The sequence below is a fragment of the Halobellus captivus genome (genome assembly GCF_007655485.1).
GTDB classification, from domain to species: domain Archaea; phylum Halobacteriota; class Halobacteria; order Halobacteriales; family Haloferacaceae; genus Haloquadratum; species Haloquadratum captivum.
The window spans coordinates 450,641-505,441 of record NZ_VJXQ01000001.1 but is presented as its reverse complement, the minus strand read 5'-3'; the positions used below and the strand labels follow the sequence as shown (position 1 = coordinate 505,441).

General features: G+C 65.4%; 49 protein-coding genes (1 of these 49 running past the window's edge). 27 read left to right on the top strand and 22 right to left on the bottom strand.

Annotation, left to right across the window (positions count from 1 at the left end; genetic code table 11):
• Positions 1-662: cbb3-type cytochrome c oxidase subunit I (locus FJT57_RS16840; RefSeq protein WP_238993882.1), on the top strand; the 662-nt coding region annotated here is incomplete at its 5' end.
• A gap of 199 nt (positions 663-861) precedes the next feature.
• Here FJT57_RS16840 and FJT57_RS16365 read toward each other — a convergent pair.
• Positions 862-1,008, bottom strand: coding sequence for a hypothetical protein (locus FJT57_RS16365; RefSeq protein ID WP_162524300.1), 147 nt, complete (start codon positions 1,006-1,008; stop codon positions 862-864).
• Positions 1,009-1,125: 117 nt separating this feature from the next.
• On the opposite strand from FJT57_RS16365, the gene FJT57_RS17415 reads away from it, so the two are divergent.
• From FJT57_RS17415 to FJT57_RS02335, 6 genes are all read left to right on the top strand, one after another.
• A complete protein-coding gene (locus FJT57_RS17415) occupies positions 1,126-1,443 on the top strand; it encodes a DUF7520 family protein (RefSeq protein ID WP_238993881.1) in 318 nt (105 codons plus the stop codon).
• 51 nt (positions 1,444-1,494) lie between these two features.
• Positions 1,495-2,769, top strand: coding sequence for a Single-stranded DNA binding protein (locus tag FJT57_RS02350; protein ID WP_144901303.1), 1,275 nt, complete (start codon positions 1,495-1,497; stop codon positions 2,767-2,769).
• Positions 2,766-4,457: a hypothetical protein gene (locus FJT57_RS02345; RefSeq protein ID WP_394348797.1), complete on the top strand. Its 1,692-nt coding sequence runs from the start codon at positions 2,766-2,768 to the stop codon at positions 4,455-4,457. The genes FJT57_RS02350 and FJT57_RS02345 overlap by 4 nt, the downstream gene beginning before the upstream one ends.
• Before the next feature lie 131 nt (positions 4,458-4,588).
• On the top strand, positions 4,589-5,332 hold the full coding sequence (locus FJT57_RS02340) for a metallophosphoesterase (RefSeq protein WP_238993911.1): 744 nt from the start codon (positions 4,589-4,591) through the stop codon (positions 5,330-5,332).
• Positions 5,333-5,470: 138 nt separating this feature from the next.
• Positions 5,471-5,596 (top strand): hypothetical protein, encoded by a 126-nt coding sequence (locus FJT57_RS17170; RefSeq protein ID WP_275264623.1) that lies wholly within the window; start codon positions 5,471-5,473, stop codon positions 5,594-5,596.
• Positions 5,597-5,671: 75 nt separating this feature from the next.
• Positions 5,672-8,527, top strand: a complete 2,856-nt coding sequence (locus FJT57_RS02335) for a DEAD/DEAH box helicase (protein WP_144901299.1) — start codon at positions 5,672-5,674, stop codon at positions 8,525-8,527.
• Positions 8,528-8,558: 31 nt separating this feature from the next.
• Here FJT57_RS02335 and FJT57_RS02330 read toward each other — a convergent pair whose 3' ends face one another.
• A complete protein-coding gene (locus FJT57_RS02330; protein WP_144901297.1) occupies positions 8,559-10,763 on the bottom strand; it encodes an AAA family ATPase in 2,205 nt (734 codons plus the stop codon).
• A 127-nt stretch (positions 10,764-10,890) separates the two neighbouring features.
• Here FJT57_RS02330 and FJT57_RS17165 point away from each other — a divergent pair, with 127 nt between their 5' ends.
• Entirely contained in the window at positions 10,891-11,025 is a 135-nt protein-coding gene (locus FJT57_RS17165) for a DUF7128 family protein (protein ID WP_275264622.1), read from the top strand.
• A gap of 87 nt (positions 11,026-11,112) precedes the next feature.
• Here FJT57_RS17165 and FJT57_RS02325 read toward each other — a convergent pair whose 3' ends face one another.
• From FJT57_RS02325 to FJT57_RS02315, 3 genes are read right to left on the bottom strand one after another with little or no spacing between them, the layout of a single operon-like run.
• Positions 11,113-11,910 (bottom strand): DUF7524 family protein, encoded by a 798-nt coding sequence (locus tag FJT57_RS02325; protein WP_144901295.1) that lies wholly within the window; start codon positions 11,908-11,910, stop codon positions 11,113-11,115.
• A 43-nt stretch (positions 11,911-11,953) separates the two neighbouring features.
• Positions 11,954-12,532, bottom strand: coding sequence for a hypothetical protein (locus FJT57_RS16560; RefSeq protein ID WP_203229074.1), 579 nt, complete (start codon positions 12,530-12,532; stop codon positions 11,954-11,956).
• Between the two features lie 52 nt (positions 12,533-12,584).
• On the bottom strand, positions 12,585-13,970 hold the full coding sequence (locus FJT57_RS02315) for a translocation/assembly module TamB domain-containing protein (RefSeq protein ID WP_144901293.1): 1,386 nt from the start codon (positions 13,968-13,970) through the stop codon (positions 12,585-12,587).
• 345 nt (positions 13,971-14,315) lie between these two features.
• On the opposite strand from FJT57_RS02315, the gene FJT57_RS02310 reads away from it, so the two are divergent.
• From FJT57_RS02310 to FJT57_RS02300, 3 genes are all read left to right on the top strand, one after another.
• A complete protein-coding gene (locus tag FJT57_RS02310; protein ID WP_144901291.1) occupies positions 14,316-14,873 on the top strand; it encodes a hypothetical protein in 558 nt (185 codons plus the stop codon).
• A gap of 325 nt (positions 14,874-15,198) precedes the next feature.
• Positions 15,199-19,161 carry a choice-of-anchor D domain-containing protein gene (locus FJT57_RS02305; RefSeq protein WP_144901289.1) on the top strand — a complete coding sequence of 1,321 codons (3,963 nt, stop codon included), beginning with the start codon at positions 15,199-15,201 and terminating at the stop codon, positions 19,159-19,161.
• Between the two features lie 140 nt (positions 19,162-19,301).
• Positions 19,302-20,327, top strand: coding sequence for a DUF5305 domain-containing protein (locus FJT57_RS02300; protein ID WP_144901286.1), 1,026 nt, complete (start codon positions 19,302-19,304; stop codon positions 20,325-20,327).
• Positions 20,328-20,353: 26 nt separating this feature from the next.
• Here the strand turns inward: FJT57_RS02300 and FJT57_RS02295 are convergent, their stop codons facing one another.
• Positions 20,354-21,511 (bottom strand): signal peptidase I, encoded by a 1,158-nt coding sequence (locus tag FJT57_RS02295; RefSeq protein ID WP_144901284.1) that lies wholly within the window; start codon positions 21,509-21,511, stop codon positions 20,354-20,356.
• A gap of 437 nt (positions 21,512-21,948) precedes the next feature.
• On the opposite strand from FJT57_RS02295, the gene FJT57_RS02290 reads away from it, so the two are divergent.
• The gene (locus FJT57_RS02290; protein ID WP_144901283.1) at positions 21,949-22,866 is read left to right on the top strand and encodes a hypothetical protein; all 918 of its coding nucleotides are present in this window, start codon (positions 21,949-21,951) and stop codon (positions 22,864-22,866) included.
• 51 nt (positions 22,867-22,917) lie between these two features.
• On the opposite strand, the gene FJT57_RS02285 is transcribed toward FJT57_RS02290, so the two are convergent.
• From FJT57_RS02285 to FJT57_RS02270, 4 genes are all read right to left on the bottom strand, one after another.
• Positions 22,918-24,015, bottom strand: coding sequence for a DUF7504 family protein (locus tag FJT57_RS02285; RefSeq protein WP_144901281.1), 1,098 nt, complete (start codon positions 24,013-24,015; stop codon positions 22,918-22,920).
• 7 nt (positions 24,016-24,022) lie between these two features.
• Complete coding sequence (locus FJT57_RS02280; RefSeq protein WP_144901279.1) at positions 24,023-24,583, bottom strand: DUF7344 domain-containing protein; 561 nt, start codon at positions 24,581-24,583, stop codon at positions 24,023-24,025.
• A 282-nt stretch (positions 24,584-24,865) separates the two neighbouring features.
• Entirely contained in the window at positions 24,866-25,054 is a 189-nt protein-coding gene (locus FJT57_RS02275; protein WP_203229073.1) for a methytransferase partner Trm112, read from the bottom strand.
• Between the two features lie 119 nt (positions 25,055-25,173).
• Positions 25,174-26,499 carry an adenylosuccinate synthase gene (locus tag FJT57_RS02270; RefSeq protein ID WP_144901277.1) on the bottom strand — a complete coding sequence of 442 codons (1,326 nt, stop codon included), beginning with the start codon at positions 26,497-26,499 and terminating at the stop codon, positions 25,174-25,176.
• A gap of 252 nt (positions 26,500-26,751) precedes the next feature.
• Here FJT57_RS02270 and FJT57_RS02265 point away from each other — a divergent pair, with 252 nt between their 5' ends.
• The gene (locus FJT57_RS02265; protein ID WP_144901275.1) at positions 26,752-27,057 is read left to right on the top strand and encodes a hypothetical protein; all 306 of its coding nucleotides are present in this window, start codon (positions 26,752-26,754) and stop codon (positions 27,055-27,057) included.
• Between the two features lie 232 nt (positions 27,058-27,289).
• Here FJT57_RS02265 and FJT57_RS02260 read toward each other — a convergent pair whose 3' ends face one another.
• Both FJT57_RS02260 and FJT57_RS02255 read right to left on the bottom strand, forming a co-directional pair.
• Entirely contained in the window at positions 27,290-29,608 is a 2,319-nt protein-coding gene (locus FJT57_RS02260; RefSeq protein WP_144901273.1) for a DUF7527 domain-containing protein, read from the bottom strand.
• A gap of 180 nt (positions 29,609-29,788) precedes the next feature.
• Positions 29,789-31,060, bottom strand: coding sequence for an amidohydrolase (locus FJT57_RS02255; RefSeq protein ID WP_144901271.1), 1,272 nt, complete (start codon positions 31,058-31,060; stop codon positions 29,789-29,791).
• Positions 31,061-31,178: 118 nt separating this feature from the next.
• Between FJT57_RS02255 and FJT57_RS02250 the strand changes: the two genes are divergently transcribed.
• Both FJT57_RS02250 and FJT57_RS02245 read left to right on the top strand, forming a co-directional pair.
• Positions 31,179-32,699: a Na+/H+ antiporter NhaC family protein gene (locus tag FJT57_RS02250; RefSeq protein WP_144901268.1), complete on the top strand. Its 1,521-nt coding sequence runs from the start codon at positions 31,179-31,181 to the stop codon at positions 32,697-32,699.
• Positions 32,696-32,959: a DUF7513 family protein gene (locus tag FJT57_RS02245; protein ID WP_144901266.1), complete on the top strand. Its 264-nt coding sequence runs from the start codon at positions 32,696-32,698 to the stop codon at positions 32,957-32,959. Before FJT57_RS02250 ends, FJT57_RS02245 begins: the two co-directional genes overlap by 4 nt.
• A gap of 58 nt (positions 32,960-33,017) precedes the next feature.
• On the opposite strand, the gene FJT57_RS02240 is transcribed toward FJT57_RS02245, so the two are convergent.
• On the bottom strand, positions 33,018-33,350 hold the full coding sequence (locus FJT57_RS02240; RefSeq protein ID WP_144901264.1) for an uS10/mL48 family ribosomal protein: 333 nt from the start codon (positions 33,348-33,350) through the stop codon (positions 33,018-33,020).
• Between the two features lie 170 nt (positions 33,351-33,520).
• Between FJT57_RS02240 and FJT57_RS02235 the strand changes: the two genes are divergently transcribed.
• Positions 33,521-33,982: a bis(5'-nucleosyl)-tetraphosphatase gene (locus tag FJT57_RS02235; protein WP_144901262.1), complete on the top strand. Its 462-nt coding sequence runs from the start codon at positions 33,521-33,523 to the stop codon at positions 33,980-33,982.
• 18 nt (positions 33,983-34,000) lie between these two features.
• The gene (locus FJT57_RS02230; protein WP_144901260.1) at positions 34,001-35,014 is read left to right on the top strand and encodes a DUF5787 family protein; all 1,014 of its coding nucleotides are present in this window, start codon (positions 34,001-34,003) and stop codon (positions 35,012-35,014) included.
• A 153-nt stretch (positions 35,015-35,167) separates the two neighbouring features.
• Here FJT57_RS02230 and FJT57_RS02225 read toward each other — a convergent pair whose 3' ends face one another.
• Positions 35,168-35,686, bottom strand: a complete 519-nt coding sequence (locus tag FJT57_RS02225) for a DUF5797 family protein (protein ID WP_144901257.1) — start codon at positions 35,684-35,686, stop codon at positions 35,168-35,170.
• A 121-nt stretch (positions 35,687-35,807) separates the two neighbouring features.
• Here FJT57_RS02225 and FJT57_RS02220 point away from each other — a divergent pair, with 121 nt between their 5' ends.
• Both FJT57_RS02220 and FJT57_RS02215 read left to right on the top strand, forming a co-directional pair.
• Entirely contained in the window at positions 35,808-36,131 is a 324-nt protein-coding gene (locus FJT57_RS02220; protein ID WP_144901255.1) for a transcription factor S, read from the top strand.
• Positions 36,132-36,217: 86 nt separating this feature from the next.
• Complete coding sequence (locus tag FJT57_RS02215) at positions 36,218-36,877, top strand: hypothetical protein (RefSeq protein WP_144901253.1); 660 nt, start codon at positions 36,218-36,220, stop codon at positions 36,875-36,877.
• A 32-nt stretch (positions 36,878-36,909) separates the two neighbouring features.
• Here FJT57_RS02215 and FJT57_RS02210 read toward each other — a convergent pair whose 3' ends face one another.
• The 3 genes from FJT57_RS02210 to FJT57_RS02200 form a co-directional block, all read right to left on the bottom strand.
• Complete coding sequence (locus tag FJT57_RS02210) at positions 36,910-37,644, bottom strand: tRNA (adenine-N1)-methyltransferase (protein ID WP_144901251.1); 735 nt, start codon at positions 37,642-37,644, stop codon at positions 36,910-36,912.
• Positions 37,641-38,045 (bottom strand): nascent polypeptide-associated complex protein, encoded by a 405-nt coding sequence (locus FJT57_RS02205; protein ID WP_144901249.1) that lies wholly within the window; start codon positions 38,043-38,045, stop codon positions 37,641-37,643. Before FJT57_RS02205 ends, FJT57_RS02210 begins: the two co-directional genes overlap by 4 nt.
• A gap of 205 nt (positions 38,046-38,250) precedes the next feature.
• Positions 38,251-38,718 (bottom strand): pyridoxamine 5'-phosphate oxidase family protein, encoded by a 468-nt coding sequence (locus FJT57_RS02200; RefSeq protein ID WP_144901247.1) that lies wholly within the window; start codon positions 38,716-38,718, stop codon positions 38,251-38,253.
• A gap of 119 nt (positions 38,719-38,837) precedes the next feature.
• Between FJT57_RS02200 and FJT57_RS02195 the strand changes: the two genes are divergently transcribed.
• The 5 genes from FJT57_RS02195 (at position 38,838) to FJT57_RS02175 (ending at position 44,287) form a co-directional block, all read left to right on the top strand.
• Positions 38,838-40,514: an acyl-CoA mutase large subunit family protein gene (locus FJT57_RS02195; protein WP_144901245.1), complete on the top strand. Its 1,677-nt coding sequence runs from the start codon at positions 38,838-38,840 to the stop codon at positions 40,512-40,514.
• 102 nt (positions 40,515-40,616) lie between these two features.
• Positions 40,617-41,012: a methylmalonyl-CoA epimerase gene (gene mce / locus FJT57_RS02190; protein WP_144901243.1), complete on the top strand. Its 396-nt coding sequence runs from the start codon at positions 40,617-40,619 to the stop codon at positions 41,010-41,012.
• Positions 41,013-41,161: 149 nt separating this feature from the next.
• Positions 41,162-42,703 carry an o-succinylbenzoate--CoA ligase gene (gene menE / locus FJT57_RS02185; protein WP_144901241.1) on the top strand — a complete coding sequence of 514 codons (1,542 nt, stop codon included), beginning with the start codon at positions 41,162-41,164 and terminating at the stop codon, positions 42,701-42,703.
• A 69-nt stretch (positions 42,704-42,772) separates the two neighbouring features.
• Positions 42,773-43,924, top strand: a complete 1,152-nt coding sequence (locus tag FJT57_RS02180) for an acyl-CoA dehydrogenase family protein (protein WP_144901239.1) — start codon at positions 42,773-42,775, stop codon at positions 43,922-43,924.
• A 162-nt stretch (positions 43,925-44,086) separates the two neighbouring features.
• The gene (locus tag FJT57_RS02175) at positions 44,087-44,287 is read left to right on the top strand and encodes a DUF7835 family putative zinc beta-ribbon protein (protein ID WP_144901237.1); all 201 of its coding nucleotides are present in this window, start codon (positions 44,087-44,089) and stop codon (positions 44,285-44,287) included.
• 157 nt (positions 44,288-44,444) lie between these two features.
• Here the strand turns inward: FJT57_RS02175 and FJT57_RS02170 are convergent, their stop codons facing one another.
• Complete coding sequence (locus tag FJT57_RS02170) at positions 44,445-46,262, bottom strand: bacterio-opsin activator domain-containing protein (protein ID WP_144901235.1); 1,818 nt, start codon at positions 46,260-46,262, stop codon at positions 44,445-44,447.
• Positions 46,263-46,428: 166 nt separating this feature from the next.
• Here FJT57_RS02170 and FJT57_RS16555 point away from each other — a divergent pair, with 166 nt between their 5' ends.
• From FJT57_RS16555 to FJT57_RS02160, 3 genes are all read left to right on the top strand, one after another.
• On the top strand, positions 46,429-46,593 hold the full coding sequence (locus FJT57_RS16555; RefSeq protein ID WP_203229072.1) for a DUF7563 family protein: 165 nt from the start codon (positions 46,429-46,431) through the stop codon (positions 46,591-46,593).
• Positions 46,594-46,862: 269 nt separating this feature from the next.
• A complete protein-coding gene (locus tag FJT57_RS02165; RefSeq protein ID WP_144901233.1) occupies positions 46,863-48,605 on the top strand; it encodes a MutS-related protein in 1,743 nt (580 codons plus the stop codon).
• A 270-nt stretch (positions 48,606-48,875) separates the two neighbouring features.
• Positions 48,876-49,289: a hypothetical protein gene (locus FJT57_RS02160; protein WP_144901231.1), complete on the top strand. Its 414-nt coding sequence runs from the start codon at positions 48,876-48,878 to the stop codon at positions 49,287-49,289.
• Between the two features lie 8 nt (positions 49,290-49,297).
• Here the strand turns inward: FJT57_RS02160 and FJT57_RS02155 are convergent, their stop codons facing one another.
• The 4 genes in view from FJT57_RS02155 to cheB are tightly spaced (at most 6 nt apart) and all read right to left on the bottom strand, a layout consistent with a single transcriptional unit that may run on beyond the window.
• Positions 49,298-50,185 carry a CheF family chemotaxis protein gene (locus FJT57_RS02155; protein ID WP_144901229.1) on the bottom strand — a complete coding sequence of 296 codons (888 nt, stop codon included), beginning with the start codon at positions 50,183-50,185 and terminating at the stop codon, positions 49,298-49,300.
• A gap of 6 nt (positions 50,186-50,191) precedes the next feature.
• Complete coding sequence (locus FJT57_RS02150; protein ID WP_144901227.1) at positions 50,192-51,040, bottom strand: CheR family methyltransferase; 849 nt, start codon at positions 51,038-51,040, stop codon at positions 50,192-50,194.
• The gene (locus FJT57_RS02145) at positions 51,040-53,610 is read right to left on the bottom strand and encodes a chemotaxis protein CheA (protein WP_144901225.1); all 2,571 of its coding nucleotides are present in this window, start codon (positions 53,608-53,610) and stop codon (positions 51,040-51,042) included. The genes FJT57_RS02150 and FJT57_RS02145 overlap by 1 nt, the downstream gene beginning before the upstream one ends.
• A gap of 3 nt (positions 53,611-53,613) precedes the next feature.
• On the bottom strand, positions 53,614-54,801 hold the 3' portion of the coding sequence (gene cheB, locus FJT57_RS02140; protein WP_144901224.1) for a chemotaxis-specific protein-glutamate methyltransferase CheB. Its footprint extends 57 nt past the window's final position; 1,188 of the gene's 1,245 nt are visible here — the last part of the coding sequence; its start codon lies off the right edge, out of view — the gene reads right to left on this strand; its stop codon occupies positions 53,614-53,616.

The following is a 54,801-nucleotide window of genomic DNA, read 5'->3' as shown; positions in this document are numbered from 1 at the left end:
TGAAGACGTTCAACTGGATCACCACGATGTGGAACGGCCACGTTCGACTCACCACGCCGATGCTCTTCTGCGTCGGCTTCGTCTCGAACTTCATCATCGGCGGCGTGACGGGCGTCTTCCTCGCGTCGATCCCGATCGATCTCGTGCTCCACGACACCTACTACGTCGTGGGCCACTTCCACTACATCGTGATGGGCGCGATCGCGTTCGCCGGGTTCGCGGGCCTGTACTACTGGTACCCGCTGTACACCGGGCGGATGTACCAGAAGACGCTCGGTAAGGCGCACTTCTGGCTGTCGATGATCGGCACGAACGTCACGTTCTTCGCGATGATCCTGCTCGGCTACGGCGGGATGCCGCGCCGGTACGCGACGTTCCTGCCGCAGTTCGCGACGCTGCACCAACTCGCGACCTTGGGCGCGCTGATCCTGCTCGTCGGCCAGATCATCTTCGTCTGGAACTTCGTCCAGTCGTGGCTCGAAGGGCCGGAAATCCAGGACGGCGATCCGTGGAACCTTCGGCAGTCGGGCCTCTACACGGCCGAGTGGGACTGGTACGACAAGAAGCTGCAGACGGCGATCGCCGACGGCGGCGACGCGGACGACGAACCCGCGCTGACCGACGGCGGGAAGCTCGACGGCGACGCCGGTTCCGACCAGTAATCAGCGATTCGGCGGTTCCTTTTGCGGATCTGACGTGAGACGATCAACACCGCACAGCGCTTGCGATCGTCCGTCGCGAGGTACCTGCTCGGCGCGAGTGTCGTACCTGGCCCCGACGTGAGGCTCGTCATTTGGTCCTGACGCGGGCGTCGTCACTCTCGATCAAAACCGGTGCCTGAGCTCGATCCAACGGTCCGTCTCAGGTCGCGAGAAAGAGCCCGGTGGCGAACATCAGTATCGCGATCGCCGCGAGGATGACTGCGAGCAGATCTCGGTCGCTCATATCCGCGCTTCGCCGCGCGCGCTCAAAGGTGCGTCGGTACCCGTCTCCCCGAAGTATCGTCATTGTTTCCTCGAATTTCGCCCTTCTCCACGAAGTGTCGATACTCGTCCTCGACCGAGGTCGATACGCGCGTCATCTGCGAACGGGTGGCTTAACAGCCTCCGGGGCACACGTCCCGATGTGACGGACGACGAGACCCACAGCGGCACGACCAGCAGGCGACGCGGGCGTGACGGCGACGAGCCGAGTGCTCGCGGATACAACGGCCCGCGGCTCGTCGTCGGACTTTATTTCGCACTCGTCGCCGTGGGTGCCACCGCTGGCTTCCTGACTGCGACGTTCGTCGACGTCAATGCGCCGCGCTTTCTCTTTCTCGTTCCGTTCCCGGCCTCGCCGCTCGGGTTCGCCGCCTACGGCGGGCTGACTCTCGCGCTCGTGCTCGGCGTACCGTTGGCCCTCGTCGTGTACGTGTCGCGGACCGTCGCGGATTCCGCGTGAGCGACGGCCGCGCGACCCTTTTTATCCCCGGCGGCTGTACTACCGGCGACGATGGACGTAGACGAACACGCCGAGGAGCTCGCCTCCGCCCTCGGGGTTGACAAAGCGGAGGTTCAATCCGACTTGGAGAACCTGCTGTCGTACAGCGTGCCGATCGACGAAGCCAAACAGAGCATTCGGCGCAAACATGGCGGCGACGGCGGCGGTGGCGACGCCGCGCCGACGACGAAAGCCGTCGCCGAGATCACACCGGAGGACGGCAACGTCACCGTGACCGTGCGCGTGCTCTCCGTCGGCCAGCGATCGATCCAGTACCAGGGCGAAGAACAGGTCATCCGCGAGGGCGAGTTCGCCGACGCCACCGGCAAGATATCCTACACCGCGTGGGAGGACTTCGGCTTCGAGCCGGGGGACTCGATCACCGTCGGGAACGCGGGCGTCCGCGAGTGGGACGGCCGCCCCGAACTGAACGTCGGCCAGTCCTCGACGGTCGCCGTCGAGACGACGCCCGTGGAGACGGCCTACGAGGTCGGCGGCGATACCGACCTCGTCGAGCTTCGATCGGGCGACCGGGGTCGAAACGTGGAGGTGCGAGTCCTCGACTCCGAGGAGCGCGTCATCGACGGTCGCGACGGCGAGACGACGATCCGCTCGGGCGTCGTCGCCGACGAGACCGGACGACTGCCCTTCACCGATTGGAAGGCCCGCTCGGAGCTTCGCGAGGGTCACGACTTCCGATTCGAGGACGTATACGTCCGGGAGTTCCGCGGCGTTCCGCAGGTGAACCTCTCGGAGTTCACGACGGTCACGCCGCTGGCCCGCGAGGTCGAGGTCGACGACGACGCGCCACAGATGGGAATCGCCGAGGCGGTCGGCTCCGGCGGCCTCTTCGACGTCGAACTCGTCGGGAACGTTCTCGAAGTCCGCGACGGTTCTGGGCTCATCGAGCGCTGTCCGGAGTGCGGCCGCGTGCTCCAGAACGGGCAGTGTCGGGTTCACGGCGAGATCGAGGGCGAAGATGATATGCGCGTGAAGGCGATCGTCGACGACGGCACCGGGACCGTGACGGCGGTGCTCGACCGCGAGCTGACCGAGGAGCTCTACGGCGGCACGATGGACGACGCGATGACGGCCGCCCGCGAGGCGATGGACAAGGAGGTCGTCGCCGACGAGATCCGCGAGCGCGTCGTCGGCCGAGAGTACCGCGTCCGTGGGAACCTCTCGGTCGACGACTACGGCGCGAACCTCGAGGCCAGCGAGTTCGAGCGCGCTGAGGACGATCCGGGGGCGCGTGCGACCGCCCTGCTCACGGAGGTGCGATCGTGAGCGACGCCGTGCAGGGCCGAGAGGTGGCTCGCCGCCTCTTCGCCGCGGAGTTCGACGACGCGACCCTGTCGTACTCTGAGGGCGACGACGAGCGCGCGCCGAACTACGTGGTGACGCCGACCGGCGCGCGCGTCAACCGGCTGTTCGCCGTCGGCGCGCTCACCGAGGTCGAACAGGTCAACGACGAGATCGTCCGCGGACGCGTCGCCGATCCGACGGGCGTATTCGTCACCTACGCCGGGCAGTACCAGCCGGACGCGATGGGCTTTCTGGACCGGACGACGCCGCCGTGCTTCGTCTCGCTCACGGGGAAGGCGCGGACCTACCAGCCGGAGGACTCCGATCGGATCTTCACCTCGGTCCGCCCGGAGAGCCTCAACGAGGTCGACGCCGACACCCGCGACCGCTGGGTCGTCTCCGCCGCCGAGGCGACGCTCGAACGCGTCGCCACGATGGCTGCGGCGCTGAAATTCGACGTCCGCGGCGACGACCTCACCGCCGCGCTCGAAATCCGCGGCGTCGACGGCGCACTGGCGCAGGGCGTCGCGCTCGCGGTCGACCACTACGAACCGACCGAGCACTACCTCGAAGGGATCAGGCGGATGGCCGTACAGGCGCTCGAACTCGTCGCGGGCGAGCGTGACGCGGTCGAAGCGCCGACGGCGGCACCGAACGAGCCGGGGTCGCGAACGCTCGGCTCGCTGCCGATGGTCGCCGCGGCATCGGCCGCGCCGGGTGACGCCGCGGCGGCCGTTTCGCCTGATTCGGTCGAGGACTCCTCGACCGAGAGCCCGTCGGAAGCGAGCGTCGGACCCGAGCCCGAAGCGCAATCGGCCGCCGGCGACGATGTCAAGGAATCCGAGCCAGCCGCCACCGAATCGGAAGAATCCGAGCCAGCCACCGACGATGGACCGGAAGCAGTTGCGGGCGACGTCGCCGACGAACTGGAAGAAGTCGCGGGCGGATCCGAAGACGTTGCGAGCGACGTCGACGAGCCGAAAGAAGTCGCAGACGCCGTCGAGGACGACACTGAGAGCGAAGGCGACGTGGGAGCGGAATCGGAGGACGCCGAAGACGAGAGTTCGGGCACGCTCGGAGACTTCGCGGCCGACGCCTCAGCGGGGGATAGCGAGGCCGAGACCGGGGATCCTGCGGTCGAGACGGAGAGTCCCGACACGGACCTCGACGGGGACGAGATGTACGAAATCGACGACGAGGAGCGCGCCGAGATCGAAGAAGAGTACGGCACGGAGTTCGCGACCGGAAACGAGGTCGACGCGCCGGGAGAGGCCGACATCGACGTGCCGGACGTCGACGAACTCGAATCCCAGATCACCGAGGAAAGCGGGACCGAAAGCGACGGGGAAGACGCCGCCTCCGAAGATGAGTCGGATGTCGTCTCGGACGACGAGGGGGACGCCGCCTCCGAGGACGAGATCGAGGCATCGGATGCAGGCGCGGAGGCAGACACTGAACGTGAGGTTCCCGCAGATGTCGACCTCGAAGACGCCGCCGTCTCGGTGATGGCGGATCTCGACGACGGCGACGGAGCCGACCACGAGACAGTCGTCGCAACGGTCGTCGACGAGTACGGTGCGGATCCCGACGCGGTCGAAGACGCGATCCAGGAAGCGCTGATGGGCGGGAAGTGCTACGAACCCACAGAGGGAACGCTGAAGTCGATCTGAGCGTGGATCCGATCGATTCCGATGGCGGCGACTCGGATCTCGATGCGGGCGAATCAGCCCGCGATCGCCCGGAGGAGCCAGCCCGCGCTGAAACGTCGCTCGTCGAGCCCGTTCCCGGCGAACCGGCCGCGATCGCGCGAATCGACGGGGAAAGGGCGCTCGTCGTCGCCGACTACCACGCGGGGATCGAAATCGGCCTCCGATACGAGCGGGGCGTCGAACTCGAGAGCAACGCGGCCGTCCGTCGCGTTCGATTGCTCGGCCTCCTCGACCGGGTCGACCCCGATCGAGTCGTTGTCCTCGGCGACCTCGGCCACCGGATCGGCGGAACCGAAGGCGTCGAGGGAGAAGAGTTGGACGAACTTCTCGAAGCAGTCCTCGACCGCGTGCCGGTGACGCTCGTCTACGGCAACCACGATACCGGCATCTCCGACCGGTTCGAACCGGAGTACCCGGACCGATTCGTCGTCACTGAGCCGACCGGCGTTCGGCTGGGACGCGTCGGCTTCGTTCACGGCCACACTTGGCCCGCTCGCGAGGTCGTCGAGAGCGAGGTGATCTGCGTCGGTCACGAACATCCCGCCGTCCGCCTGGAAGACAGCGTCGGGGGCGGGCGGAAGGAGCGGGCGTGGCTCCGCGGACCGCTGCGGCGGGAACCGTTCGCCGAGCACCTCGGGGTCGACATCGCCGATCTGGACTGGCGAGACCCCGATATCGTCGTCTTCCCGGCGTTCAACGACCGCTCGGGCGGCACGTGGGTCAACGTCGAGGGGCAGGGGTTTCTCTCGCCGTTCCTCCCCGACGCGCTCGTCGACGACGCGACCGACGCGTTCCTCCTTGACGGGACGCGGTTGGGGCCGTATCGGTCGGTGTGATTCGAGAGCGACGGCGCGATCCGTCCCGATCGATTTGACTTTCCGTCCGACAAGGCCCGCCGCGGCTGATTCGGTTTCTCCCCGGCGCGGAATTGGGACCGGCACTTCCCTTTTCAGTCTGCGGCGCGAACGACAGGTATGCGGATATCGACCCTGGTGATTCTAGCCGGTGCCCTGTTGTTCGTGCTCCCGGTCCCGGGGACGTTCATCGGCGGTGGAGTCGTCGTCGCCGCCGGCGTCGCGCTCCGGCTACTCGGTGAGTGACCGACGCGGGCAAGTTCGTGCGCGTGCCGACGCCCGAACGCTGTGCTTATTCCGCTCGCGCCGCTACACCTGTCGATGCCACCGGGCGCGTCGCAGGGAATGGACGCTTTCACGGCGCTCGGGAGCGCGGTGCGGTCGGCGCTCTCCGAACGCGGCTTCGACACGCCGACGGAGCCGCAGCGCCGCGCGATCCCGCCCATAGCCGCCGGGGAGAATGCCCTCGTGATCGCGCCCACCGGAACCGGAAAGACCGAGACGGCGATGTTGCCCGTGTTCGACGCGATCTCGCGGTCCGATCCCGAGGAGCGCGAGGGGCTCTCCGCGTTGTACATCACACCGCTCCGGGCGCTGAACCGCGATATGCGTCAGCGGTTGGACTGGTGGGGCGAGGAACTGGAAATCGAGATCGACGTCCGCCACGGGGACACGACCCAGTACCAGCGGGGAAAGCAAGCGAACGATCCGCCGGACGTGCTGGTGACGACGCCCGAGACGCTGCAGGCGATGCTGACCGGAAAGAAGCTCCGACGCGCGCTCTCGGACGTCCGCCACGTCGTCGTCGACGAGGTCCACGAACTCGCCTCCGCGAAGCGGGGCGCGCAGTTGACCGTGGGATTAGAGCGCCTGCGGGAACTCTCGGGCCCGTTCCAGCGGATCGGTCTCTCCGCGACGGTCGGCTCGCCCGCGGAGGTCGGTCGGTTTCTTACAGGAGACCGCTCGTTCGAGATCGTCGAGGTCGACGTCGGCAGCGACGTCTCCTTTACGGTCACCCGCCCGGAGATCACGCCCGAGGACGAACTGCTCGCGGGGAAACTCGCGACCGATGACGAGATCGCGAGCCACGTCCGGGTCATTCGCGACATCGTCCGCGGGCACGAATCGACGCTCGTGTTCGTCAACACGCGACAGACCGCCGAGGCGCTCGGCTCGCGGTTCAAGGCACTGGGAGAGCCGATCGAGGTGCACCACGGATCGCTCTCGAAGGACGTCCGGATCGACGTCGAAGAGCGGTTCAAATCCGGCGACCTCGACGCGCTCGTCTGCACCTCCTCGATGGAACTCGGTATCGACGTCGGGCGCGTCGATCACGTCGTGCAGTACGGGAGCCCCAGAGAGGTCGCGCGGCTCCTCCAGCGCGTCGGTCGCGCGGGTCACCGCCGGGACGAGGTCTCTCGCGGCACGCTCGTCACGTCATCCTCCGACGACACGCTCGAAGCCCTCGCAATCGCGCGACGGGCGGAGGTCGGGGAGGTTGAGCCGGCTCGCATCCACCACGCCAGCCTCGACACCGTCGCCAACCAGATCGTCGGCGTCGTGATGGACGAGGGCGAGGTGTCCGCGCGGCGGGCCTACGAGGTCGTGACCGCGGCGTATCCGTTTTCGGATCTCACGAAGGAAACGTTCCGCGAGGTCGTCCGCGAACTCTCGAAGAACCGGCTCCTCTGGCTCGACGAGGACGCCGATCGCCTGGAGAAATCGGGCGGCACCTGGCAGTACTTCTACGCCAACCTCTCGATGATCCCCGACGAGGAGACCTACGAGGTCCACGACATCTCCTCGCGGGGGCGGATCGGCACGCTTGACGAGCGCTTCGTCGTCAACTTCGCCGAGCCTGGTGCCGCCTTCGTCCAGCGCGGGGAGATGTGGCGCATCAACGACATCGACGACGAGGAGTCTCGGGTGAACGTCACCCCGATCGAGGACCCGAGCGGCGAGGTCCCCTCCTGGACGGGCTCCGAAATTCCGGTCCCGGCCGCCGTCGCCAACGAAGTGGGGGAAATCCGCGCGGTCGCCGCCGAGCAGTTCGAGAACGGCGCGTCGCGGGAGGCGGTCGCTCGCGACCTCCGCGCGCGGTATCCGACGGACGCGGACACGCTCGCTTCCGCCTTGGATCCGATCGAGCGCCAGGTCGAGACCGGTCATCCGATCCCGACCGCGGACAGGCTCGTCGTCGAGGGGCGAGCGAGGAAAATCGTCGTGAACAGTTGTCACGGCCACCGCGTTAACGAGACGCTCGGCCGCCTGCTCGCCGCCCTCGTCGGCCAGCGAACCGGCACCTCGGTGGGAATGGAGATCAACCCCTACCGGATCGAACTCGAAGTCGCGGCGCGATCGTCCGTCCACGACGTCGTCGACGTGCTGGAGACGACCGATCCCGGCCACGTCGAGGCGGTGCTCGAACTGGCACTCAAAAACTCCGACGCGCTGAAGTTCACGCTCGCGCAGGTCGCCGCGAAGTTCGGGGCACTCAAGCGCTATCAGGGCCGCGAGCGGTTCGGCGCGGATCGCCTGCTCGCCGCCCTCGAAGACACGCCCGTCTACGACGAGGCCGTCCGCGAGGTGTTCCACGTCGACCTCGCCGTCGAGGAGACCGCGGATCTCCTCGATCGACTTCGGGACGGCGATTCCCCCGTTGCGCTCGAAACCGCACGCGAACGAACCCCGATCGGGGTCGACGGGCGGTCGAGCGGTCGCGAACTGCTCGTCCCGGAGAACGCCGACGCGAGCGTGATCGAGGCCATCGAAGAGCGGATTCGGAACGACCGCGTTCGACTGCTCTGCCTGCACTGTTCGGACTGGGAGCACGAGACGAAGGTGCGTCGCGTCCGCGAGCAACCCGAGTGTCCCGAGTGCGGCGCGACCCGGGTCGCCTGCCTGAACCCGTGGGACGAGGAGTCGCCTGCGGCGGTCCGCGCCGATCCCGGTGACAGATCAGATGACGAGGAACGCCGCGTCGAGCGAGCCTACCGCTCGGCGAGCCTCGTCCAGAGCCACGGCAAGCAGGCAGTGATCGCGCTCGCCGGGCGCGGCGTGGGCCCGCAGACCGCCGCTCGGATCATCGGAAAGCTGCGGGAGAACGAGGCGGACTTCTACCGGGACATCCTCGAACAGGAACGACAGTACGCGCGGACGCAGTCGTTCTGGGACTGACCGCGGCGCGCGCGACGATCCCCGTGCAATCTCACCCGGACGGACCGACCGCTTCCAGCGCCACCTCGAAATCCCCTCCCGAGAGGACTACCTCGTCGGCGTGGTCGTTGGCCGTCTCGCCCTCGTAGGTCGACGTGACGCGCTCGATCGCGCGCATCGACGCCTCGCGGACGACGGCCGCGAGATCCGCCCCCGAGTAGCCCTCCGTTGCCGACGCGAGTTGGTCGCGGTCGATGTCGTCGCCGAGCGGCTTCCCGTCGAGGTGGACGTCGAGTATCTCGCGGCGAGCGGCCTCGTCGGGCGACGGAACGTGCACGTGCGACTCCAGCCGACCCGGACGGAGGAGCGCGGGATCGAGCGCCGCTTTCCGATTGGTCGCCGCGAGGACGACAAGGTTGGGGTGATCGGCCAGCCGATCGAGTTCGGTGAGGAGCTGCGAGACCACGCGCTCGCCCACGCCGGAGTCCGACCCGGCGGCGTCGCGGTCGGTCGCGACGGCGTCGATCTCGTCGAAAAAGACGATCGCCGGGGCGGCCTGCCGCGCGCGCTCGAACACCTCTCGGACGGCCTTCTCTGACTCGCCGACGTAGCGGTCCAGGAGTTCGGGCCCCGCCACCTGGACGAAGTTGACGCCGCTCTCCCCGGCAATCGCGCGCGCGATCAGCGTCTTTCCGGTCCCGGGCGGCCCGTAGAGGAGGACGCCAGTCGGCGGATCCGTCTTCGCGGCGTCGAACAGCGGGCCGTACGTCAGCGGCCACGTGACGGCGCGTTCGAGCGTCCGCTTCGCCTCCTCGAGGCCGCCCACGTCGGCGAACGTCGTCGTCGGCGACTCGGCGACGTACTCGCGCATCGCCGACGGTTTGACCGCAGCCATCGCGGCCTCGACGTCCGCGCGGGTCACCTGCAGGTCCGAGATCGGGGCGGCCGCGTCCGAACGGCGACCGCGACGGAGCGCGATCATCGCGGCCTCCGTCGTCAGCGATTCGAGGTCCGCGCCGACGAAGCCGTGCGTTCTCGCCGCTAACCGATCGATATCGACGTCGTCAGCCAGCGGCATCCGCCGCGTGTGAACGTCGAGGATCTCTCGCCGACCCCGCTCGTTCGGGACGCCGATCTCGATCTCCCGATCGAATCGACCGCCGCGGCGCAGCGCCGGATCGAGGGTGTCGACTCTGTTAGTCGCGCCGATCACGATGACGTTCCCCCGGGCGTCGAGGCCGTCCATGAGCGAGAGCAACTGCCCCACGACGCGGTTTTCGACGTCCCCGCCATCGTCGCGCTTGCCCGCGATGGAGTCGATCTCGTCGAAGAACACGATAGAAGGTGCGTTCTCGCGGGCGTCGACGAACTTCTCGCGGAGTTTTTCCTCGGATTCACCCTTGTACTTCGACATAATCTCCGGGCCGGAGACGTTGATGAACGTCGCGTCGACCTCGTTGGCGACGGCCTTCGCGATGAGCGTTTTTCCCGTCCCGGGCGGCCCGTGGAGGAGCACGCCCTTCGGCGGGTCGACCCCGAGGTGCGCGAACACCTCCGGCTCCGAGAGCGGGAGTTCGATCATCTCCCTGACGAGGTCGAGTTCCTCGTCGAGACCGCCGATGTCCTCGTACGTCACTGTCGGCGCGGCTCCGGATCCGGTGTCCCCGGTGGTTCCGCTCCCCGAACCGGATGCGGTCCCGTCCTCGGGCAGATCGCGGCCGCCCCCCGAGAGCGAGGAGACGACCCGGCTCAGTCGCCCCTCGCGACGCAGTCGGAGTTCGGTCGCGTCGACGACTCGCACGATCCCGTCGGGGGTCGTCAAGGATACGACGAACGGGTCGTCGCTCAGCGTCTCGAAGTGGATCTGGCCGCCGGGTTTGATCGGCCGATCGCGGATCGCGCGCTTGATCAACTCGACCGCGCGGTCCTCGTCGGAGAAGGCGACGTCCTCCGGCATCGAGAGCGTCACCGAGTCGGCGTCCTCGACGTCCACTTTTCGAATCCGAACGGTTTCGCCGATCTTGGCGGCCGCGTTCGTCCGCGTGTCGGCGTCGACCAGGACGGCGTCGTCGGGGACGCCGCCACCGGCTGGCCACACCTTCGCGACGGTCTCGCGCTCTCCCGCGACGACGACCGTGTCGCCGCTGAGGACGCCGAGTCGCCGCCGCACCGGTTCGGGAAGCCGGGCGATGCCGCGTCCGGCGTCCCGCTTTTCGGCCCCGCGAACGGTCAGTTCGAGGACCTCGTCTGCGCTCATACGTCCGCTTCGAGTCGGTCGCTCTTTTGTCTTGCCCGGACAGTGGGGTTCGTCTCGCTCGGCGACGAGATTCGTCCGAGCGATTTTGGGGGGAAGCGTTTTGACTCGTGGCACCGATTCTCACGGTATGGTCTCGACCGTCGAGCGTGACGGAGGAACGTGGTATCAGTGTGACGAGTGCGGACTGTTACTGGACGACCAGGGGGACGCGAAGGCGCACGAGGAGAACTGCGACGCGGAGGATCCGTCGTATCTCCAGTGACGATCCCGTCGTAGCTTTAGTGACGATCCCGTCGCACCTCCAGTGACGATCCCGTTGTCCCACCCCCGTTTCACAAACCGCGGCCGCCTACCTGAGTAGCACCCATCCGGCGACCCCCACGGCAGTTGCGACCACCGCGAGCACGACGAGCGCTACCAACACGTCGCGAACGACGACGATCACGCCGAGTGCGACGACCAGGGCGAGGACCGCGAGTGCGAGAAACGCGATCGCCTCGGGCGATCCCCGGCGGGCCTTCTGCAGCGCGGTCGTGATCGATCCTACCGTGTCCGCGGCGACGTCTCTCCCCGAGTTCGCGTTCGAGAGCGCGGCGAGGGGCGTCGCAGACCCTGCCCCCCGATTCGTGCTCCGACTCTTTCGGCGCACGACGCTCGGTCCGCTGTCCGATCGAGCCTCATTTGATCCGGTCCCGCCTGCGTCGCTCGCGGTGGGGTTCTCCGCGTTTGAGCGGGGGGTCCCCGCGTGGTCTGCGGCCGCTCGATCAGTCGCCGACCGATCCGGTCCGTCGGATCCCGCTCCCGAACCCGCCCGGGCGTCACCGGTCGTGTTGGGTACGATCGTGAGATCGACGTAGGCGACTTCCGCGCCGTACCCCGAGACGACTTTGAGCCGTCCGGTAACCGGCCTCCGGTTCGGGAGCACCCCGATCGGGACGCGCTTCGTCGCGTCGGCCTCGACGTAGTGGTTCACCTCGTCGATCCGCGAGACGCGAGAGAGATCGTCGTCGAGGTGGAGATGCACGTGCACCGCGCCGCCCGCGTTGCGAAACTCGACGTGGAACGGCCCCTCTGCCGTGAAGCGTCTCGGGGCGTCGACCGCGTGGACGGACCCGTCGTTCAACGACACCTGCAGGGACTCTGGCACGTCGCCGACGACGTGGCGTACCTGTAAAAGGTTTTATGCGAGTTCAGTCGTGACCGTTGCCCCGATTACCACGGTGATCATCGTCGTCATCATCGTCATCGTCGTCGTTATCTCCATCGTCATCCCCGTCGTCATCGCCACCTTCGTCGTTGTCATCATCCTCGCCGTCACCGGGGGTCTTGGGAATCTCCTCACTCATCGAGATCGTGGTTCCCCCGGCCGTCTCCGCAGTCACCTCGACTTTGACGGGGTCGCTCGAAGCACCCTGGATGCCGCTGATGTACACCGTGCGCTGCTGGCCCGGCGACAGTGAAAACGCGAACTCCCGCCCCTCGTCGGCCCCGCTTTCGCTTCCCCGGAGTTCCCCGTCGTTCGAGCCAGGTAGCGTCACGGTCACTTCGACCGGCTCCTGGAGGTGGTTCGTCACGGTCAGCAGTTCCGCGGGACCGGTGGGATCGACTGAATCGGCGGCTTCGACGTGCACGAAATCGTTCCCGGTACCCGCGACGCTGATCTGCGCGTCACGCACCTGATCGACCACGCCGAATCCACCGGAAGGGACCGTCCACATCGCCGTCGCCACCAGGATGGCGACGATCGCCACGGCCTTGCTGGCGCTCATAGCGGGTCGGTGTGCTCCGGGCTCACCATCCCCGTATCGACGATCGTTCGGTTCAATTTACGCCCCCAGACTCCGGCGTTCCGACGACGGCCACGCCGTTGCTGTTGCCAATTATTTCGATCGTATTGTCGTCGTCATCGATCTCGACGCCGTCGACGGAGAGGGTGCCGCCCCACGTGATTTCGACGGTGATCGAATCCGCTTCGAGTTTGCCGTCTTGCGCCCCGTCACTAACGTCGATTTCGTTCGGACTGTTTCCGGTGGCTTTCAAGTCGAGATCTCCGTCTTCGGCGACCAGTTCTGCGCCGACAGCGCTGATCGACTCGCCGTTGAGTGTGATGTCACCCTCCTCAGTCGAGAGAGTCGCACCGTCGATGTCGATCATGTTGTGACCGTTGCCGTTGGCTATGAGGGAGATGTCCCCGTCGTCTGCACTGAACGCCGTGTTCACGGCGCTGATCGATTCGGCGTTGAACGTCACGTCACCGTCTTCCGACGAGATCGTGGTTCCGTTGACGGTGATCGTGTTCGGACCGTTACCGTTCGCCCGGAGGTCGACGTCCCCGTCGTCCGCGACGAGATCGATCATCGACGTGATCTTGTTCGCGCGAATGTCGAACGACTCCGCTTCGAGTTCACCGCTGCCTGCGGGCCCCGGGATCACGAGATTCACGTTCTCGTTGAAGTCGACGAGCGCCCCCGCCGAGTACGTCTCCTCACCGTCGTCGTATTCGAGGTTGTCGTTGTCGTCCGCGTACGCCCACGCACCGTTCGGGAGGGCTGCGCCGTTTCCGCCGCTACCAGCCGAGGAGTCCGAATCGTCGCCGCCGTCACCGCCGCTCCCGTCGCCCGAAGAATCGTCGCAGGTCGTCGACGTCGGTTCCGTCACGCCCTCCACCTCGGCGCTGGCGTGGATCGACAGCGAGTCTAGCAGTTGCGCGTTCGTGTTGGTCACGTCTCGCGTGTTGACTTTGATACTCACCGTGAGCGTCTCACCCGGCGTGAGCTGGACGGCGTTCTCCTCGGTCTCGATCGACTTCACGCCGTTTTCGCACATCGCGCTTGTCGAGGCACCGCCGCCGAACGTCGGGTTGTAGAAGGTGACGCGGTCGGCAGAGGCTCCCTCACCGACACCGTCAGTAATCCACACGCCGACCGGCTGAGTCCCCTGGTTCGTGACGTTGAACACCTGCGGGATCGTCGTCTGCGCGTCCGCGGGCATCGCGTCGAGATCGAGTTCGAGAACTCCACCGTTGTACGGCGCGTAGGCGCCGTTCGGACCGCTGTGCGGCGTCAGCTGAACGAGCGCGGAGTCGTCCCCCGCGACGCCGACGGAGGCCGTCCGGTCGGCGGCCACCGTTGTGAACGCCCCGCTGCTCGTCACCAATCCGAGGGCGACCAGCAGCGTGAGTAGAGTGAGGAGCTTCGAACTGACCATTTGCTGAGCGAGTAATGGGTGGATACTCTCTTAGTTAGATCGTCCTACTGGCCGTTTCAGTCGTTTAACGGGGCGTTATCGACTGTTTGGAAGCTCGGGAGAGGCTCCGTTTTCGTCCCAACTGTGCCGTCCACTCGGAAGACGGCTACAGACGCCTTCTGCGGCCTGTGACGTGCGGTCGTCGGTAACGAAATACCGTTTACTCTCCGATGTTGGCCCCCGTAGGACGTCCTAAAAACGAGTTAGCCCGTCCTTACAAAGAGGGTAGGGGGTAACTATCGGAGTAAGCCCGGACAGTTGCCGTCGGCGCGGCTATGTGACGGGTACAAACCGGACAACAAAACCATGAACTTGCCAACAGGAAAATTACTGGCGCTGGTCACGATCGTCGCGGCACTCGGGATCGTCACCGCAACGGGAGCGTTTACGACTGTGTCCGCCGAGCGGACGGCCTCTGTCACCGTCGCGGGCGATGACTCCGCACTCTTGCAGATCCAACCGACTGACGGTGTGAACGGTGAAGGAGCGTACGCGACAACCTCGAACGGTCAGTTCCAGATCGACTTCTCCCAGCAGGGTGACGTGAACAACCAGGCGGCCACCGATATTCGAGACGTGTTCACGATCACGAATCAGGGAACGCAGAACGTGAGCATCTCGATCACCGATTCGTACGACGACGAATCCGCGGGCAACTCTGACGCGGTGACGTTCTACAACGCGACCGTGCACGGGGATATCTCATCGAACGGTGGAGACGGGTTCGAGGACGGGAACGTCTACCTCGAATCAGGGGAGACGGTAACGGTCAGTATCTTCATCGACACGAACGGGCAGACCTTCGAGGAGGGTGACCAACTGATCGACAACGTCGTCATCACTGCCGAGGCCGTCGAGAGCTAAGCGGTTCGTCAACTCACCGAAGCGCGCTCGCGCGCCACGCAGCGTTCGACATTCACCGATCACGAGTTCCGGTGACCGTGCCGGAACATCGCCACAGCATCGGTGCGGAGGTCCGAACGCCCGTTCGATCCCGCACGCGGATATCGATCCCGCGAACTACAATCCCGCGAACTACACCGTCGACCGCCCGAAAATCACACTGTCCACCGATACACACGATGCACACCCGACCCGACATCCCAGCCAGCCCGAGGACGCGAAGCCGACGCGCTGGTGGGTGGGTTGCGATCGGTCGTGTGTACGCCGCACGGCGCGGGGAGCGTCGATGAGTACGAAATCGGTCGGGTTCTCCTCGCTGTCGCTCACGCAGATAGCTGGCATACTCGGCGTCGTCCTCCTCTTTGTCGTCCCCACGGGCGCGATGGTCGTCAACCAGTTCGACACCGTCGGCCCCGACGACGCGATTCAGATCGCCCCCGCTGACGGCCCGAACGGCGCGTACGCCCAGATGGACGCGGACAACGAGCTCACGATCAACGTCACCGAACACGGCGTCAACCCCAACGCGGTGACGACGATCGAGGAGGTGTTTACGATAACGAACGTCGGCAACGACTCGCGGACGATCCGGCTGTCGCAGACCAACCGCGACACGGTCACCTTTTACTCCGCCGCGACGGGCGCGCCGGTCGATCCGGACACCAATGTAACGCTCGTGCCGGGAGAGGAACTGCTGATGAGCCTCCGAATAGACACGCGCAGTCCGTCGATTCAGCCCGAGACGACGCTCGTGACGAAGCTCATCTTCCACATCGAGACCGTCGAACCGGTGTCGGCACCGCGCGCTGACGTGCCGGACTCCATCGACTTTGAGACCGTGCCGGTCGGCTCGAACGCGGTGACCGACATCACGGTTCGGAACACGGGCGACGAGACGCTCGAAATCGAATCGGTCGCTATCGAGGGACCGGACGCGGACGCGTTCGAGCGGGCGTCGGGCGGCGCGCTTCCGGCGATCGCACCGCAGGAATCCGCGACGATTCCGATCCGCTTCGAGCCGACAGACGAGGACGAATACGAGGCGACGGCGACGCTGACGACGAACGATCCGGAAGCCGAGACTGTCGAGGTCGCGCTCGCGGGAGCGGGAACGGTACAGGATCTGACGGTCATCGGCCCCACGCGACTGAACTTCGGCGACGTCCGCGTCGGTGACACCGAACAGGCGGCTGTGACGCTCGAAAACACCGGGTCGGCACCCGTGACTGTGACGGGGATCGACCCGAGCGGCGGAGACACTACGGCGTTCAGTGCGGATCAGACTGATCTCCCGGTGACGCTCGCACCGGGGCAGCGCCACGTCGTCGTCGTCACGTTCGCACCGGAGACCGCCGGTTCGACGACCGCGACCCTGGAAATCGACTCGACCGTCGACGAGCCGGGTATCCCGGTCGAACTCGTCGGGCGAGGCCTCGCGCCCGATATCGTCGTCTCGGCGGACTCCGTGGGATTCTCACAGATCGGACGCGGACTCAGCGAGAACCGCACACTCACCGTGGAAAACCGCGGAACGGCACCGCTGACGATCTCCGACGTCGACGTCGTCGGATCCGGTGACGAGATGTTCGCGGTCGATCCACCGGTCACCACGCCGCTCACGCTCGACGTCGGCGCGTCTGTGGAGGTCCCGATTCGGTTCACCCCCACTGAGGACGGCGCGTTCGAGCCCGACCTGCACATCCGGAGCAACGACCCCGACGACCCCGTCTCGACTGTTGATCTCGCCGGGACCGGGTTGCCCCCGTTGCTCGACGTGAGCACGGACCACCTCGACTTCGGCGAGGTGACGGTCGGCTCCGAAAAGACCCTCAACATCAGCGTCTCGAACCCCGGCGACCCCGCGGTTCCCGTGCAGGTGTCGGAGACGCGTCTTGTCAGCGGCTCCGCCGACGCCTTCGAGATCATCGGCGGCGAGGCACCGTTCTCGGTCGCCCCCGGCGAGACCGAGCAGATCACGATCCGATACGCGCCGCAGTCTGCGGGGATCAAGACCGCACAGCTGCGGATCCTCAGCGACGCCGAGGAGGAGCAGATCGACGTGTGGATGTCGAACACCGGTTGGCGCATCCGCGTCCAGCAGGTCTCCGAGGGCTCGAAGGGCGTCGAGAGCGACGACGAACCGTGGGATGACCCGGTGTCGATCCCCGGGTCGGCCCGCTCAGAAATGGACGCGAACGAAGTTCCGCGGGGCGTCGGGCTGACCGTCGACGTGTCCGTCCCGAGCACGCGCGATCAGCCGTCGACGATCGAGACGGTCACGGTCGCCCCCGAGGGGTCGGTCGGCGGGACCAAATCCTTCGATATGAACTTCATCCACCACCCGACCGAGCCGCCGGTCGTCGGCAGCGTGAACTACACGCCGCCCGAGGGACAGGCGGTCACGGAGTTCTTCGGACTCGAACACAGCATCCCGAACGAGGAGCTGTCGCTGACGCAGTTCACCTATTCGGTGAAGAAGAGCGCACTCCCCGACGACGTCGACCCCGAGGAGCTGGTGATCCGACGGTACGCGGGCGGAACGTGGAACGAGCTGGAGCCCGAACTGATCGACGAGACCGAGACCGCGTACGTCTTCTTCGTCGATCCGCCGGGCTTCTCGCAGTTCGTGCTCACCGCGCCAGCGTCCGAGGACGAGGAGCAATCGACCGACGAGCCGACGGGTGAATCTGACGACGATAGCGACGGCGACACCGACGGGACAGAACGCGAGGCCGACGACGAAGGGACGGGCGAGGACCGTCCCGAGACCGTCGTCGAGAAGGGCGACACGACGATCCGGTTCCCGGGAGAAAACAACCCCGAGAACCTGGGAGACCTGATCTCCGTGGAGGGTCTCACGGTCCCCACGCCGACGACCGGCGGCTCTGACGGTCCCGCGGCGTCGATTATGCAGGGCCAGGACATCGGCGACAACGCCGAACGAATCGACTTCGGGGGCGACATCTCGCTCACGATTTCCGGGTCGAGCGCGTCGCGAGAGCAGCTCGATCTGAAGGGCGCGGACGCGTTGGCGACCGTGCAGGAGCCGATAATGCTCGTCGGAACTCACTCGCTGTTCGGCTCGAAGGAATCGATCGACGACAGTCTGCGGATGATCCACCGCGTCGAGATCACGGTGCCGCCGGAGTACGAGAACCGATCGGCGATCGTCCAGCTCAGAGTGCCGAAAGAGCAGTTCGGGTCGACGACCCCCGAGAACGCGACCATCGCGCGCAACAGCGGCGGCTGGCAGCTGTTGGAGACGGACGTCGCCGAAGAGACAGACGAGTACGTCGTTCTCAGCGCGTACACGCCCGGATTCTCCGAGTTCGCCGTCTTCGCAGACAACAGCGTCACCTACGAGTGGGACGTCGAAACGTACGACGACCCCCTGACTGGCCGACAGATCGACCCCGTCTTCGACGACGTCGGCGAGTTCAACGTCACGCTGACGGTCACCGACGCGTTCGGGCTGACCGACGTCGCCGACTACCGGATCCTCGTCAACGATGTTCCGTCCGTCAGCCTGCAACGACCGCCGGTGATCCCACCGAACGAGACCGTGACGCTCGTCGCCGACGTCGTCGACGAGAACGGAAACGTGACCGTCGTGTGGGAGTTTGCCGACGGGACCACCGAAACGGGCCGCGTCGTCGAGCGTTCCTTCCCCGCGGGCGAGCAGACAGTCTCCGTCGTCGCCAGAGACGAGTACGGGGCCAGCGACGACTTCACGGAGACGTTCACGGTCGGCGGCAACCCGCTCGTACAGGAGCTACAGCAGCTTTCGGCGGGGAACCTTGCGGCCGTTTTCGCCGCACTGCTGCTCGTCGCGCTCGCGCTGGTGATCCGGGGTCGACCGTGGACCCTCTGGCCCGTGTTCGCCCGGAAACGCGACCATCCACCCGAGATCGAGGCCGTCGAAGACCTCCGGTTCGACGTCGCCGCGGGACGGGTCGTCATTCCGAAACTGTCCGTCACCGACGCGGGCGACGACCTCGATGAGATCACGGTGACCATCTTCGGTCCGTCCGACCGGCCGGTCGGGTCCGAATCCGGCGTGATCGGCGGCGAATCTACCTACGAGGGAACCAACGTGTTCGTGACGATCACGGAACCGAACCACCCGCGACCGGATTCGCAGTACGCCGTCGAGATCCGCGTCACCGACGAGGCTGGTGACGAGAGCGTCCACCGCGCAGAACTTCCAATCGATCCGTTCCGGTACCCGCTCGCTCCCCTTGCCCGCTAAGCGGGACGAACTGGAATGAATCCTCAGTCGTTCGAACAGCGACGAATCGATCCTGCAGCTATTCACCGGGCTTGACACGAACAGCTATTCACCGGACCTGACACGAATAGCTATACGTCGGTGGGTCTTAGCAATCAGTAATGTCGGCTGAACTGCGGGTGAAGCGGGTGATCGGATATTACGGCCGGTTTCTCTTCTATCTGTTCGTCGCGCTCGGCGTGATCGCGGCGGTCGGAGCGGGATACGTCTACGCGACGCCGCCGAGCGAGACGGTGACAGAACAGACGAACGTTCAAGAGTTAGAGACGTCGGTACGGACGAGCGCCGTCGTAACGGGTAACACGACGTTCTATCCGGCCGGGCAGCGCCTCGTCGACCAGCCCGCTTACCTCGTCGAGGCCACGCCGAACCTGACGTTCGAATCACAGACGACCGTTCCCGCTGGGACGGACGTGACCGTTTCACACCGCCTCACCTTAGTTCAGGCCGCGACTCGCGGCGACGAACCGTTTTGGACGTCGACGCGGGTAATTCTCGCCGAGGAACGGACCGTGGGGGACGGTAGCACCGCAGCGAACGCCACGATCAATATGTCTGCCGTCGCTCAGGAGATACGATCGAACCGCGAACGACTCGAAGCGATCGGCGGGTACGACACGCGTGTGGAGATGGAAGTCGCCTACGAGACGGACCGGTACTCCGGCACGCTGACGGCGTCCAGTCCGATCACGGTCTCAGAGCGGGCATACTGGCTCGACGACGACCTGCGCGCGACTCGAACGCACTCCGAACCAGTGACGCGGACGGTAAGCGGGGAGCCGAACATAGCGCTCGTCGCACTTTTGGGGGCGCTTTCGGTTTCGGGGTTGGCCGCCGCGGGCGGGATTTCTGTGGTCTCTCGACGCGGCATCGACGTCGACGAGATCGAACTACAGCTCGATCTCGAACGGTTCGACGAGTGGATCACGACCTCCGAGATCCCGACCGATCCGGACAAGAGATACGTCCGGACCACGAGTCTGGAAGGGCTCGTCGACATCGCGATCGACTCGAAAAAGCGGGTCCTCCACGATCCGGAATCAGACATCTACACCGTCGTCACCGACGATATCGTCTACTACTACGCTCAGCGCGAGGGTGCGCTGACGTCGTGGTTCAGTATGTGACGGAATCCGCTTCGCCGCTCCGGTCTTCACCTCCACCAACGATGGAGCCGTTCGCGGACCGGAAGCTCTCGGGATCGGACCCGACGAGAACCGTACAGCACCGAGACGCCGATACCGGCGAATCCGAGGCCGACGAGCGCGTCGATGACGAGAATCGGGGCCCACGGATGGATCCGATACAGCGCTTCGATCGTTTCGACGGGGAGCACCGCGATGTATCGGTGTTCGGTGATCGACCGAGTGTAGTAGCCGGTTTCGGAGGGTGCGCTGATCGTGAGAATGCTCTCGCGGACCTCGTTGGCGGGGACGTATACAGACGGCGGATCCGCGCGAATCCCCTCGCTGGTGGGCTCTAAGAAGGCGACGACTGGTAAGACCCCGTTCGATGGAATGCGATACTGGACGGTCTCTTCGGTGCCCGATTCGATGACGCGGATCCCGGGGGCGTCCTGGCTCGAACTCACCACGTCGAACGTCTGCTCGCCGCCCGGAACGGTCATACTCGCCGTCAACAGGAGGATCAGAACCGCGGTGAGACCGACGACGTACAACGCGCCGTTGCTGGCTGGTTTGTGTCCCTGTCGCTTCGGGATCGTGCGCCGTCTCGTGGCGTCGGTATTGCTGGCAATCAGTTCGGTCACGGCGTACGTCACAACCCCGAAGCCGAAGAGGACGTACGCGAGTCCCTGTGGTCCGAGTAACGCCCTCGTCCCGAACAGGACAGCGAGTGTGCGCTGTACCTCCGTAACCGCGGTGTTGGCCGCGATGACGATCAACCCCAGTTTCGGAATGACCACGATAGTCCCTCCGATCTGCAGCGCTTTCGCGACGATCTGGGTGTCCTGCACCGGCGGTTCGGCGCTATCTTGATCGGTGACGGGGTTGGCGTCGCCTTTCGTGATGTACCCGCTGTCGGTGGTGCCGACGACGCGGTGCGTGACGAGGTTGCCGCCGTTGAGGTTCTCCGCGTCGAAGACGATCACGTCGCCGGGGACGACCGGTCCCGCCAGCGCCATCGGAATCGCCACGAACCCGTCGTTCGGTCGGAGCATCGGCTCCATACTTCCGGTTTCGACGTAGCTGAAGAGAACCGGCTGACCGATCACCTGACCGAGAACGATCGAACCCACGACGACGAGGAGCAGCCCGCCCAACACGTACTCGACGCCCCGACTGGCCGTCATCGATCCAGTCTCCCTTGGCGTCGGCGCTTCGCTGCGTGATGGACCGTTCGGTTTGTGACCGTCATCAGCGTTGTTCGGTGCTTCACGATATCAGACTCGGTGTCGGTCAGGCGTTCCACGAGGTCGATTCGGTGCTCCACGGGGTCAGGCGAGGTGTCCGGGCTCCAGCCTGTCACTCAGCGGCCGTTTCGGCCACTGTCGTGACTCCGGTTCTTCATCAGGAATCCGGTAGGTTGATTCGGACAATCGCGACGAGACCGTGGTAGGGACACCGTATCCGAACATACGATCGATCTGTGGCCGTTAAACCGTTTCGGCGGGATTGAAACTCGTTCGTCGATAGGGGTGACACGGAGCGATACCGATCGTACCTGTCAGCGGAAATAACACCTCCTTTAATAGGGAATCGAACCATTACCTGATAGCGAGACTGACCGATGAGCGACTTCCCCACGGACCAGGACCCCGAAACAGAGCAGACTGCCTCTTTCGAGCAGTGGCTACAGCACGTGTCCGAGGAGGCCGACGTGAGCCCGGGGGAAGTCCTCGAACAACTCGTCTCGGCGTACTGGACGCTCAACGAGATCTTCGGGCTCGTCGAACAGACGGGAAACACGTCTCCGCTGTTCGGCGCGAACCGCCGCAGTCGAGATCAGTCGGGCGAATCCGTTCCTTCGACCCAGACGTTCGACCAGTTCTTCGGCCACCAGCACGCTGAGACGGGGCCGGAACGCTCCGAGGAGTCGCCGCCGACACTGTCGGTCGAGGAGACCGAGGCGATCGAAGCGCAGCTCTCCGCGTTGGAATCCCGCTTGGCGTCGTTCGAATCTGACACGGAGGCCGAGTCCGAATCGATGGCCGATGCCACGGTGGCGCTTTCAAAGCGGATCGAGGCGGTACACGCTGAGAGCGCGGCCGAGCGGGAGACGCTGCGAGCGTACGTCGGCGCGGAGTTCGGGAACACCCGCGAGGTTCTGCTTCGACTCATCGACCGACTCGACGAACACGACGCGGCCATCGACTCACTCGGCGAACGCATCGAGGCCGAGGCGATCCGTGACACGGCCCAGACGAGGCTCGCGGAGATCGCGCGCCAGGCAAACCGGAACAAGATCACGAAAGCGCGGTGTGAGGCGTGTGAGACGTCGGTTCGGATCGGTCTGTTGATGGACCCCGTCTGCCCGGAGTGTGAGCGTCCATTCGACCGTCTCGAACCGTATACTGGGCGGTGGCCGTTCGGCTCGGACACCCTGTGCGTCGACGACGCGTCCGAACGGGAGCGTGACACTTCTGAATCGATCGCTCGGTCGGGCCCGGTGTTGCCTGAACTCGATCCCGAAGAAGCGTCTCTGTGAGCGTGCCTCCGTTTTCGGACGCGTAAACGACGCCCGCGGGCGATTTCTCGATTAGTGATCGTGTGAGACGGATCCGTCGCGTTCGAACGCGACAACCGTCTCGAACAGCGTCGTGAACGTGTTGAGCGTCTGCGCGTCGAGGGCTTCCGGATCGAGGTGGAAGTGGGCGCGAGCCCTGGCCGCCTTCACCTGGTTCTGGAGAATGTGGAGGAACCGCAGCACCAACTTCGGATCGGGGGCGACGCGGATCGCGCGCGTCAGTGAGTGAAAGCAGACAACCGTCTGCGCGTCCTCCTCCTGCCACGCTGTGAGATACTTCGAGACGGCGAAGCCGAGTTTCATCACGTCCGCAGCGTTGAGGAGGCTTTCGACGGGGATCGGCTCCGGTACGGCCGGGTGCGTGATCGTCGAACCCGTCTGGGTCGAGCCTTCGAGACTGACGATGGCCACGTGTTCCAACGTCGACGGCGGGAACCCGTCCAGCATCGCAGCGCGCCTCGCGGCGGACTGCCCGTAGGTGACCACGAGGAGATTGATCGATCCGCCGCCCCGGGCGGCCGACAGGTCGGTACACAGCCTTGTCTCCGTGGCACATCCCTCTGGGCCCAACAGCAGTACGTTCGGATCGTCGACAGCGAGGTCCGCGCCGGTACCTGGCGAGTTTTCCGCGGGTCCGTTCTCCGTCTCGGGTGCGAGTTCGGGCTCGATCACCTCGGGAGGGTCGTCGCGAGCGGAGATCCGATCGACGAGATCGGCCAGTGACGGTCCCTGGTTGGCTCCCGCTTGCTGTGGATCCTCCGTCGGTTCCGTTTCCGCCGGTCGCGTCGAGGGTGATGGGGCCGATTCGGCTGCAGAATCGGCCGCCGACTGCTCGTGTGCTGGCGGCGTCTCTGCCTCCTGCGATCGTTCGGAGACGCTCGGTCGACGTTCAGGTGCGTTCTGTGACCGTTCGGTGGCATTCCGTGGACCGTCACGCCCGTCCCGCGTGTCGTTGAGCGACGCGTGTTCGCCCCGGTTCGGCTGTTCCGTTCGTTCGTCTCCCGCCGACGCTCGATCCCGCCGTTCGAGTAGATCGACGAGGTCGGCCAGCGTCGGCGACTCCGTCTTATGCTCGTCGTCAGACGAGGAGTGGTCCTCGGATCCGGTCATCGTGTATTCAGCGGGGCACCTCAGATCTGAGTTCGGGCGGCGGGCCCTCGTCGCCGAAGCGCATCCGTCTGCTTTGGTATGTCTGAACGAACGCCGAAACGCCGAACGTCACGAGCACGACCGTGCCCCAGATCAGATCCGGGAGAGACGCGAATGGCGGGAAGTCGAACCACGCGAGCGCCAGCATCAGCCCGTTCACCACCGTCAACCCGACGTAGTACAGGCTCCACGGGACGCTCCCGGAGGGGACGGCTTCGAGATAGATCTCCAACTGGTTGAAGTCGTCCGATATCGACGCCACCCCGCGATCGGCGTCGTACTCGACGATCCCTTCCCGAGAGAGGGTTTCGAGGTGCGATTGATACATCGCGATGTACACCCGTTTGCGCTCTTTTGAAGTGAGTTCGGCGACCGGTTTGTTGTTCTCCCACGCGGCGACCTGTTCTGCGAGCTCGTTGAGTGGGACTGGCTCACCCCGTTGCTTGAGATAATGAACCGCGTACCGGCGTCGCTTGTCGGCGAGCACGCTGTAGGCGATGTCACTCGATCGGAGACTCCTCCGTTGCATCTGCCTACTCATCTCTCGTTCGGGTCCTGTTGTTCATTTTCGAGTAATGGTATCGTATCCCACAGCGATACCGTTTAAATGGCGTGTAAGTATTATTACTTTTTGGTATCTCGAAGTAACGAACAACTAGTTGATAGTCAAATCAATGAAACCGGAAGTCGGCGCCCGTGGGGCTTCGAGAATACGGACGCGAACGACAAGCGTTACACCGGATGTACCGAATCGCGTTTATTATCTCCTATGCGATCATATTCCCGCCGACCGATGGGGTCGATTGCCCACCTACTCGTCGTCGCGCATATCCGGCGGCAGCAGGTTCGGGATCCCGTCCTCGATGGGATACACTTCGCCCGTGACAGTGCCGATGAGTCGGCCTTCGACGATCTCCTCGCCGTCGCGCTCGTCGACTTCGAGTTCGAGGTCGCTCTTGTCGAGGGGATCACAGAGGATGTCCATCAGAGACTCTTTCATCACCAGTGAGATGGAAAGCGGCGGTGAAAAGAATACGGGTTCGCGATCCGGGCCGCCTCGCCGCCGAAAACCCGGAACGGGTCCGTCGGTCGCTACGCGTCGAAAGAGTTTGTCGATCGCTACTCGTCGAAGGGGTTCGCGAGTTCGATCGTCTCCGCGCGGTCCGGACCGACGCCGATCGCGTAGATCGGCGCGTCGACCTCCGCGGAAACGTATTCGAGGTACGCCTGCGCGTTGTCGGGGATCGCGTCGTACCCCTCCTCGGCGACGGCCATCCAGTCGACGTCGTTCCACGGCTCAAACTCGCGGAGGTTCGGCTCACAGCGACCCCACCGTTCGGTTGTCGCGGGCATCGTGAACCGTTCTTCGCCGTCGAGGTCGTAGGAGTGACCCACTTTCACCTCGTCGAGCCCCGCGAGGACGTCGATGTGGTTCACGGCGATGCCGGTGAAGCCGTTCGCTCGCGCGGCGTGTCGAAGCATCGGGATGTCGAGCCAGCCGATACGTCGCGGTCGACCGGTGACCGTTCCGAACTCGCCGCCCTTCTCGCGGATGGAATCGGCCAGTTCCTCGTCGTCGCCGGTCAGTTCCGTCGGGAGCGGCCCGGTACCGACGCGCGAGAGATACGCCTTGACGATGCCGACGACCTCGCCGCGGCCGACGACGGTCGGACCGATGCCTGTACCGGTCGCCGCGCCGCCCGCAGTCGGGTTCGAAGACGTCACGTACGGGTAGATGCCGTGGTCGATGTCGATCGAGGTGCCCTGCGCGCCCTCGAACAGCACGTCGTCGCCGTCGTCGAGGTGCGAGCCGAGGAACTCCCCGGCGTTGACGGTCATCGACTCGTCCCGCAGGCGCTCGCCGATCTCTGTATACTCCTCGAAGACGGCGTCGACGTCGAACGCTTCGCCCGCCTCGACACCGAAGACGTCCTCGGCGAGGGCGCGCTTCTGGGGAACGACGTATTCGAGTCGGTCACGCAGGACTTCCGGATCGAGGAGGTCGCCCACGCGAATGCCGCGCCGACCCGCTTTGTCCTCGTAGGTCGGGCCGATGCCGCGGCCCGTCGTTCCGGCGTCGAGGTCGGAGTCGGACTTCGCGTCCTCCTCGATACCGTCGAGCACCCGGTGGTACGGCATAATCACGTGCGCGCGCCGCGCCACGCGAACGTCGGGGTCGAGGCCGCGCTCCCGCAGTTCATCGATCTCCGAGAACAGCGTCTTCGGGTTGACGACGCAGCCGTTTCCGAGCACGCCGACCTTATCGCGGACGGCCCCGCTCGGAACCAGCGAAAGTTTGTACTCGTCGCCGCCCTCGACGACGGTGTGGCCTGCGTTGTCGCCGCCCTGATATCGGGCGACTACGTCGGCGTCGCCTCCCCACAGGTCGACGAGAGCCCCTTTGCCCTCGTCGCCCAACTGGGAGCCGACGATCGTGACGGTCATACACGGCGGTTCTTCGCCCCCCGTAAAACCCATTACGGTCCGGCGGCGACGGATATACACATATATGAATATATTTCAGCGATTACGAACTGCGGTACGCAGGTTTCTGCTAGTGTCTGGGTGCACAGCCACGGACGGCGGACCCGAATCGTTCATTACGCTCCCGACCGTAGACCGTGGTACCCCCTGTCGTGTGATTTTGCGGGTCGGAGGGCAACATTTAAATCCTGCCCAGACAAGTTAACAGATGACATGATAGACCGACTCGAAAAGGAAGTGGATATGCTCGAACGCCACTTGCAGGTCCTGAGAATGGTCATCGAAAGCGAACCGATCGGGATCGTCAAGATGTCGAACGAGACCGGCTACCCCCATCACAAAGTTCGGTATTCCCTCCGCGTCCTCGAAGAGGAGAACCTCATCGAACCGTCCAGTCAAGGTGCCATCACTACGGAACGAACCGCCGAATTCGTCGACGAACTCGACGAGAAACTCGATCAGATCGTCGACAAGCTTGACGAGATGAAGATCGAAGAGGCCGTCGAAGTCGAGGGCTGAGCGCGATCGTCCGCCCGCGAACGCCTCGCACCTCGATTCTTTCTGTTCTACGAACCATCGGCGATCGGACGATCTGTCCACGCGACCTCCAGCGCTGTCGGATGCCCCGGACCGTGACACGCTGTGAAGGCGTTCTCCAACCGAACTTTCCCTCCGGGTAACTGAACGCAGGCGCGAATCCCTCTCCGCGAGGACCGAACAGCGTCACCCGTGAGCGAGAAGGGGGAGTGGTTCACAGATCGGGGACGTTCAGGTGGAACTCGCCGTTTCGCGCCTCGACCAGGCAGAGGTGGTAGCCGCGCTTTCGCGACAGTTTCACGAACGAACGCTTCTTCGAGCGCGAGAGGAGTCCGCCACCGGTCTCTTCCGATACTGTCTCCAACGCGCCGGGTTCGTAGAACGATTCAGTCACGTAGAACCCCGCCGAGAGCGACTCGTCGTTCTCCCCGATGACCGCGGTGTTGGAGACGAGCGATCCGACCATCGCCTCCGTGGTGGCGTTTCGGGAGTCGTTGATGTCACCGACGAACAGCGGATCGCCCATCTTGTCGCGGAAGATGACGTCGAAGTCGCGCTGTTCGACGCCCTCTTCGGTGTCGACGCCGACCGTGCCGTCCAGCTCGATGCGGTCGATCTCGGGGATCGCATCGAAGACGCCAGCCATCGACGTGCGGTTCCCGGTCTCGCCGATCTCGTAGAGCAGATCCGTCACGAGCCACTTCGCGAACGAGTACTCGGTGCTGTCGCGGAGGAACTCCGTGTAGGGGCGGCCGTCCACGACGAGTCCGTCCGTCTCGAACGTGGTGTGGTGCTCTAACCGGAGGTTCTCGGTGACCTCCTCTCTGGACGCCTCGCCGCCGTGCGCGTGTTCGAGGGCCGCCTCGCCCTTCCGGTCGTACCGGACGAACAGGTTCGTCCCCGAGAGCGCCTTTTCCGCCGACATCGACGACTCCCTGACGGTATCTGATCCGAGTTCGGATTGGAGTCGCTCGATTTCCGCGTTGAGCGCCTCTCGCTCCGCTTCGAGTTCCTCGATTCGCTCGCGCTGCTCGTCGCGCTCGGCTTCGAGCGCGGTCACCCGCTCGCGCTGTTCGGACCGGTCCTGCTTCAGCGCGTCGCGCTCAGCCGCTAGCTCGTCGCGCTCGGCTTCGAGTGTCTCGACCCGACTTCGCGCCCGTGTGAGTCGTTTTTTGAGCCGATCGGCGCTCTCGTTCGATCGCTGTTCGTTCTCCCCTCGCCGTGAACCCGAGGTTTGCGTGGAGCCCGCTGAGGACGCCCTCTCTCGTGACTTTCGGCGCGCGGCCTGTTGTTGTAGTTTCGTCGCCCGATCGCCGGCGGATCGCGAGGACGCGTCTTCGGCGCGGTGTGCCGTCCCGTTGCTGCTCGTCTCGCTCGGATCCAGCGACGGGATCGTCTTCGCCGCGCGCCAGCGCTCCTCGTCCGAAAAGACGGCGGACTTCGACGCTCCCGACGACTGATCCGCTGCCGGTTCGTCCGGCTCTTCGGCGTCGTCTGCAGTCGAGGTCTCGTCCGGTTCTCGCGTCGGCTGCTCGGGAGGTCCGTGTCGTTCGGTCTCCGTGTCGGTACCCGGGGTGGACTCGGCGTCCGCGTCGGAGTCGGTTTCCGCACCCGCGTCGGAACCCGCGGCCGATTCGGCATCGGAGACCTCGACTGCGTCCGGATCTGTAATCGGATCGGTCGTCGGTTCCGCGTCAGCTGTCGAGTCGGCGTCGTCGTGGGAATCGCGCTCGCGCGTCGATTCGGCCTCGGTGGACGTTTCGTCGGTCGAAGCGGCGTCGGATCCCGCTTCGTCTGTGGCCGTCCGGTCCGCTTTGCCCGTACCTGTTGATTCTCCCTCGTCCGCACCCGTTGATTCTCCCTCGTCTGCGGCATCTTCGGCCCGCGCGAGATCCTCGTCGGCTTCGGCGTCCGCTGGCGGAGCCGCGTCAGCCTCCCCGGTTTCAGTCTCCTTGGTCGATCCGCTCTCGGCCGATTCGGGTTCCGGCACCGTCGGCTCGGGGATATCGACGAGTTCGATGTCGGCGTCGACGACCTCGTAGATGCCGACCTCGTCGGCGGCCGTCTCGAAGGCCTCATCGCCCGTGATCAACCGGCCGGAGTTCCCGACAAATGCGGCGCTCATCGACTTGCCGCCGTGGTAGACGACGTAGTAATCCCCGGAGAGAACGTTTTCAGAGAGCTCGATATACCCGGTGAACCCGCCGTTCGAGAGGGTCTTATCGGCGTCGGTCAGCGGCGTCTCGTTCGTGTAGTAACTCGCCTGTGTCTCCCCGCCGCGTTCCCGCATCGCGAACAGCAGCGGAAGGCTCGGATCTGCCGCGCGATACGCGGTCAGTTCAGCGCCCTCGAAGTCCCCGATGTCCCCCTCGAAAACGCCGACGACGCGGCCGTTCAGAAAGAACGCCCACGTCATCCCGGCGGAGACGGCCCCGCTGAACTCGGCGTCGGCGAGCTCGTGGAGCCCCTCGTATCCGTCCGGTGCGGCGACCGTCTCCCAGTCGGTCACCACGTCGATAGTTCGACTGTTCATCCCTGTGTGTATCACCGAATCCGGATCAAATACTTTCCGGAGAGTCAGACGGTCGTCGGACGGATCGCCGCCGCCAATGCATCCACAGAAGCGGGGGATTCTATGCCGCCCGGACGGCTGGTATCCGGTGTGTCAGGGTCGTTGCTTGTCGCGTAGTCAGGGTCGTTGTTCACCGCGTTGTCAACACCGCCGCTCCCCGTAGGCGAGAAGCGATCGCGAAAGGACGTCGACGGCGGTCCCGATCGTCTCCTCGTCGACGTCGAAGGTGGCCGTGTGGTGGCCGCCCGGGTGGTCGGTGCCGACGCAGACGTACGCGGCGCTGCCGCCGCGCTCCTGCACGCGGCGCATCAGATACGTCGCGTCCTCGCTGCCGCCGAGGTGGTCGGTGTCGAGGACAGACGTCACCCCTGGCGTGTCGCCCGCGACGTCGGCGACGATGGCTCTGAGGTCGTCGTCGCTCCGCGTGGACGGCGCGGTCCCGGCGCGTTCGATCGCGACTTCGCAGCCGTGCATCTCGGCGGCCGAGCGGAGCACGCGGCGCGCCTTCTCGTCCATGTACTCCATCAGTTCGGTCGTCTCACCGCGCACCTCTCCCTCGATAGCCACTCGTTCCGGAACGATGTTGGTGGCCGTCCCGCCCTCGATGACGCCGACGTTGACGCGGGTCGCACCGTCGGCGTGTCGCGAGATCCCGTAGAGGTTTGCTATCGCCGTCGCGGCCGCCTGCATCGCGTTATCACCGGCTTCGGGCCGTGCACCCGCGTGAGCGGGCGAGCCGCGGAACGTCGCCTCGAACTGCGAGACGGCGAGGAAGCCGTCGATGCCCGCGACGATCTGGCCGGAGGGGTGATCCAGCCCGACGTGTACCGCGAACAGGGCGTCGACGTCGTCGAGATGCCCCGAATTCGCCATCGGTTCGCCGCCGACGATCTTCTCTTCACCGGGTTGGAAGAGCACCTTCAGCGTCCCGGAGAAGTCGCTGTCGAGGACCGCGTCGAGCACGCCGATTCCGATCGCCGCGTGGGCGTCGTGGCCGCAGGCGTGCATGTATCCCTCGTTTTCGGATCGGAACCCCGCTGCCGCCGGAACGTGGGTGTCTGCGGTCGATTCCTCGATGGGGAGCGCGTCGATATCGACGCGGAGCGCCACTGTCGGGCCGTCGCCGCGTTCGACGACGGCCACCGCTCCGGTGTAGCCGCCCTCCGAGCGCGAGAGGATATCGTCGCGAGCCTCGGCGTCGCGGGCGCGGGCCATCCACTCGCGGAGCTCCTCGTCGTCCGGGACACCGACGCGAGGTTCGTCGGCGAGGACCGCGGGACCGACGTGGAGCGCGTCGAGCGGTCTCCGCTCCAACTCTTCGACGATTCGGGCGGTGGTGTAGAACTCACACCACGCCGGTTCCGGATGTCGATGGAGATCTCGCCGTAGCTCCACGAGATCGGGTGTCGTCATACCCCCACTTGGGGTGTCGGATGATAAAGCGGCGTCGGAGACGGCCAGGATGGGATGTTGTTGCGGAATCTCTCCAAGACCGGTTCGTTTATGCGGGATGATACCATTCGGTCGGCCGATGAGCTCAGGTACCGACGGTTCGACGGCGCTTCGGTTTTACGGGGGCCGTGCCGCCAGCGCAATTCCCATCGCCTTTTTCATTCTCTGGGCGATCGTCCAGAGCGGACTGCTGGGGATCGGTGACACGAGCGGTCTCATTGTTGGGATACTGGTCGGATTGATCTTCGGGATGTTCTTCGTCCGTGGGTCCTGGAAGACCTACGCCGACATCCTCTTCGACGGAATGACGCAGCGAGTCGCGGCCACGGCGATCGTCGCGTGGCTGTGGGCCGGGATGTTCGCCGAGACCATTCAGGTCGGCGGCTTCGTCGACGGCCTCGTGTGGGCCGCCGAGGCCGTCCGCGTCGGGGCGGCGCTGTTCCCGGCCATCACGTTCATTCTCGCGGCGCTTCTGGCGACCGGGATCGGAACCGGCTATGGCACGGCGATCGCGTTCACCGCGCTCGTCTTCCCCGCGGGCGTCGCGATCGGCGCGAACCCGATCCTCCTGTTCGGGGCGATTCTCTCCGGGGCCGTATTCGGCGACAACCTCGCGCCCGTGAGCGACACCACGATCGTCTCCGCGGTGACGCAGGACGCCGACATCGGCGGCGTTGTGGCCTCGCGGTTCAAGTACGCGATCATCGCCGCAGTGCTCGCCTTCCTCGCGTACCTGTTCGCCGGACAAGCGATGCAGGGGAGCCCGATCGAGGCCGCCTCGGCGGGCGGGAGCGGGACGGCCCTCGGATTAGTCCACCTCCTCTCGATCGGTGTGGTGATCCTGACCGCCGTCCGCGGCCGCCACATCGTCGAAGCGATCTCCTGGGGGATCGTCCTCTCGGTGGTTCTCAACCTCGCGCTCGGCCTCTCCGAAGTATCCGCGATCCTCGCGTTCGAGGCGTCCGAGGGCTCGGCACTGGTGCAGACGCTCGATGCGGTCCCGGTCATCGGGGCGTTCATCGTTCCGGTCGAAGCCGGGAGTACGGCGGTTTCGGGCAGTCTTTACACCGGTGCAGTCGGCTTCTTCCCGCTGATCGTCCTCGTGCTGCTGATCGTCGCCGCCGCCCAGATTATGCAGCGCGGCGGCGGCTTCGAGGCCATTCAGGAGTTCCTGCTCGAACGCGTCGCGACGACGGTCCGCCGCGCGGAGACGACGATGGTGCTCGGCACGGCCCTCGTCAACGGGATGATCACGATCAACACGGCCGCCGAAATCGCCATCGCGCCGTACATCCGGACGCTCGGTCGTCGGTTCAACATCAACGGTTACCGCCGGGCGAACATCCTCGACGCCAACACCTCGGCGCTGGGATACATCTTCCCGTGGGGCGGCGGCCTACTCGCGGGGTTCACCGCGATGCAACGACTGCCCGATCAGTACGAGTGGTTCACCCAGTCGATGGTCGTCAACCCCGCGTCGGTGTTCCCGTTCGTCTTCCACGGCTGGTTCCTCGTCGCCGTCTTCCTGTTCGCGGCGTGGACCGGCTACGGCCGCGAATACGTTTCCGACCGTGCGAGTGAGGAGGTGAGTCGCGTATGAGCCGCCTGGATATGTTCCTGGCCGGACTCCGCTTCCGTTCGTCGACGCCGACGTTCGAGGTCGGCGACGAAGTGCCGGTGTTCGTCACCGACCGCGGGCCGTCCGGACTGCGTGCGCGCATCGGCGACACCGTGTTGGAGCTCCCCGACGCGGATCAGTCGCTGTTCGACTCGAAGGTGCAGATCGAGATCGAATCCTTCGACGAGGAGACGCACCGAGGGACCGCTCGCGTCCTTGAAGTGCTCGAAAACGAGGGCTGATCGGGTCCGAGAGGACCGACCGTGACTGCTCGAGGAGAAAAACCAAGCGGTGCTGATACTAGCGGTTCAGGTGTCCGGCGGGTTTCTGTTGTTCGACCTCGATTTCGACGTGGAGGCTCTCGGGGAAGTCCATATGACCGACCTCGCGGGCGATGTGGTCGTTGCCGTGAATTTCGAGCTTCCGCGAGTAGACGGTGTAATCCCACGCGGCGAAGGCGTCCCCGGGTTGGAGCGACTTGTACTGCGGGACGGTGATCCGCTCGGGCGGCTCGGCGTGCGGGCCCTTGCACTCCGCGCCCTTGCGTTCGAGCATCGACTTGAGGTCTGAGACTTCCGATTCCAGTTCGTACCGGTTCCCGGATTGGAAGCGTAGTTTTGTGACGAAGGTCATAGCTGGGTCCTCGCTGGGATAGCGGATACGTCGTCGCCGAGCGGTAAAAGTACATCCATCAGGAGGCTCGGGCGTGCCGTCGGAGTCGATCGCGTTCGACGCTCGCTCGCGGCCGGATGTGAGTTCAACGTCCGATAGCCTCTTAACACCTTACCCGGTTTATCTATCTAATGGCAGTGGAAGCGGTCAGCGCTGGAGCGATCCTCTTCCGCGACACCCGCGGCGAACGGGAGTATTTGCTCCTGAAGAGCCGACCGGGGGACTGGGAGTTCCCCAAAGGCGGGGTCGAAGGAGAAGAGGAGCTCCAGCAGACGGCGATTCGAGAGGTGAAAGAGGAGGCCGGAATCGAAGATTTCCGCCTCGTCGACGGGTTCAGAGAGGAGTACAACTACGTGTTCGAAGCGAACGGGAAGACCATCCACAAGACGGTCCACCTGTTCATCGCGCGGTCGTTCGAGGCCAGCGCCGAACTCTCGAAGGAACATCGCGACCTCCAGTGGCGCGACTACGAGCAGGCGCTCAACACGATCACGCAGGACGGCCCCCGCGAGATCTTCGAACGCGCCCACGCCTACCTGGACGACCTCGCCTCCGAAAACGGCGAGGTCGAGGACGGAAAGTACCTCGCGTAAGCGTCGGAGCCGACACGCGTGTACCCGGGAACCGCCGAATTCGGCTTCGAGCTTCTCGTCTGTCGGTGGGCCGAGGAGTCGTGGCCGCCCGAGGATGAGCGGAGCGACGCGGTTATCGTGGCTCGGCAGTTGGGGACGCGTCGGCGTCGCTGGGACACGGTCGTACTGGAGTGCGATCCGGCCGGACTGCGAGCACGCCGCGAGTTCGGCGAGCGAGAACTGGATTCGGATCTCCTACACGTCGTTCGAAACGCCCCCGCGGAGTGGGAGTGGTACCGCGACGCGCTCCCGCACCCCGGGTATCCGTGGCGATACGTGCGCGAGGCGATTCACCGGGCCGCCGCACGCGACGCGGTCGAGACGCGGCGGCGCGGCAACCGAATCGAGATCAGGCGGATCGCGCCGTACCCCGACTGGCTCCGACGCATCGTCGCCATCGAGAACAAGCCCGACCTCGACGCGTCGGCCGCGCGCGCCCTCTCTTCGCAACTCGAACACGACGTCGAGACTGCGCTCGCAGACGAGGTGTGGGTAGCGACCGAGGCGACCGGTCGACGCATCGAACCCGCCCTGCTCGAAGACCTCCCGGTCGACGTCGGGATTCTGGCGCTGTCGTTCGACGACGCGAATCCGAGTACCGCCGACACTGGCGGCGTCGAGTGGTATCCGAGCGAGGTAACGCCGCCCGATGCCGCGGCCGACGAGGAGCGCCAGCGGCGACGACTCGAACTCGCAGAGCGCGCGTACGGCCGTGGCTGGCGGTCCTACCACGAGACGATGCGCCCCGACTGTCGGCACTTCGAGCTTCGACGGTTCGGACGCGCGCTCGTCCCGTACTGCGGGGCGAAGCGCCGGTCACAGACCGCCGCGGAGTGTGCCGGATCGTGCGAGCGATTCGAGCCGGAGCCGCCGCTGTGGCGGACGCGCGGCTGGCCGATCGAGGGCGGTCCCGGAAAGGGGATCAAAGGACTCCTTCGACGGCGTCGAGAGTGGATTCGCGATCGCGAGTGCGAACGAGTCGGTGAGGAGTGAAACCCTAACGACCGTGGGATGAGACTGAGAGGGCCCGACTGCGAAATGGGTAGGTCGCTTCGGCCCTCCGATTTGGTCGCTTCGACCCTTCGATTCGGTCGCTTCGCCCCTTCGATTCGGTCGCTTCGACGGTACGACTCGGTCACTTCGGTGTTATGACTCGGTCACTTCGACGTCGATCGCATCGCGAGGCGCGGTCAGCCGGAACGTCGGCACCGTTCGGTAGATCACTTCGACGACCCCCTTCCGGCGGAGGCTCTGGAGCGCCTGGCGTACGTCGTCGACCGGTGGATCCACGTCGAACGCGTCCCGAACCTTGTTGAGCACGCTCACGACGCTCTCGGAGCGCTCCTCTGGACCGGCGACGACCTCGAACACCCGCGCTTCGAGTTCCGGCACCCGGATCACCGTAGGGACGCCACCCTCGTCGCCGCCGCCCTCGACGCCCGGTTCGACGTCGACGAGCTCGGCCGCCTCCGCCGTCGCGCGGATCAGGCTGTTGTCGTCGCGGTAGTAGTAGTCCTTGAGTTCGCCTTCGAGGAACTGGTGTACCTCGCTACCGGAGTCCATACCCCACTGCTCTTGGAGCTCTTTGTTCTTCGTCGGCTGCAGGCGAACAACGTCTGCGAGCCGTTCTTTTGCCTGCGCCGAGAGGGCTCGATCGTCTGTCACACACGCTCCTTCGCACCGTGGTATTAAGACGTTTCAACATCCGTTCGCGGATCGAACCACCGCCCAGACGGACCGCAGATCCCGGTGTTTAAGTCGCTGAAGCGTCTTCCGTCGGGGTATAATGGAGTTTTGCGACGAATGCGGGTCGATGATGAAGACCGATGACGACGTCTGGGTCTGCGGTGCCTGCGGCTACGAAAAGCCCCGCGACGCTGACAAGGAGGCGGCGATGACTTCGACGGCCGAGCGCGAGGAGAGCGAGGTCGTCGATATGTCAGACATCGACGACGCCGAGATCGGCCCGACGACGACGGTCATCTGCCCGGAGTGCAGTCACGACCGCGCGCGCTACGAGATGAAACAGATCCGCTCGGCCGACGAGTCCGAAACACGCTTTTTCACCTGCGTCGAGTGCGGGCACAAGTGGCGCGAGGACGATCACTAGCGTCTGAGCCAGTCTCGAATCTGCGTTCACGTGATCAGTTCGCACTCACGTGATCGCTTAAGTCCCGCGCGGCCCAACACGCTCGCGTGTCGAACGATCCCGAATCGCCCCGCGAGTCAACCGATCCCGCTCCGCCCCGCGGGTCGACTGATCCAGCGCCGCCCGAGATCGACGTCCCCGATGGATGGCGCCTCATATCCGAGGAAGTGGCGACGCCGTTCGACGTTCGCGTTGTGCGCGTCACCGCGAACACACGGATCTACGAGGACGTCGACCTCCGGACGCAACTCGCCGACGTGACCGACACCAAGGCGACGTGGCGCTTCGTCTTCGCGAGTCGGCTCCGGGTCCGACCCGCGACACCGCCATCGGGCGCGCTCTCGCGGTTGGTCACCGAGCGCGCAAACTCCCGGTTCGTCGAGATCCTCGGTGACCGGGGGTTCGAGTCGATCGATCGTGCTGACACGCATCGATTCGAGATCGGGGCCGCTCGGACCGACGCCGACCCCGCCACTGGGCACGCCGCGGGAACCGATTCGAGCACCGAAGCGACGCGTTACCGCGCCCGAGTCGGCCTTGACGACCGATCAGTTCCCGTCGAAGCGTACTTCGCCGCGTGGCCATCGAGGGACGGCGAATACCTCCTCGGCGGGGGGGCGTACCCGCTCTCGGTGCCGGGGTCGACGTCGTTCGATCCCGAACGGGCCCGAGACGAACTGTTCTCGATGCTGCGCACTATTCGCTGAGATTGACAGAACGGGAAACAGGAACAGAACGCTCAGCGGGCGTTACGCGCGAACGTCAGATAGCCCGTGTGGCCGACGCCCGCGGTCGAGGGTCGCGATCCGCGCGCGCCGAAGTCCATCTCGCGCTGGATCGTCTCGTAGGTCTCGACGTCGACGAGGCCCGCCTCGCGCGCCGCTTCGACTGCCTCGCGGCTGTTCTCGACGAACGGCGAGTAGACGGCGACGTGTCCGCCGCTGGCGAGGAAGTCGGGCGCGCGTGCGACGATATCGGGGGCGTCGCCGGTGTCGAGCGTGAGCGCGTCGAACGGACCGTCCTCGACCGCGGCGTCGAGTTCCGCCGAGAGGTCGCCCGTGCGAACCTCGACGCGGTCGTCGACGCCCGCCAGTCGCATGTTCTCGCGGGCGACGTCGGCGAAGTCGGGATCGATCTCGTAGCTGACGACGTCGGCGTGCATCCGGCCGAGGTACGCCGCGAGGACGCCCGTCCCGGTTCCGGCGTCGAGGACGCGGTCGCCCGCCGCGATTCCGGCGTGGCCGACGATCAGCCCGACGTCTCGGGGCATCATCGGCGCGCCGGTCCGCTCGAAGTGGTTGAACAGGTCCGGACCGCGGAGCCTGCGGACGACGAACTCCTCGCCGAGATGCGTCTCTAAGACGTCGCCGGGTTCGACGTCCTCGGGAACGTCGAGGACGCCGAGGTCCGTCTGCAGTTCGTCGCCCGGCGCGCGTAGGTACTCACGCTCGTCGTGAACGAGGAGGTAGCTCACTCGAGTCGGGCGATGGCGGCCGCGAGGTCGCCGTCGGTCGCTTCGAGGGCTTCGCGGGCGGTGTCGGCGTCGACGCCAGCGCGCTCGGCGACGAGATTCACGTCTTCGTCGGGAATCGCAGCGCCGTTGTCGTCGTCGGTGTCGGCCGCGTCACTGCTTTCGTCACCGTCGCCACCGGCCGGTTCGATCGCGCCTTTTTCTCGGCTCTCGGGCTCGCCGACGACCTGGTAGGTCTGCTGGCCCTGCGCGTCCATCCGCGTGACCTGCGCGTCGGAGAAGACGAGTTCCTCCTCGCTGGTCGTGATGACGACCTTCTCGACGTCGAGCTCGGTGACGTCGATGCCCATCTGTTCCATCATCTGCTTCATCTTCCGGGGGTTCATACCGCCTCCGCCGAACATAGTTGCCAGATTCGACGGCGGCCGGTAGCAAAAGCGTGGCGAACCGCGGCGTTCAGCCAGCGGACGAGTCGGCGTTCGAAGGTGGATCGGCTATCGCTCGAACGGTGGCTGGGAAAGCGTTCGAACAGTGGATAGACGACCGTTCGAACGGCAGACGGGCTATCTGTCGAACGCCGGACGGGCTAGCACTCGAAGGTCGGTCGCCTCACGACCGGGGTTCGTCCGGTCGTCGTTGCAGACCGGTGGCCTCCTCGATCGAGAGTTCGTACCCGACGATCGAGAGCCGTCGTTTCCCGACTGGCGTGAGATCCGGCGACCAGGCGTTCTGATCGATCAGTTCGCCCGCGTCTCGCCACTCCGACGTCGGCAGTTCCCGCAGCGTGCCGAACGCGAGGACGCTCCGCCAGTCGGTCTGTGAATCGATGTCGTAAACCGTCAGACACGCGCGCTCTGTGGTCTCGCTGAGGTCCTTTTTTCGACTGTCGGGGCCGAACTGCCAATAGGAGAAGACGGCGCGGCCGGTTTCGTAGCCGAACGAGATCGGAATCGCGTAGGCGCGGTTGTTCTCGGCCAACGAGAGCACGCCGGTACCCGCTTCCCGTAGATAGTCGTCGATCTCCGCGTCGGTCATCTGCCCGCCGCGGACCCGGTCGGGGTCCACTTGGTCTGCCATACCCCGGCCTTCGTCGGCGTCCGTAATGGAGTTGTTCCCTTTCGATCGCTCGGGTGGAGCGGCGGTGGTCGCCCTCTCCCTTCGGACAGTTTCAATACACGGCGGGCGCGACTGTAGCTATGTTCGATCCCGACGATCTCGCGAAGATCCGAGCGCACAAGCGCGAGTGGGAGGAGACGACGCTCGCGTCCACGCTCGACCGGTTCGGCGAGCGGCGGGAGACGTTCACGACGGATACGGGCGGCCAAGACGTCGAGCGGCTGTACACACCCGCGGACGTCTCCGCGCTCGACTACAACGACGATCTCGGATTCCCCGGCGAGGAGCCCTACACGCGCGGCGTCTATCCGACGATGCACCGCGGACGGCTCTGGACGATGCGGCAGTACGCCGGGATGGGAACCGCCCGCGAGACGAACGAGCGGTTCCGCTACCTCATCGAACAGGGCTCCTCTGGGCTGTCGATGGCGTTCGACCTGCCGACGCAGAAGGGCTACGACTCCGACGCGGCGATGGCCGCGGGTGAGGTCGGCAAAGCGGGCGTCGCGATCGACTCCCTGCGGGATATGGAGGTCGTCTTCGACGGGATCCCGCTCGAGGAGGTGTCGACGTCGATGACGATCAACGCGCCCGCGGCGGTGTTGCTCGCGATGTACGTCGCGATCGGCGACCAGCAGGGCGTCCCCAGAGACCAACTCCGCGGCACGATCCAGAACGACATCCTCAAGGAATACATCGCGCGCAACCTCTACATCTACCCGCCGAAGCCGTCGATGCGACTCATCACGGACCTCTTCGAGTTCTGTTCGTCGGAGGTGCCGAACTTCAACACGATCTCGATTTCGGGGTACCACATCCGCGAGGCGGGGTCGACGGCGGCCCAGGAGATCGCGTTCACGCTCGGAGACGGCATCGAGTACGTCGGGGCCGCGGTCGACGCCGGACTCGACGTCGACGACTTCGCCCCGCGCCTGTCGTTTTTTTTCAACGCGCACAACAACGTCCTCGAAGAGGTTGCGAAGTTCCGCGCCGCGCGGCGGATGTGGGCGAAGATTATGGAAGAACGGTTCGGGGCCGAGAACGAGCAATCGAAACAACTGAAATTCCACGCCCAGACCGGCGGATCGACGCTCACCGCCCAGCAGGTCGAGAACAACGTCGTCCGAGTCGCCTATCAGGCCCTCGCCGCCGTCCTCGGCGGCGCGCAGAGCCTCCACACGAACGGCAAGGACGAGGCGCTGTCGCTGCCGACCGAGGAGTCCGTCCGAACGGCGCTGCGCACCCAACAGATTCTCGCGCACGAGTCGGGCGTCGCGGACACGATCGACCCGCTCGGCGGCAGCTACTACGTCGAATCGCTGACCGACGACCTCGAATCGGAGGCGTTCGACCTCCTCGACGAGATCGACGAGCGCGGCGGGATGCTGTCGGCCGTCGAATCCGGCTGGGTGAAGCGGCAGATCCAGGAGGTCGCCTTCGAGCGCCAGCGCGAGATCGAGTCGGGCGACCGCGTGGTCGTCGGCGTCAACGAGTATCAGGTCGACGACGACGCACGCGTCGACGTCCAAGAGGTCGACGAGGCCGACGAGAAGCGACAGATCGAACGGCTTCGCGCGGTGAAAGCCGAGCGCGACGACGACGCGGTCGAGGCCGCGCTGGCCGCGCTCGGAGACGCCGCCAAGGGAGACGAGAACCTCGTACCACCGATCGTCGATGCCGTGAAGGCGTACGCGACGGTCGGCGAGATCTCGGACGTGTTGCGCGAGGCGTTCGGCGAGTATCGCCCGGCGTTCTGAGTCGGTTCCAGATCGATTCGGCCAACCGCTGTCCGACGGATACCTCTTCTCTCATCCACCCGTCACCCGACTGTTTATCCCGCTCTCGGCCGACGGCGACGTATGCGTACTTCGTTCGACCACCTCGGGATCGCGACGACCGACGGGAACGGGCTCGCGGCGACCTTCGGAGCGCTGTTTGATGCGCCCGTGGTCCACGAGGAGACCTTCGACGGGATGTCGGTCAGGTTTCTCGACCTCGACGGCGGGTACTTCGAGCTGCTCGAACCGACTGACGGCGGCCCGGTCGCTCAGTTTCTCGACAAAAACGGACCCGGAATTCACCACGTGGCGCTCCGGACGGCGGACATCGATGCCGCGCTGGATCGCGCGAGGGAGGTCGGCGTCGAGCTCGTCGACGAGGAGCCGCGGGCGGGCGCGTGGGGGCACGAAATCGCGTTTCTGCATCCCCGTTCGACGGGCGGCGTGCTGGTCGAATACGTGCAGCACGACGGATGAGTCGGATACCGCGATCGAACGAATGGTCGAACGAGCGTTCGACGCGCTCGAAGCGGGCGACAGGTGGGCCGTTGGAGGATCGCGGTCGCGGCGGTCGGCCTCAGGACAACAGTACAGTTTAACCGACCGCCGACGCCTTTGTACGTAGTATGCGCGATTGGCTCTCTCACCGCGCACGGATCGATCCCGATGCGGTCGCACTCGTCGTCGCGGCGACGAGCGACGTCTTTTCGTTCGGGAACCTCGACACCCTCGTCGACGACCTGGCGGGCCGCCTCGCAGCCGCCGGAATCGATTCCGGCACTCACCTGGGTGCCGTGTTGGATTCGCGACTCGAATACGTCTGTCTGATTCACGCGGCGATGCGTCTCGGCGTGACGCTCGTTCCGATGGGTGACGGACAGACCGCGCGCGAACTCGCGGGGCAGATCCGAACTGCGGACGTCGCCGCCGTCGTCTGCGGGGCCGAGACCGAATCGACCGTCGTCGACGCGGTCGAAGCGGCCGAGACGACTGCTGTGGATGCGACCGAGACGACTGATATCGACCAGATCCTCACGGTCGACGAGCCAGCGACCGATGCGGCGGAAGCGCTTTCCGACGTCATCGCCGACCCGGTGACTCCCGCTGAATGGGGACTCGACGACACCCAACTGCTGCTTTTCACCTCGGGGACGACCGGCGACCCGAAGGCGGTCCAGTTGACGACCGGGAACCTCCTGGCGAGCGCGGTCGCCTCCACGTTCCGACTCGGGTTCGACCCGGACGACCGCTGGCACGTGGCGCTTTCACTCCACCACATGGGCGGGATCGCACCGGTCCTCAGGATGCCACTGTACGGGATGACGGTGGTGTATCAAACCGAGTTCGACGCCGGGGCGGCGGCCGACTACCTGGACCAGTACGACGCGACCGCGACCTCGCTCGTTCCGACGATGCTCCGACGGATGTTAGCGCGACGCGGAACGCTTTCGGAATCTCTCCGCGTCGTCCTCCTCGGCGGCGCGCCCGCACCGGCGGATCTCATCGAACGCTGTCGGGACTATTCGGTACCGGTCCACCCGACGTACGGGATGACCGAGACTGCCTCGCAGATCGCCACCGCGCGCCCCGCTGAGGCGTTCGAAGCCCCTGACAGCGTCGGACGACCGCTCATTATGACCGAGGTGACGGTCGTCGACGAGGACGGGGCGTCGCTTCCGGCGGGCGAGTCGGGCGAACTCGTGGTCGACGGGCCGACCGTGACTCCGGGGTATTACGGAGACGACGGGGCCAACGCGGACGCGTTCGGTCCGTTCGGGCTCCACACCGGCGACGTCGGTGCTTTCGACGAACGGGGGCTGCTCACGGTGTTGAACCGCGTCGACGATCGTATCGTCACCGGTGGCGAGAACGTCGAACCCGGCGAAGTGGTCGACGTGCTGGTCGCGCACCCGGGTGTCCGTGAGGCGGCGGTCATCGGCGTCCCCGACGCGCAGTGGGGCGAGCGCGTCTCGGCGGTCGTGGTTCCCGAAGGCGACTCGATCGAGCGCGCCGAACTGCTTGATTTCGCCCGGGAGCGACTCGCGAGGTTCAAAGTCCCGAAGGCGATTGCCATCTCCGACTCGCTCCCCAGAACTGTCTCGGGGACGGTCGATCGGACGGCTGTTCGCGAGCGGTTTTCCGGCGCGAACGACGACAGCGACGAATAAACTAGAGAACAAGTTTGTAGTTTATCAAAGTTCCGAGGGTTATTTGCTCGTGGACTGAGAGCGTCTGCTATGGATCTTCTCGACGAATCGGTGGTTCCGGAACACGCTCGCGAGATCAAACGCGAGGCGCGCGAGTTCGCCGACGAGCACATCCGACCGAACGCCGAGGCGTGCTTCGAATCGGCGGAGTATCCCTGGGACGTCCTCGAAGCCGGGATGGACGCGGGGCTCGTCGCGCAGGACATCAGCGAAGAGTACGGCGGCAGCGGGTTCGACCTCGAACAGATTCTCGCGGTCAACGAGGAGTTTTACGCGGCCGACGCAGGGATCGCGCTGACGCTGATGCTCGCGTCGTTCGGCTGTGAGATCGTCGAAACATACGGCTCGGAGGAGCAGAAAGACGAGTATCTCCGACCGATCGCGGCGAACGAACAGATCTCCGGGCTCGCGGTGTCGGAACCGCAGACCGGGTCGGATATGGCCGGAATGACGACGAGCGCAGAACGGACCGACGACGGCTGGGTGCTCAACGGCGAGAAGTACTGGGTGGGCAATGCAGTGGAGGCCGACTGGCTGACGGTGTACGCGAAAACCGGCGACGGCGACGATCGCTACTCGAACTACTCGATGTTCATCGTCGAGACAGATACGCCGGGCTACGAGGCCGAACACATCCCCGAGAAGATCGGGATGCGCGCCTCCAAGCAGGGCCACATCGTCTTCGACGACTGCGAGATCCCCGAGGAGAACCTCGTCGGCACCGAGGGTGGCGGCTTCTACGTCCTCGCGGACTTCTTCAACCACGGGCGCGTCGTCGTCGGCGGCCACGGGATCGGTCTCGCCGCCCGGGCGATCGAGGAGACGTGGAAATTCGTCCACGACCGCGAGGCGTTCGGTCGGAATATCGCGGAATTCCAGTCGACACAGCACATCCTGGCGGATATGCGGATGGAGTTCGAAGCCGCTCGCGCCCTCAACTGGCGCGCCGCGCACAAGGTCGAAACGAACGAGGACGCCGGGTTCTGGGCGGCCGCGACGAAAACCAAGTCGACGGAGACGGCGATGCACTGCGCCGAGCGCGGGATGCAACTGCACGGCGGCCGCTCCGTACTGGAGGAGTATCCCATCTCCCGGGTCTACCGCGACGTCCGTATCCCGGTCATCTACGAGGGCGCAAACGAGATCCAGCGCAACCTCATCTACCGACAAGGCGGCATCTGAGGCCGACTTCCCACTGTTTCTGCGGCCCTACTCGTTCCTGATCTCGTCAGCTCCTGGACCCCAGTGATTCGGTACCCACCTCGATCCGAAGCTCGTCGGCCCTAATTATGTAGGGTTTGCCGTGAATAGCGATGCATTCCTTTGTCCGATTACTGAAAAACGATGTCCAAGAGCCAATCGACACTCACCGAGTTGTCCGAGTACTGCGAGGCGTGCGGTTCCCGGACGCCGCACGAGGTCGCGATCGAACTCAAAACCGAGAGCAAAAAGCGGACGAACCGGGAATTCTCCCGGGAGCCCTACCGTGTGACGAAGTGCCGGATCTGTGGCGATGAACGAACACAACGGATGAACGACGCCTGAGCGGTGGATTAGCCCAGTCCCCGTCCCGTCTCGTTCTATCCTGTCTCGTTCCGCCGCGCTCCGTTCGATCCCGTCTCGTTCTGTCGTGCCCAGTTCGGTCCCGTTTCGTTCGTTTCTCAGACGACCCCTGTCGTCGATATCCTCACGTTCCGCTGCTTCACTCGTCGGTTCCACTGTCGCCGTCGCGACCCTCACCTCTCCCGGAGGATTCCGAGAAGAACGCCTCGATGAGTTTTCGCTCGCCGGAGCGCAGGTGCTCGTGAAACGTCGGTGCCGCGATGCCGAGCGAGTCGGCGACCTCCTCGGCGGTGCTGCCCCGCGGCCACTCGAAGTAGCCCGACGCGAGCGCGGCCTCGATGACTTCGTGCTGCCTGGCGGTCAGCCGCTCCTCCAACTCGCGGCGAAACGCCGATGTCGACTGCACGGCATCTTCGACCTCCCGCTTGGCGACCACAGAGATGTCGGGATACGACGACTGAACCGCGTTGGTCAACGCACGGAGACCCGCCTTCGGTGGGACTCGAACGGTCATCGTCCCCACGCCGTCGACGGCGGTCAGTGACTCGATGGTCGCCCCGAGTTCGACGAGCGTCACGACCACGGACGCGCCTGTCAATCGGAACTCGAACAGCGTCTCGTCGGCTTCCTCGACGACGGCGCGTGCATTCACGAGCGCGTCCAGCGGTGTCACGGCCGACAGCACCGCCGACGGGTCGACGCCTTCGACGGTGACGTAGCAAGAAACGACACCCTCGTCAGTGAGTGCAGTCCCTTCGAGACGGACGCCGGTTTCGAACTCCAGCGAGAGGTCGACGAGCAGGTCGCGGGTGTCCGGGTGGTCGAACTCCAGTTCGATCGCCGTATCGCCCTGCAGGAGTTGCTTGGACTCCGCGGCGTTGATCCCGTGGCCGACGCGCTTCGCGATCTCCTCGAGCATCGACTTCTCTTCGTCGGTCACCCCGCCGCGCACGTAGACGACCAACGCACCGTAGACCGTCTCTCGGTAGCCGATCGGCGCGACGACGAGCGTCCGCTCGGCATCTGCGGGCGCTGAACCGTTCAGTACGGAGGCGGCGTGGGCTGGCGTCACCGGTGTTGTCAGGGTGGTCTTGGAGTCGATCGCCCGCCGGACCGCTTCGGACGGCGCTGTCGCGCCCGCTTCGAGCGATGAGCTTCGACCGCTCTCGCCACCGAGCGGTGATTCGATCGAATCGGCGGCGGCCTCGCACGCGACGGTGTCGACCACGTCGTTGTATCGGGCGATCCACACGCCCTCGTATGGAGACTGCTCGAACGAGGTGCAGACCGTCTGTGCGATGTCGTCGCGGGTGGTCGCATCGACTAACGCGCGGTCGATCTCCCGGAGGAACCCGTTGATCTGGCGAATCCGCGCCAACTGCCGCTCTCGTTCCTTGATCTCCGATTCGCGTTCGTCCCGGAGTTCGCGGACGCGCGCGGTCAACTCGTCGAGTGCGGCGGGATCGCCGAGTTCGTCGATCGCGCGGTCGTCGAGCACCGCCTCCGTCGACGCCAGCGCGAAGTACTCGCGTACCCGCTCGTCGAACTCCGAGCGAACCAGCAGCTCCTCGACGGTGTCTCTGACGCTCGCCTCGTCGACGGGTTTGACCAGGTACTCGTCGAACGGCATCTCGACGATATCGGTGTCGGGTTCGACCGCGGTCATCATCGCGATGCGGCACTCGAACCCCCGCTCGTCGATCTCCGCGAGAACCTCGTCCCCGGAGAGATCCGGCATCCGGCGGTCAAGGAGGACGACGTCGACCTCGTCGTCGATCAGGTCGAGCGCCTCCTCGCCACCGTAGGCGATTCGCACCGCGAAATCCTCGCGCAGCCAGTACTCGCAGGTGTCTGCGAGGTCCCTGTCGTCGTCGACGACGAGAACAACGGGCCTGTCGGCCGGTGCCGTCGAATCGAGATCCGCCACTGCGTCGTCGGGCGCTCCGTCGGCAGGCATTCGTGGTACCGAGAGGGAACGAGTCCACCGACAAATAGTTGCCCCTCGGTCCGATGTGCGGTCTTCGTTGGGTCGACCCTAACGACGTAGGCCATCGTGTTAGGCCGTCGGCGATGCTCGAGACGGCTGGCTATGAACGAAGGAACCGTCGCCGGGGTGGAGACTCGTGCCTGAGTGTCAAAACTGCGGCTCGTTCGTCTCCCGTGACTACGTTCGAGTGTTCGCCCCGGAAGGAGTCGAGAACGCACGAGTCTGTCCGCACTGCGAGGATATGATCCGCGAAGGCGCTGCGGTCCGCGATGCCCGCTCGCGGCGGGTTTCGTCGCTGTAGCCTCCCCGTCGCGACACCTCCAGACGTCACACGCGGCGCCGACGCTCAGGCTCCGCTCCGGGCACGACCCCCTACACCGACAGCGAAGCGAAATCGACCGGGCACACCGTGCGAAGCAGACGTATCGGGTCACCGTCTTCGCAATCGAGGTCCGACCGAACACCGTAGTTAGCGTCCGGTCGGTCGCCGTAATTAGCGTCCGGTCGGTCGCCGTAATTAGCGTCCGGCCGATCGCCAACCTACAAGGCGGCTCCGCCGCATCGATGCGTATGCGACTGGAGGATTACTGGGGGGTCGGCCCGAAGACGAGCGACACGCTCCGGGAGCGACTCGGCGTCGAGCGCGCGATCGAGGCTATCGAGAGCGCCGATATTCGGGCGCTGGCTGACGCCGGGATTCCCCGCGGACGGGCCGTTCGAATCCTTCGGCGGGCGAACGGCGCGGCGGGAATCGACACGCTCGGAACCCGCGACACCCGCGACGTCTACGACGAGTTGCTCGCGCTGGCGAGCGAACGCGCGCTCACGGCGCACGCTGCCGATCGGATTCGGGTGTTGACGCCGCTCACTGCGCTCGACGAGCGCGAGGCGCGACTCGACCGGGTGCTCGCCGCTCGCGACGCGTGGGCGGGACTGGCTGACGACGAACGCGATGCCGTCCGCTCTGCCTTCGAGGCGTACGACGAGGCCGACGGTAGCGACCGCGCCGCCGTCGAAACGGCGCTGTCGCTCCGGGCGGTCGGCCTCCGCGGCGGGACGTTCGAGGCGCTCGACGCGCTCGACGACGACGCGCTCCGACGCGCCGCCAGCGCGCTCGGGACCGTCAGGGAGGACGGCACGGTCGCTCCCGGGACCGACGACGAACTCGATCGACTGCGCGAGCGCCGCGATGCGGTCGCCGAGATGGAATCGGGCGCGCTGGACGTGCTCGAGTCCGTCCGCGAGCGCGGCGTCCGGAGCTTCGAGGAGTTCCGCTCGGCGTTCGTCGAGTACGTCGCGAGCGAGGCAGACGTCCGTCGCGGGCGCGTCGAATCCACCGTCGCCGACGACGCGCACGACGAAGCGGACTTCGTGTCGACGTCGCTGCGCGGGCTGCTCTCGGAATTCGACGCGGCGGTCGAGGAACGCGAGACGACCGTCGCGGCCGAGCTACGGGAATCGGTCGAGTCCGCGCGCGAAGACGTCGACGTCGCGATCGACGCCGTCTCGGAGATCGCCTTCGAGCTCTCGCTGGGCCGTTTCGCCGTCGCATACGACCTCGAACGGCCGCGGCTCGTCGACGACGGCCTCGCGGTGGCGGAAGCGCGGAACCTCACGCTGTCTGGGGACGTCCAGCCGGTGACGTACGCCGTCGGAACGCACGACGTCGGCGGGGATCCGAGTCCCCCGTCCGGCGATCGGGTCGCCGTGCTCACCGGCGCGAACTCCGGCGGGAAGACGACGCTCTTGGAGACGCTCGCGCAGGTCGTCCTGCTGGCGTCGATGGGACTGCCAGTCCCGGCCGAACGAGCGGACGTCGGACAGTTCGATACGGTGGTTTTCCACCGGCGACACGCCAGTTTCAACGCTGGCGTCCTTGAGTCCACGTTGAAGTCGATCGTGCCGCCGCTGTCGACTGGTGACAGAACGCTCATGCTCGTCGACGAGTTCGAGGCGATCACCGAGCCCGGACGCGCCGCCGACCTGTTGAACGGCCTCGTCGATCTGACCGTCGACCGCGACGCGCTCGGCGTGTACGTGACTCACTTGGCCGACGACCTCAGTCCGCTCCCCGAGGAGGCGCGGATCGACGGCATCTTCGCGGAGGGACTCACCGAAGAGCTTGCGCTGCAGGTCGACTACCAGCCGCGGTTCGGCACCGTCGGCAAGTCCACGCCCGAGTTCATCGTTTCCCGACTCGTCGCGAACGCCCGCGACCGCGCCGAGCGCCGCGGATTCGAGGCGCTGGCGTTCGCCGTCGGCGAGGAGGCGGTACAGCGAACGCTCTCGGACGCCCAGTGGTTCGAGGAGTGAAGCCGTCGAACGGGGACGTAAGCTACGCTCGTCCGTTGGCGAACAGTCGGCACCCGCTCGCGACGACCCGTCAGCGTCGCTGTCGTCGCCGCTGTCCCCGCGTCGACGTGCCGAACAACCGCGAAGCGGCGCGGGGCAAACTCTACGTCACGCGGGCACTGGCCGCCCGTTCGGTGATAAATGTACGCCGGAACGGAGTCGACGTTGAAGCTGCCGAGAATGCGATCAGCGGGCGAACGCTTTTGCGACCGACAGGCGAAAAGACGGGCGATGGTCAAACTCCCGTGGAGCGGGCGCGGTGGTGGAGGCGACGGTGGCGGGAGCCGGGCTGAACGCACTGCCGCGAGCGAGGATGCCTCCCCCGACGAACGCCACGCCGACGCTCGCCTCACCTGCCGATTTCAGGACGGCACGCTGGCAGTTTACGACGACCGCGTCGAAATCGAGCGCGTCGACCGCTCGCGGTTCGGGGACAAAACGATCTCAGCCGACGAAATCCGCGGCGTCGACTTCTCGAAGGGGATCACCATCGGCTACCTCCAGATCGAGCAGGTGGGAGTCGCGGTCGACGAGGGGGGACTGCTCAGCGATCCGGTGAACGAGAATACGCTTCACTTCGGTCGCGGCGGGCGCGACTGCGCGACGCGGGCGCGGACGGAGATACGCTCGATCGCGCGGGGCTGACCCGGTGCTCACATCTCTGCGCTTTGCTCGTCGATGGCGTCGGCCGCGATCGAGCGCCCCTTCGCGTTGAGTTCGACCTCGTGGCGGATCCGCACCTCGTCGAGGACGTCGTGATCGATGAGCCGAACGAAGAGCTCCTCGACCTGATCGACGTCGATGCCGAGAAACGCCGGGATATCGAACGGGGAGACCCCCGAGTACAGCGCCATCAACACCTGTTTATCCTGTGTGGAGAGATCCAGCGAGGTTTCCGTCTGCTCCTCGCCGATCCGGAGGAGCGAACTCAGAATCTGCACCGGCCGTTCGGGCCCGGAGATGTACGTCTGCACGCTCGTCGAGTCGTCGGAGTGTTCGACCTCGATGACCTTTCGACGCTCTTCTCTCACCGTCCGATGGCCGATTTCGATGTCACCGATGTCGTCCAAGGGGATCTCGACGAACCGTCCGGTGACGGTCGCGATGCTGACTCCCTCGGCGTTCGGTTCCACCTTGAGGCGCGCGCCGACCCACTCGGTGTTCTGGACGACGCCGCCCTCGACGGCCGGATGGCGGACGAGAAACTGCGTCGAGGAGAGCAGCACGTCGTAGAGCTTCATCTTGAACTCCTCGAACTCAGCGGGCGCGACGAGAATTACGTCCTCACCCTCGTCGAACTGGAGCGCGAGGTAGTCCGCGACGGTCGCGACGCGCTGGTTCACGTCGAACCGTCCGCCGAGTTGATCAATGTCGGCTAACGGGAACGTTCGTTTTCCACCCGTTCCGGCCAGGACGATCCGCTTATTCGAGATCAGGATCCGACCGTTCGCCCACGCGGCGTCGTTCCGCTCCCGGCCGCTTCTGACGGCCTGCAGAAATCGTCCGCGAGTGTCTTCGATCTTCGTTTCGCCGGGTTGCAAGCGTGCTCACCTCCGCATCTGTGTCGACTGTTTCGTTCCCGTGTCGCGGTAGATCCTGAGCCGTTTTTCGACCGCTTCGAACCGCTCCCGGCAGGAAGCGGGAACCGTCTCGGTCATCCCGATCGTCAGGTATCCTCCGGCGTCGACGGCGGATCCGAGCGTCTCGAAAATCGTCTCCTTGGCGCCCTTGTTGATGTATATGAACAGGTTCCGACAGATGACGAGGTCGAACGTCCCCGGCGGGTCCTCCCGGACCAGGTCGTGGCGCCGGAACGAGACGAGGTCGCGAACCTCGTCGGCGACCCGATAGGTGTCGCCGTCGCGGTCGACGTACCGGTCGCTGTCGGCCAGCGGTTCGAGTTGCGCTTCGAGGTCGTTGGTCTCGGAGGCGTGATACTGCCCGGCACGCGCCGCACGGAGGATATCGGGCTTGATGTCGGTTCCGAGAATCTCCACGCGGGTGTGGTCGATCCGCTCGTCGTCGAGCGCGAGCATCGCCGCGGAGTACGCCTCGCGTCCGTCCGAACAGGCCGCGCTCCAGATCGTGACCCGTCCCCGTCGACTGAGTTCGGCGAGGAGTTCCCTGAGTCCCTCCCAGACCTCGGGGTTGCGGAAGAAGCTCGTGACGTTGACGCTGAGCGCGTTCAGCAACGCCTCCTGTTCGTCTTCCTCGTCTTTCAAGAGTTTCAGATACGCGTCGTACTCCTCGACGTGTCGGCGTCGCATCCGCGCGGAGACCCGTCGATCGAGGTAGGATCGATTGTACGAACTGGTCACGAACGAGAGCGAGTTTTCGACGTATTCGAGCAGGTCCTCGAACCCGTCGTCTCCCCCCGAATCCCTCTCGAACGCCATCAGTCGGCGGCCCCCTCGGCTTCGACACCGTCATCTTCGGGTGGGACCCACTCCCGCCGGGCCTGCTTGCCGCGGGAGGGGATCGATAGCGAGTTGATATCGAGGATGGGAACGACGTTGCCGTCGCCGACGACCGCGGTGCCCGAGAGTCCGTTGGTACCCTTCAGCGGCCCTTGAAGCGGTGTCACCACGACTTCCTCCTGCCGGGCGACGCCGTCGCATCGGAGGGCGACCTGCCGGTCCGCGGGCCGGATTCTCACGATCATCCCGTCCTCGTGCCGCTTTTCGCCGAGGTCCAGCGCGTCGCGCAGGCGGATCAGCGGGAAGATGTGATCGGCGTGGACCACGACCTCCGCGCCGTCGACCCGTTGGATCCGTTGCTGTCGGGAGATCTCGTCGATGTACTTGATCGGCACCCCGAACTCCCGATCGCCGATCCGGACGAACAGCACCTTGATGATCGCGACGGTCACCGGCAACCGGATCGAGATCCTCGTGCCCGCTCCCAGCGTGCTGTCGACGTTCACCGAGCCGTCGAGCGATTCGACGGTCGTCTTGACGACGTCCATTCCGACGCCGCGACCGCTGACGTCGGTGATTTCGTCGTTGGTCGAAAACCCGGGGTGGAAGACGAAGTCGTACACCTCCTCGTCGGGGAGTTTATCGAGTTTCTCGCGCGATCGGATCCCCTTCGTGGCCGCCTTCTCTCTGATGACGTCGGCGTCGATCCCGCCGCCGTCGTCCTCGACGGTGATAACGACCGTGTCGTGTTCGCGCTCGGCGCGAAGCTCCACGGTTCCGGTTCGGGACTTCCCCGCGGTCTCTCTTTGATCGGGCAATTCGATGCCGTGATCGACGGCGTTTCGCAGCACGTGCATCAGCGGATCGGAGATCTCATCGAGGATCGTCCGATCAAGTTCGATGTCTTGGCCCTCCACGGAGAACCGGACTTCTTTGTCCTCTTCGCGGGCGAGGTCGCGGACCAGCCGCGGGAACTTGTCGAAGACCTTCTTCAGCGGGATCAGCCGCATATCCATCACGGTGTCCTGGAGGTTCGAGGAGATCTTGTCCAGTTCGTCGATGCTGTCTTTCCCGGCGGTGTCCTCAGTTCCGAGCGCCTGTCTGAGTTTGATCCGACTGGTCACGAGCTGTTCGACGAGACTGTGGAGTTCGTCGAGTTGATCGACGTCGACGCGAACCGACTTCACCTCCGAAATCGAGGGTTCCCTCTCGCTGTCTGAATCGGTTGCGCCCGTGTCGGAGTCGGATGCTGCGTCTTCCGTAGCAGGGTCGGATACTGTGTCTTCCATAGCGGAATCGGATGCCACGTCTTCCGTATCACTATCGAGACCGTCGGTGTCGCTCCTCCCGATTTGGGTACCGGATTCGTCGGAGCCGCCTTCCGCCCCGTCGTCCCCATCGGCCACCTCGACGGTCGCGTCGGTTTCGTCACCGAGCTCTTTGACGGGGTTTTCACTTGCTTCGCCAGACGCTTCGTCAGTCGTCTCCGTCGCGGTGTAGGCCTCGACGACCGCGTCGACAGCCGCGGCGGCGGACGCGTCGGGGACCCCGTCAGATTCGTGACCTCCCGCCGACGTCGCCGAGCGGTCCGCAGTCGCCTCGTCGAGGAACCCGCCGACGTCCGTCAGCGCCACCGACTGCACCTTCCAGAGGCCTTCGAACGTCGATTTCAGCTCCGCGCGCGAAGCGTCGGCGACGAAGACGACGAAGTCGTCGCCGAAGTCGCCCTCGGCGATGCGGTTCAGGTCCGGTTCCGCGCCGACCACGGTGATGTCGTCGGGCAGGCCGTTGACGAACAGACCGCCGTCGACGCCTTTCATTCCGCCCACGTCGAGTTCGATCCGCGCGAGATACAGGTGAGCTGCATCGGCGAGCGCCGGATTGCCGGTTTCGAGCACCTCCCTGGCCAGGTCCAGCGCATCGCTGTTGCCCTCGATATCCGATTCCGACTCTCCGTCGTTGGCGACGTTCGATGACGGATCGTCCTCAGCGTTCGATGATGGGTCGTCGTCAGCGTTGGATGCCGAGTCACGGTCATCTGGGACGTTCGCCGTCGACTCGGACTCGGGTCCGAATTCGTTTCTGGCTCGTTCGCCGCTCTCGGGCCCCCCGCTGGTTCGGTCGTTGCTCTCGGACGCCGCCGGGGATTCGGTGGCCGCCTCCGCCGCGCTCTCTGCCTCTGCGGCCGCCCGGAGCGAGTCGACGAGACCGCTCGGGTCGCGCTGTGAGTCGCCGTGTTCTTCGATCTCCCGCAGGATGTCGAGAATTTCGTCCATCCCGTCGAAGACCAGGTCCATCCGCTCGGGCGTGACATCGGTCTCGCCGTTTCGGATCGCGTCTAGGAGGTCCTCGACCGCGTGGGCGACGGTCGCGGCGTTGTCGAAGCCCATCGCGCCGAAGTTCCCCTTCAGCGTGTGCGCCTGTCGGAAGATGTCGTCGATCGCGTCGATGTCGTCCGGATTCGATTCGAGATCCAAAAGCGAGTTGTTCAGTTGGGTGATGCTCTCTTCGGACTCGGTAATGAATTCCTGGTATAGGTCGTCGTTCATCGTTCACTCCTCCTCGAAGTACTGCAGCGCGCTCGTGGCAACTTCCTCAGCGGGCGCGACGGCGTCGACGCAGCCGGTTTCGATGGCCCGTCGCGGCATCCCGAAGATCGCCGACGTCGATTCGTCCTGTGCGACGGTGTACCCGCCATTTCGGCCGATCCGTCGCATTCCGTCGACGCCGTCGCGACCCATTCCGGTGAGCAGCACGCCGCAGAACGCCCCCTTCACCGTCTCGACGGCCGAGGCCATCGTTAGATCGATCGCGGGGCGAACGCCGTGAATCTGCTCTGTTTCCGTCAGATCGAGGCTGAGCCGTCCGTTTCTGTCGCTCGTCACGACCAGGTGTTTGCCGCCGGGAGCGACCCGCGCCTCGCCCGGTTCGATCCGCTCGCCCGACTGCGCCTCGCGAACGGCGTAGGCCGACCGATCGTCGAGCCTGTCCGCGAACCGCGCCGTGAATCCCTCGGGCATGTGTTGGACCACGAGAACCCTGAGGTTCGCCGCTCTGGGGAGGTCCGACAGCACGCGTTCGACGACGTTCGGTCCGCCGGTCGACGCACCGACGACAAGCGTGCCGACGTCAGGATATCGCGCCGTGGGCGTGGCATCCTCGGGTGTCGAGGCCGCGGTCGACACACTGTTACCCGGGGATGCCCCGGCCGAACCCCCACCAGTCGTCGCTGCTCCGCCGGATTCTGCACTCGTCGATACGGTGCTGCTTGACGCCCTTCCATCCGCTTCTGTACCTGTTGCGGATCCCGAACGCGCCGTCGGCGACGCCGAACTTCGGTCTGCCGCCGCTCGAGCGTTCGCCGAAAGGTCGACACGGGCGGCTGATCGGACCTTTTCGACGAGTTCAGCCCTCACGCGCGGCATCGACGAGGTGACTTCGCCGCCCGGTTTCGTGACGAAGTCGACCGCACCTCGATCGAGGGCATCGAAGGTCACATCGGCGTCCTCCTCGGCGTGCGCCGACAGCATCAGCACGGGCGTCGGGTGTTTACGCATAATGGCCGCAACCGCTTCGAGGCCGTTCATCGTCGGCATCTCGATGTCCATCGTGACGACGTCCGGGTCGTGTTCGCGGACCCGCTCGACGGCCTCCGCGCCGTTTTTCCCCTCGCCGACGACCTCGACGCCCCCGTCTTCGAGCAGCCTTCGAATGAGCGTTCGCATAAACCGCGAGTCGTC

Bases quoted from the DNA above. Each gene is read 5' to 3' on its own strand.
- FJT57_RS16365 (WP_162524300.1), bottom strand. From the start codon at position 1,008: ATGACGATACTTCGGGGAGACGGGTACCGACGCACCTTTGAGCGCGCG.
- FJT57_RS02350 (WP_144901303.1), top strand. From the start codon at position 1,495: ATGGACGTAGACGAACACGCCGAGGAGCTCGCCTCCGCCCTCGGGGTT.
- FJT57_RS17170 (WP_275264623.1), top strand. From the start codon at position 5,471: ATGCGGATATCGACCCTGGTGATTCTAGCCGGTGCCCTGTTGTTCGTG.
- FJT57_RS02335 (WP_144901299.1), top strand. From the start codon at position 5,672: ATGCCACCGGGCGCGTCGCAGGGAATGGACGCTTTCACGGCGCTCGGG.
- FJT57_RS02330 (WP_144901297.1), bottom strand. From the start codon at position 10,763: ATGAGCGCAGACGAGGTCCTCGAACTGACCGTTCGCGGGGCCGAAAAG.
- FJT57_RS17165 (WP_275264622.1), top strand. From the start codon at position 10,891: ATGGTCTCGACCGTCGAGCGTGACGGAGGAACGTGGTATCAGTGTGAC.
- FJT57_RS16560 (WP_203229074.1), bottom strand. From the start codon at position 12,532: ATGAGCGCCAGCAAGGCCGTGGCGATCGTCGCCATCCTGGTGGCGACG.
- FJT57_RS02315 (WP_144901293.1), bottom strand. From the start codon at position 13,970: ATGGTCAGTTCGAAGCTCCTCACTCTACTCACGCTGCTGGTCGCCCTC.
- FJT57_RS02310 (WP_144901291.1), top strand. From the start codon at position 14,316: ATGAACTTGCCAACAGGAAAATTACTGGCGCTGGTCACGATCGTCGCG.
- FJT57_RS02305 (WP_144901289.1), top strand. From the start codon at position 15,199: ATGAGTACGAAATCGGTCGGGTTCTCCTCGCTGTCGCTCACGCAGATA.
- FJT57_RS02300 (WP_144901286.1), top strand. From the start codon at position 19,302: ATGTCGGCTGAACTGCGGGTGAAGCGGGTGATCGGATATTACGGCCGG.
- FJT57_RS02295 (WP_144901284.1), bottom strand. From the start codon at position 21,511: ATGACGGCCAGTCGGGGCGTCGAGTACGTGTTGGGCGGGCTGCTCCTC.
- FJT57_RS02290 (WP_144901283.1), top strand. From the start codon at position 21,949: ATGAGCGACTTCCCCACGGACCAGGACCCCGAAACAGAGCAGACTGCC.
- FJT57_RS02285 (WP_144901281.1), bottom strand. From the start codon at position 24,015: ATGACCGGATCCGAGGACCACTCCTCGTCTGACGACGAGCATAAGACG.
- FJT57_RS02280 (WP_144901279.1), bottom strand. From the start codon at position 24,583: ATGCAACGGAGGAGTCTCCGATCGAGTGACATCGCCTACAGCGTGCTC.
- FJT57_RS02275 (WP_203229073.1), bottom strand. From the start codon at position 25,054: ATGAAAGAGTCTCTGATGGACATCCTCTGTGATCCCCTCGACAAGAGC.
- FJT57_RS02270 (WP_144901277.1), bottom strand. From the start codon at position 26,499: ATGACCGTCACGATCGTCGGCTCCCAGTTGGGCGACGAGGGCAAAGGG.
- FJT57_RS02265 (WP_144901275.1), top strand. From the start codon at position 26,752: ATGATAGACCGACTCGAAAAGGAAGTGGATATGCTCGAACGCCACTTG.
- FJT57_RS02260 (WP_144901273.1), bottom strand. From the start codon at position 29,608: ATGAACAGTCGAACTATCGACGTGGTGACCGACTGGGAGACGGTCGCC.
- FJT57_RS02255 (WP_144901271.1), bottom strand. From the start codon at position 31,060: ATGACGACACCCGATCTCGTGGAGCTACGGCGAGATCTCCATCGACAT.
- FJT57_RS02250 (WP_144901268.1), top strand. From the start codon at position 31,179: ATGAGCTCAGGTACCGACGGTTCGACGGCGCTTCGGTTTTACGGGGGC.
- FJT57_RS02245 (WP_144901266.1), top strand. From the start codon at position 32,696: ATGAGCCGCCTGGATATGTTCCTGGCCGGACTCCGCTTCCGTTCGTCG.
- FJT57_RS02240 (WP_144901264.1), bottom strand. From the start codon at position 33,350: ATGACCTTCGTCACAAAACTACGCTTCCAATCCGGGAACCGGTACGAA.
- FJT57_RS02235 (WP_144901262.1), top strand. From the start codon at position 33,521: ATGGCAGTGGAAGCGGTCAGCGCTGGAGCGATCCTCTTCCGCGACACC.
- FJT57_RS02220 (WP_144901255.1), top strand. From the start codon at position 35,808: ATGGAGTTTTGCGACGAATGCGGGTCGATGATGAAGACCGATGACGAC.
- FJT57_RS02205 (WP_144901249.1), bottom strand. From the start codon at position 38,045: ATGTTCGGCGGAGGCGGTATGAACCCCCGGAAGATGAAGCAGATGATG.
- FJT57_RS02200 (WP_144901247.1), bottom strand. From the start codon at position 38,718: ATGGCAGACCAAGTGGACCCCGACCGGGTCCGCGGCGGGCAGATGACC.
- FJT57_RS02195 (WP_144901245.1), top strand. From the start codon at position 38,838: ATGTTCGATCCCGACGATCTCGCGAAGATCCGAGCGCACAAGCGCGAG.
- mce (WP_144901243.1), top strand. From the start codon at position 40,617: ATGCGTACTTCGTTCGACCACCTCGGGATCGCGACGACCGACGGGAAC.
- menE (WP_144901241.1), top strand. From the start codon at position 41,162: ATGCGCGATTGGCTCTCTCACCGCGCACGGATCGATCCCGATGCGGTC.
- FJT57_RS02180 (WP_144901239.1), top strand. From the start codon at position 42,773: ATGGATCTTCTCGACGAATCGGTGGTTCCGGAACACGCTCGCGAGATC.
- FJT57_RS02175 (WP_144901237.1), top strand. From the start codon at position 44,087: ATGTCCAAGAGCCAATCGACACTCACCGAGTTGTCCGAGTACTGCGAG.
- FJT57_RS02170 (WP_144901235.1), bottom strand. From the start codon at position 46,262: ATGCCTGCCGACGGAGCGCCCGACGACGCAGTGGCGGATCTCGATTCG.
- FJT57_RS02165 (WP_144901233.1), top strand. From the start codon at position 46,863: ATGCGACTGGAGGATTACTGGGGGGTCGGCCCGAAGACGAGCGACACG.
- FJT57_RS02160 (WP_144901231.1), top strand. From the start codon at position 48,876: ATGGTCAAACTCCCGTGGAGCGGGCGCGGTGGTGGAGGCGACGGTGGC.
- FJT57_RS02150 (WP_144901227.1), bottom strand. From the start codon at position 51,040: ATGGCGTTCGAGAGGGATTCGGGGGGAGACGACGGGTTCGAGGACCTG.
- FJT57_RS02145 (WP_144901225.1), bottom strand. From the start codon at position 53,610: ATGAACGACGACCTATACCAGGAATTCATTACCGAGTCCGAAGAGAGC.